This window comes from Acinetobacter tandoii, assembly GCF_008867985.1.
Taxonomy (GTDB): domain Bacteria; phylum Pseudomonadota; class Gammaproteobacteria; order Pseudomonadales; family Moraxellaceae; genus Acinetobacter; species Acinetobacter tandoii.
Map to the genome: position 1 here is coordinate 1 of NZ_VXLD01000013.1, position 57,671 is coordinate 57,671.

Below are 57,671 nucleotides of genomic sequence, written 5' to 3' on the forward strand. Positions count from 1 at the left end.
ATCCAATACCTCGTCAGTATTAGATGCTGGACTCAATATACTCAACAACTCAGTGCTTTGCACTTCGTTCGTTTCCGTCTATCTCGTCGGTATGGGGTGCATTCTATACGGTTTTATTTTCAGTGCAAGCCAATTTTATAAATAATTATAAAATATGCAACCAAGCGATCAATATTCACCCTAATTGAACATTTATAGCACTAAATTTAAAGCCTGAGTACACTTTCCATAAGTTTTGATACACAAAAAACTTAGTCCATAACAGATGTGCTAAGTTTTTGTGCTGCGATGTGATCTAGTTTGCTTGTGTGGCGAGCCAGCTCATAAATTTTTGACGTTCTGTTTTATCTGCTTTTTTCCATAACTCAATTAATTGTTGATCTACAGCTATAGCATTTGATTTTGTATTTGTAGCAATTTGTTGAGCCGAAGATTGTGGGTTTGTCACAGCTTGTGTATATACGGCTGGTGGCTGATTAGCAGGCGTAGCATTTTTTTGTGTTAAATCTAAAGCCCCTCCAAACATGCTTCGACTTAACCATGGTTTTTGTTCTGTATTCGCACCAGTTTGCTGAACTAATACTTGCTGTTTTTTGTCAAAAAGTGCAATTGTCGGTTGCTGCGCATATTTTTTTGCATCTTCAAACGTTTTTGGAGCATTGATTAAAGCTAATTTATAGGTTTCATTATCTTGAAGGCTTGGTGTTTTCAAAGTAACGACACCTGATTTTACGATATCGTGCTCACCAGACATATGCTCAAAGTATTGAATGTAACGAACACTAATGTCTGAGCTGCCTACATCTAATTTATAGACGTTACTTTCTGAACGAAATAAACCTGTATTCACTTCTTGATCGTTTACCGCAAGGATCTTAATTTCTTCTGGTGCTGTAATTGTAACCGCCGAAAATACTGAACTACTTACTATTAATGCCGCTGTAGCAAATGTTAAACGTAAAACCATTTTGCTTTCTCTTGATTCATTGTTAAATTTTAGTTGCACTATGCAATTTATAAATGACAATTTTATGACAAAGTCATTTCTGAAATGCAATCGTTTTCTTGAACTTATTTTTATATGCTTTACACAATAGAAGATATTGGCATTTGGTCGAGAAAACGTTTATTTCACTAAATTTCTGTATACGTAATTATTGTTATTGGAACATTTTGTGATACCGCAACCATCGATATAGATAGTTGCGGTTAAGACATTTAGTTAAATGTTTTAAAACGAATATTATCGTCTAGATATGTTTTTTCGCCAGCAGGAGCTTCGATTGAACCTAATACTAATTGGGCGCGTAGTTTCCAATTGCTTGGAATGTCAAAAGTTGCTGCAACTTCAGCATCAATTACTGGGTTATAGTGTTGTAAAGATGCCCCAATGTTATGTTCAGCCAATATTGTCCAAACTGCATATTGGGCGATTGCAGATGAATGCTCCGACCATACCGGAAAATTATCTGCATAGAGAGCAAATTGCTCTTGCAAGGATTTAACGACATCTTGGTCTTCATAAAAAAGAACCGTAGCGTAACCTGCTGAGAAGCTATCTATTTTTTTACTCGTATTCTCAAAAGCTTCTGCTGGGACCATTTTACGCAAAGTTTCACGTACAATTTCCCAGAACTTATGATGTGATTGACCAAATAAGCTAACAACACGTGAGGTTTGAGAGTTAAATGCTGAAGGACTTTCACGCACAGCATCTTTAATAAGCTGTTCAACTTTCGTTTGTTCCAGATTTACGTTTTTTCCAATTGCATAAATTGTACGGCGTTTTTTCATATGGTCTAAGAATGCCATTATTATTTCCTCATTCATTGGTACATTAAATAGAGAGTTATATCTCAATTGACTTAGGAATATCATAAGTCCTTTGTAAATTATATAAAGACCTATGGTTGTGACAGTCTGTGTTATATTTAGAACGTTCAAAGGATAACAAGATTTGCTTCATCAAAGCCTAAACGAAATTGCCACCCTCTTACTTAAAAACTAAAAATTCTGCTTCTTTATTCATAGCTTTTACATGCTCGGCATCTTGTTCAACAGAACCAAATACCAATTGGGTTTGAAGTTTCCATTTTGTACTTATTTTTAAGTATTGTGCGACTTTGTAATCAATTGATGGGTTGTAATAATTAAAGTTTGCTCCTATTCCTATGTCTGCCAAAGCCATCCAAACCGCATACTGCGCCATTCCTGAACTCTGCTGTGACCACAATGGTACTTCTGCCGAGTTTAAAGGGGAGTTCTTTTTCAAGTTTTCAATAACTGTTTGATCTTCAAAAAATAAAACCGTCCCATAAGCCGCGCTACATTTTTGAATTTTTGTTGCCGTTGCAGAGAATAAATGTTCAGGTATTTGAGTTTTTTGAATCTCTTGCACTAAATGCCAGAAATCCTTATGTGCTTTGGAAAATAAAATAACGATACGTGTAGTTTTCATATTCAATGCAGATGGACAATTTAGAGCTGCCACCTGAATTAAATCAGTTAAGTATGCTTGATCATGCGCTACGCGCTTGCCTAACTGTTGTATACAGTAACGATGTTGTAATTGTAGTAGATAACTAGACTCTTTTGAATCCGTTTCATTTTTTCTATTAAAAATTAAGTCTGTTGTAATTTCAGTCGTTAGCACTTGGCTAAGTTTATCTAATAGTGCCATTGATTACCCCATAAAACCGAATATACATATTTTTTGTAAGGATTTTATTTTAACGCTAAAGTTTCGGGAAAAAACTATTTATAGCAAATAAACTGTTCTCTTTTAAATCAAATAGATACCCTAAAAAAGACAAACTCTGCATTTTGCAGAGTTTGTGTGAAATATACTACTTTTTATTTTTCCGTTTCAAACAATGCAGCTACAAATGATTTTGCAGAGAACGGGCGTAAATCATCAATTTTTTCACCTACACCAATAAAGCGAATTGGAACATGTGTACGACTTGCAATATTAAATAGAACTCCACCTTTTGCTGTTCCATCTAATTTAGTGATCGTAATACCTGTAAGACCAACAGCCTCATCAAACAGTTCTACTTGGTTAATTGCATTCTGGCCCGTTCCTGCGTCGACCACCAACATAATTTCATGTGGCGCTGTAGCATCAATTTTTTGCATAACACGTTTAACTTTCGTCAACTCTTGCATTAAATGGCTTTTGTTATGTAAACGCCCAGCAGTATCGGCAATTAGAACATCTACCCCTTTTGCACGTGCACTTTCAAAAGCATCAAAAATGACAGAAGCACTATCTGCACCATGACCTTGGGCAACGACAGCGATGTTGTTACGCTCCCCCCAAATTTGTAATTGCTCTGTCGCTGCTGCACGGAAAGTATCCCCTGCTGCAAGCATGACTTTCTTTCCCTCACCTTGCAAACGCTTAGCCAATTTACCAATAGTGGTGGTTTTACCTACACCATTTACACCCACAACCAAAATTACAAATGGATTTTTATTAGGATCAATATGTAAGGGCTTAACACGTGGCGCCAACAAACCTACCAATTCTTCTTGCAGTGCTTTATACAAAGAATGTGAGTAAATTAAATCACCACGCGCAGTACGCTCTGTTAAATTCGCAATAATTGTTTTGGTCGCATCTACACCAATATCTGCAACTAAAAGCTGCTCTTCAACTTCTTCTAGTAGTTCGTCATCAATTTCTTTACCACCGATCAAAATATTGACCATACCATCAGCAAAGTTTTTACGGGTTTTGGTTAACCCTTCTTTCATTCGGCTAAAAAAGCCGCCTGTTGGCTTTTCGGTAGTTTGCTCATCAGAATCTTTTTGAACTGGAGTAACAATTTCTTCAGCTTTTGGCGTCTCAATAATAGGCACATTTACCGCAGGTAAACTTGGTAAAGTTACATCATCATCCCCAATATCAGCATCAATCAAAAATTTATTTTGCCCAGTAGATTGTTGTTGCATGCCGAATCCTTTGAAAAGCAGCGTGTTAAAAGTTAATAATTTTAGCATAAAAGATAAGGATTTTCTTTATCTTGCCGTAGCATGTAAATCAGCTACAAAAAGCTACACCCTTATCTTGCATTTATGCGTGATTTTCTTAAAAATGAATTTAAATACCAAGGTCTGTGAGTTCCTTAAGTGTTTGGCAAAAATAATAATAAGCACCTAGAAAAACCGTCTATATTACTAGGTATATTACTTTTTATTTGTCCAATTTATTGCTCTCCTGTTTACGCAAAACCCCAAAACAATCTGACTCATTCAATCTCAAAATATACTTTAGACAATGGCCTGAAAGTAATAATTCGTGAAGACCATCGTTCACCTATGGTCATGACACAAATTTGGTATGCCGTTGGCAGTAGTGATGAATCAGGAAATCAGCTTGGTATTTCTCACGCTTTAGAACATATGATGTTTAAAGGCACAACCCGAGTACCTAATGATGAATTTACCCGCCTAAGCCGTCTCTACGGTGGCAGCGTGAACGCAGCAACTTTTACCAACTACACCAATTATTATCAGCTCTACCAAAAAGATTTTTTAGCTTTAGCATTGGAATTAGAAGCTGATAGGATGAGTAATTTACTGCTCAGACAACAAGATTTTGATACTGAAATTAAAGTCGTCATGGAAGAGCGACGCCAAAAAACCGATGATAATCCACGTGCCCTTGCATCGGAACGGTTTAAATGGGTTTCTTATCCAACCAGTCATTATAGACAGCCTGTAATTGGCTATATGAAAAATCTCAACACTTTACAATTAAATGATCTCAAAAAATGGTATCAAGACTGGTACGCTCCCAACAATGCTATTTTAGTTATTGTTGGTGATATATATACAAAACACACGCTTCATCAAGTTAAACAATACTTTTCTTCAATTCCAGCAAAAACACTCCCCCAAAGAAATGATGTTCAAGAATATACAAATATTGGCTATCGCTACATGGAGGTTAAACTTCCCGTACAAGTGCCAAATCTCTTTTTCGCTTGGAATGTTCACTCCTTAGCCACTGCGCAAAATCCACAAGATGTCTATGCGTTGGTGATGATCAAAAATATATTGGATAGCGGAATAACTTCACGTCTACAAAATAATTTAGTCCGTAAACAGAAGTTAGCAACATCAGTTAGTGTATCTTATGATCCATATAATCGTGGCGATAGTCTGTTTAGTGTTACAGCTCTACCTGTTGAAGGAATTTCACTTGAGGAGATTGAAAAAGCCTTATTGGCTGAAATTGAAAATCTTAAAAACACCCCAGTCTCTAATGATGAACTAAATCGTGTAGTGACACGATATATGGCTGATTTGATTTATAGTCAAGATGATATAGCTGGACAAGCTCGAATGATTGGAACATTGGAAGTAAATGGATTGAGCTATCAATTAATCGATCAATTACAACAACACTATGAATCAGTTACCCCCGAAGATATTCAACGCGTAGCGAATACCTATTTCAACCAAAACAATTTAAGCAACATGCATATTCTCCCTGATCAGAAAAAATAACCAATGGAGAGGAAAATGTGGAAATTTCATTTATGTATTATCAGCTCTTTTTTATGTCCACCTGCTAGTTTTGCCGAGGTTGCACCAAGCACGCAATCAACAAATGAGTTCAAATCAATTACTCAGCTACAAAGCCTCAAAAATATTCAGGAAAACCCACATCAAACCGCACCTTTCGTACATGAATTGAATAATCGCTTTCATGTTCGATCACTGTTTGTAGAATCTCCAACTCTACCCATGGTGGATATTCAACTGACATTTAATGCAGGTTCAGCACGTGACTCGGAAATAGGATCTAATCTTTATGGTTTGTCCAACATGGTGGCACAGCTAATAGATGAAGGAACCAGCAACTATACGGCGGAAGAAATTATTTCTACTTTCGAAAGTATAGGAGCAAAATTCAGTGTAGCGTCATATCGAGATATGTTTATTATCAAATTAAGAACCCTGTCTGACCCAGAAAAGTTACAACCCGCAGTGGCAATGATGCTTGACATGTTGAATCATTCAACCTTTCAAACGCCAAGTATTGATTTGATGCTCAGTAATAGAGCAGTGGGGCAAAAACAATTAAAAGAAAACCCAGAGCGTATGAAAAATATTGTTTTTTATCGCACTTTATATGGGAAACACCCTTATGCCGAACCGATTACAGGAACTCAAGCCAGCATTAAACGCATTACGCCTGAAAATTTGATCGAGTTCCGCAAACAATTTTTAGTACGTAATAATTTGAACATTGCAATTACTGGTCAATTAAATCCAAAAGAAGCATTAAAACTGTCTGAAAAAATAGCCAAGCAATTACCCGCAGGAAACGAGGCCGATCCCCTTCCAGCCCCCAATATTCGTACAGATTTTAACATTCGGCATATCCCTTATGCTTCAAGCCAAGCACATATTATTATGGGTGCAATTGGAACGACTCGTGATGATCCTGATTATTTAGCGCTACTACTTGCCAATCGTATATTCGGCACAGGTGGATTCAATTCTATATTAAGCCAAGAACTACGTGTAAAACGCGGACTAACCTATGGTGCTTATAGTAATTTTAGTTTTATGCAAGTCGCTGGTCCTTTTAGCTTAGGCTATTCTACCGAGCAAGATCATTTGTTAGAAAGCATTCAAATTGCACATCAAGCCTTAGTCAATTTCATCCATACTCCGATTGATAAACAACAGCTTGAACAAGCAAAATTGGGCATGATACGAGCTTTTCCAAATCACTATAGTAGCAATGCCGCGATTAATGCTCAGTTAGGTGCTATTGGTTTTTATCATTTACCTGCGAATTATTTAGACTACTACACTGAAGAATTAAGTAAAGTTACCGCTACTCAAGTACAAAGTGCTATTCAAAAGCATTTACATCCAGATCGATTAACGATCATTATTTTTAGCAAAAAATTAGATAAATCTGCCTTAGAGCAAATTCTACAAAATAATCTAAATACCAATGAAAAACTCATTCCAAACGAAGCAGCACGACCAAAATTCAACGAAGCGTCTCATCCGCCAAAGGAGGAAGCTCCTGCGCCCGATTTTTCTCCGCATGATACGCCCGCATCAGTTTTAGATAATGACCTATGGTGATCTGATGCTTATACAAAAGCTGATCTGCCATATCTTGAGTAGAAGGATAATATGCTTGCCGAGATAACTGCTTGATTTGATGATATTGCTCTGGTGTAACAGGTCTAAATAATGCAAAAGTGGCCAAAAAAAGAATTGCCCCAATAATCAGCAAGACCAAGAAATAATATAAATTCTCTAATTTGAATTGATTAAAAAAATGAATAATTTTTTGCTTTGCACTATGCATACACTACCTCGAATGAGTAGGTAGTGTAGGTTGACAACAATAGAATCTCAAGTTTATTTGCCCAGTCTTAACCTCAACTGGCTAAAAATGGGCAAATTCTGTCTTAAGCACTGGTAATATTACGGACTACAGCAAAATAAAGGATAAAAGCAATTAACGCTAATGCCAGTACAATGGTAAATACGCCTACACCATGTTCTGCATCTGCAGGATGTAAGTCCTCATCATCAGCAATTCTACGCAGCTCCCCATCATACATTTTATAAAATTCAACTCGCTGTTGCGGCTCTAATGTTCGTGTAAAATCATAAACACGTTTACGTTGAGCTAAACAATACTCCCCCAAATGAATCTCATTATGAAAAACAGCTTCATCTAACTGTTGACGATGATAATGAGCCAATTCAATAATTTTTTCCGCATTGAGTGGCAAATCAAAAGTAAAACCATCTATTGTATTTGTCATATTATTCTCCTTTTAATTACAGTATCCTGTAGTTCCATCTTAATAAAAAAACTTTTTGACTATTGTTTAATCATGTAACTTGAATTTATTTAGACTACCCCCATATCTTATTTGACTTTTCACTTAATCTGTAATATTAGTTTAATAATACTTAGTTAAATTAGTATGAAGACTATAAAAGTCGAGCTGTGCAATCATAATTACAATAAGGAGTTATCTATGATTCAACAAATTTCTCATCATGAGTTAGAACATGTGTATGCTAATGCGGTAAACACAATTCAATCGCAAATGAACTTTTCAGAAGCAGTTTTACAGTTGGAAGATGCTGCCCGTGCAGGTCATGGTAAAGCAGCAATGTTTTTAGCTGAACTTTATTACCAAGGTTTTCGTGTAGAACGTGATTCTCTTAAAGCTCAGTACTGGCAGAAAATGGCCACAATGCAAGCATAATGAAACGTCACTTAGGTGGCGTTTTTTTTGGGCTTTATTTAAAAAAATATTTACTTACGATTTTTCGCAAAGCTTACACTGAAATTTAACATGATATTTTTACAATAACCCATGACTTCACAAAGTTTGTCCAATATGAAACAAATTAGTCAATTACAACCGATCGCGAAAGACTTATTTTTTAAAATTACTGTTCTTAAATCCATGATGTACTGCGGTGTGTTGTGGGGTTTATATAATGAAGGCTGGGCAATCATGTCCGACCAAGATGATTTTATTTTTCCATTCTGGATGAATAGCGCTCAAGCATATAAATACGCAGAGGTACATTGGCCGAGCTATACACCTCGCAAGATTACCCCTACCGATTTTCAAAAATCGTTGCTTCCAACTTTAACTCGACTCAAAGTCATTCCTGCGCTATGTAATTCTTCTAGTCAAAAATTTAAACTCACCACTCAGCAAATGCGACATTTTTTCTTTGCTGATGTGCAATTACAGCCCGCTTAAAGCAAATTAAATTAGGTGTTTACACTTAACACCTAATTTTTTTAATTTTATGCAATTTATGACTGCTTAGGTATTTGCATTTTGCATATTTCAAGTTAAGTTAAAAGTCAAACAATAAACAACATCAGAGATGAATAATATGACTAAAGTTGTACAAGTCCTTCAAGATAAATCCGAACAGTCAGTTTTTACAATTCGTCCAGATTCAACCGTATTTGAAGCCATTACACTTATGGCAGACAAAGGTATTGGTGCTTTAGTGGTAACACAGGACGAAAAAGTCGTTGGTATTATTTCCGAACGTGATTACACGCGTAAAGTTGCATTAATGGAACGCACTTCATTTACAACCAATGTCAGTGAAATTATGACGGCCACTGTATTGACCGTAACAACCAGCACCAGTATAGAAGACTGCCTGGAGTTAATGACTGTTCGCCACCTACGCCACTTGCCTGTGGTTGAGAATGAACGACTGATTGGCTTAATTTCAATTGGTGACTTGGTAAAAGCAGCGATGGCAGATCAGAAAAACTTGATTGAGCAATTGCAGCAATATATCTCTGGCTAATCAAATATCAGCCCATATAGAAAAAAGGTCAGCGCTTGCTGACCTTTTTAAGTGTACGTTTTAATTGAGACCAAGTTTGTCTGCAACATAATCAGAATCTTTATCACCACGACCTGATAAATTCACCACAATTTTCACATCTTTAGGTAATTTAGGTGCTTCTCGTAATGCCCATGCGACTGCATGTGAGCTTTCTAGTGCAGGTACAATCCCTTCAACACGCGACAAAGTCATAAACGCATCTAAACACTCTTGATCGGTTGCTGTTGTATATTCAACACGCCCTAAATCTTTAAGAAAGCTGTGTTGTGGTCCTACACCAGGATAGTCCAAACCAGAAGCAATTGAATGTACAGGTAAAGGCTCACCTTGTTCATCTTCCAGCACATAACATGCCATACCATGAATTTGACTTGGTTTACCTAAAGTTAAAGTTGCAGAATGCATTGCTGTATCTAATCCATGACCAGCAGGCTCAACACCAACTAATTTCACCTCAGGATCATTTAAGAATGCAGTAAATGCACCAATTGCATTGGAGCCACCACCTACACAAGCCACAACATAATCAGGACTTTGCCCAAATCGGTCTTGGGCTTGCACTTTAATTTCTTTACCAATAATACTTTGAAAATCACGCACCATTTTCGGAAATGGATGCGGACCAACAACCGAACCAATCGCATAAATATAATTTTTTGGATCGTTTAAATATTCTTCAAAAGCACTGTCTACTGCATCTTTAAGGGTCGCGGTCCCACGTGTGACCGAAACCAGTTTCGCCCCGAGAATCTTCATTTTCACAACATTTGGATGTTCTTTCTCAATATCCACCTGTCCCATATGAATTTCACAAGGAATTCCAACTAAAGCACAGGCTGTCGCCAAAGCCACGCCATGTTGCCCCGCGCCTGTTTCCGCGATGACTTTAGTCTTTCCCATGTACTTAGCAAGTAATGCTTCACCAAGACAATGGTTAATTTTATGAGCACCCGTATGGTTCAAATCTTCACGCTTTAAATAAATTTGCGCGCCACCCAATTGCTCAGACAAACGTTTCGCGTGAAATAAAGGGCTAGGACGACCTACATAGTTTGCAAATAAGTCCGCCAACTCATTTTGAAATTCTGACGTATGACGAATTTCTTCATATGCCAAGTTAATTTCATCCATTGCTTCTTTAAGATGCGGAGGAATAAACTGACCACCATAAGGCCCAAAGAAACCTTCGGCATTTGGTAAATCTACCCCATTAATTTGATGATTCATCGCTTATCCCCCCTTTATCAGATTTATTATTTATCAAATATTTAATACTTACTTAGAAACATAAAATATTTAACGTGCTAAGTATTTGGTTAAATCCTCTACCCCTTTTAAGGTCATCGGATACATATGCTGCTCAAAAATCTGTTTGATTGCACCAATGGTCTGCGTGTAATGCCAATAATTTTCTTCTTCAGGATTTAGCCAAGCCGTTTTATCAAAATGCTGACGTAACCGATGTAGCCACACCTGCCCCGACTCATCATTCATATATTCGACCGAGCCTCCAACCGAATTAAGCTCATAAGGTGCCATACTTGCATCACCAACGACAATTACACGATAGTCTCGCCCATAAGTATTGAATAAATCCCATGTGTTCATGCGTGTATTTGAGCGACGTACATTATCTTTCCAGACATAGTCATACAAACAATTATGGAAATAGAAATACTCGAGTGTTTTAAATTCTGTTTTGGCTGCACTAAATAATTTCTCACATTGCGCAATATGAGAATCCATTGAGCCACCCACATCAAACAACATCAAGACTTTAACGCGGTTACGACGTTCAGGCACCAATTGAACATCTAAAATACCCTGCTTTGCCGTTTCTTTGATGGTGCCATCAATGTCCAACTCCTCGGCTGCACCTTGGCGAGCAAACTTACGCAAACGGCGTAATGCCAATTGCATTTGACGTGTCCCCAAAATCTGCTCATCATCCAAATTACGGTATTTGCGCTGTTCCCAAACCTTTACCGCAGACCGCTTCCGACTTGGACCACCAATACGCACACCTTCAGGATGGTCTCCATAAGCACCAAAAGGAGATGTTCCTCCCGTACCAATCATTCGATTGCCACCTTGATGCTTTTTATGTTGTTCGCGTAATCGCTCTTCCAACATTTTCATCAATTCTTCGAGAGAACCTGCTTTTTTAAGTTCTTCACGCTGCTCTGGCGTAAGGTGTTTTTCTAATAATTCTAAATCGAACCAATCTTTGGGTAACTGCTGAACTTGATTGAGTAACTCATCCAAGTCAAATGTTGAAATACCGTCGAAATAGTCCTTCATACCCCGATCAAATTTATCGAAGAAACGCTCATCCTTCACCATAATGGTTTTGGCAAGCTGATAAAACTCTTCTTGATCGGCAAATACTAAGCCTGATGCAACCGCCTCATTCAGATCAATGAGCTCTCGTGTAGACACAGGCACACCATATTTACGTAAAGTATAAAACAAGCGCACAAACATGCGTGTTTCTCCTTTAGCGACGCGACATAAAGGCTAAACGCTCAAGTAACTGCACATCTTGCTCGTTTTTAATTAATGCACCATAAAGTGGTGGAATGGCTTTAGTTTTATCATGGTTACGCAGTACATCTTCAGGCATGTCATCTGCCATTAACAGGCTTAACCAATCAATCAATTCAGAGGTTGAAGGCGGTTTTTTTAGCCCAGGAACCTGACGTAATTTAAAGAAAACTTGAAGTGCTTCATTTACTAATGCTGTTGAAACCTGCGGGAAATGCACATCAATAATTTCACGCATGGTTGCTTCATCTGGAAACTCAATATAATGGAAGAAACAACGACGTAAGAAAGCATCAGGCAATTCTTTTTCATTATTTGAGGTGATGATGACAATTGGGCGTTGAGTCGCGGTAATGGTTTCGCCTGTTTCATACACAAAGAAAGACATTTTATCGAGCTCATGCAATAAATCATTAGGAAACTCGATATCCGCCTTATCAATCTCATCAATCAACAACACGCAGCGTTCTTCACTGGTAAATGCTTCCCACAACTTACCCGGTTTAATGTAGTTCTTAATGTCGTAGACACGGTCATCACCCAACTGGCTATCACGTAAACGCGAAACTGCATCATATTCATACAAACCTTGCTGTGCTTTGGTTGTCGACTTGATGTGCCATGTGATGAGTTTTAAACCTAAGCTTTCTGCAACCTGCTCTGCCAATAAAGTCTTGCCTGTTCCTGGCTCTCCTTTAACCAATAATGGCTTTTGCAATGCACGCGCAGCTTTCACTGCTAGCTTTAAACCATCAGTCGCAATGTACTGACTTGTACCCGTAAATTGTTGAGTATCAACAGACATAAGATAACCTTATTTTTTATTTAAAGTGGTGAACTTTTCTTGTTAACTACAGGAATTCCGCGTTTATCACTGTACTTAGACCAGCAATACCCAACGATCAAACCCAAACCCAGAACACATAAAATTGCAGATAAATTAAACCAAATGAGCGGGTTTTCTTTAGTCAGTATGCCAAACATCAAACCAAAAAATGCAGGCGCAATCGAAGCATTTGTCCCTTCAGAAACCGTTGGCGTTAGCATCAAGGCAAAAATAACCATCCAACTAATACCGCCAAATGGTTTTGGCAAGCGTTTCGCTATTGCATACCAGCACCATAAAATAATGATGCTACCTAACAAATACACACTCACTGCAATCGTATCTTCAGGAATTGTGTCTAAAATTGAAAGTAAATTATCCATAGTACAACTCCTGAATGAAATTAAGCGCCACGCAAGCCTTCTGGGGCTACAGCATTCGGATTAATTAACCCTTCTGGTGGCATTTGAATGAAGAAACCGTTGGTTTGTATCGAATCCATTACATGCAATACATTTACACGTGCCAATTTGCGTGTCTCAGATAACTCAATATGCATCACGAATGTAGCACGACCAAAAGCAACTCGCAGCGCTTCAGGAACAACGTCTAATGGATTAGATGCTTCTGCATCATTTTCAGAAGGACGAGCAACATAAAGGTACATCTCGTCTTTTTTGCTCGATTTATAGATTGAACAATGCATGTTTAGAACATTACTTAACTTAGAAAATACAGCGCCAAGCATACAACAAAAAATAATCTGATTCAGTAGTGATTATTAACGCAGCAGTCGTCAATTTGTCTAAGTGTCAATTCTTTAAACAAATCTGAGTAACTATTGGGCGACTTGCATTTGTGTCGATAAATATTGCTGATCGTCGTGTAATACTTGAATAAGCGGCTTGGTCAAAAGCTCATAACGCCATCCAAGTAAATAGTTTGGTAAATCCTGCTCATCATGACCCGACACGACATGTTGGTAAACAGCATTAAGCCACTTTTTACGCAATAAAACTTCCTTTGGAACTGCTGTTTCATTGACCACTTTTTGAATGACAGTATCGACCTTATTGCCAATTTCTTTAGATGAATGGCGGATTGGGCGTGCCATACGCAATGGCCATTCTTCTTGAGCAGGTAAAAACTTCAATAAGTCTAAAATGGTTTTCCCATGTTCACGTAGAATGTTTTGACGAATATCTTTGACATTACACAATTGAAAATGATTTTTCGGATTTTTCTCGACCAAATCAATCATGGTCGAATTTTTAAGAATAAAGCTACGCGGCTGATTGAGTGCCTTAACCATTTGCTCACGCCAAACAGCCAATTGCTGTAATTGCATCAGCTCACGGCGTGAATGACGATAATTTCCAATATCTTGATAAAGCAAAGCCAATGGCGTTTCTTGACCAATTTCATAGGTTAGATTTTGACAATCTTCCTGAGCAAAATCTAATAAATACTTTTCTTGTAATTCTGATCTGACTTTTTGTGCCAAAGCCATGATGTACAGTACATCATTCGCAGCATAATTGAGTTGTTCTGGAGACAATGGACGCGCCAACCAATCTGAACGGGTCTGATCTTTATCAATATCCACATTCAACATTTGTTTCAACGCATTTTGATAACTGACTTGCAAGCCATGACCTAAAAATGACATCCCAATTTGGGTATCAAAAACATTACTGAGTGACTTGTCTTTTGCGTAATGATAAATTAAATCAATATCTTCGCCGCAAGCATGAAACACATTCAATTGCGCAGTAAAGATTTTTTTCCAGAATAATGTGAGATCTAAAGTCGTCCCATCTAATAAATAGACTTGATTAGCAACGTTAATTTGGAACACACCAAGCTTTGGCCACAAGGTATCCACTTTAATAAACTCTGTATCAAGCCCATAAATGGAATTTTGATCCATGATGGACAAAAAGTTATTGAAATCTGTTTGGTGCTGAATAAACTGAAACATACTGCCGAGTCTAGGAATAGATTCTCTAAAAAGATATCTTACCTTATATATAACAATTATCTATAAAAATTTTAAATTTCTGTTAAATAATTATTTTAAATTTTAGTACATAAGCTCTATTTATCTGTTTATTGATACTTTTTTTATATTATTAATTTCCTAAAAATATACCGATCGTTAAAATATCTTTCAAAATTTAAAGGACTATTCCTCTAAAATGAACATGAAACAAGTATTTACTTATTTCATGCGCATACGGTTGTGTACAGCCTGACTCAAAGTATGACTATCCACATATTCCAGCTCACCACCTTGTGGTACGCCTTGTGCAATTCTTGTCATATGGACAGGTAAATGCTTACAAGCTTCAACCAAATAATGTGCAGTTGCTTGACCTTCAACGGTTGCGTTGGTTGCAAGAATCACTTCTGTAATCTTGCCATCAGTTAAGCGCTGTACTAAATGAGGAATGCCTATTTCGTCTGGTCCAATACCATCGAGTGGTGACAAATGCCCACCTAAAACATGATATTTGCCTCGGAAACTTCCACTTTGCTCAATGGCCATCACATCCGCAGGAGACTCTACCACACACAAAAGCTGGTCATCACGCTCGTTAGAAAGGCAGATATCACACACTTCATCTTCTGTAAGTGAATGGCACACACAACATTCATGAATATGATTGGTTGCTTCGGTCAAAGCATGAGCTAAACCTACTGCACCTTCCCGATTTTTCATAATCAGATGCAATGCCATACGTTGTGCAGACTTTGGCCCCACACTCGGTAAAATTCTTAAAGCTTGAACTAATTGTTCAAATCGATCACTAAACACGATTATTCCTATATAAAAATACCTCCCTAAAAAGGGAGGTAAGAAACCACTTAGGATTAGAACATCCCTGCAAGACCTGGTGGCAGCCCCATGCCTGAACTTGCACCTTTTAGGCGCTCTTCAGAAATTGCTTCTGCCTGACGTGCCGCATCATTCATTGCAGCAGCAATCAAGTCTTCAATCATATCTGGATCGTCTTGTAACAATTCAGGGTTAATCTCAATACGCTTCACCACATTACGGCAAGTCATTGTCACTTTAACCAAACCACCACCTGCTTCCGCATGAACTTCGGTTTGTGCAAGCTCTTCTTTGGCTTTTTTAAGATTGCCTTCCATTTCTTTTTGCATGCGTTGAGCTTGCTGCATCAACATATTAATGTTCATAAAAGTCTCCGAACAATATTTAAAAACTAATGCTCAATTTAAATCAGATTTAAACCACGGTTTAAATCGCGAATAATATCATCAATGTCTTCTAAACCGACTGAAACACGGATTAAACTTTCACGAATACCCGCAGCTTCTTTTGCTTCAGGCGAAAGCTTACCATGAGTCGTGGTTGCGGGATGGGTAATTGTTGACTTCACATCACCCAAGTTACCTGTTATTGAAATAAATTGGGTATTGTCGATGACTTTCCAAGCCTCTTCACGCCCACCTTTTACTTCAAAAGATACAATACCACCAAAGCCAGTTTGTTGTTTTGCTGCAAGCTCATGCCCCACATGTTCAGGCAAACCTGCATAATAGACTTTTTCAACTTTATCGTGCTGTTTAAGATATTCAGCTAACTTTTGCGCACCTTCAGAGTGTGCCTTCATGCGCAAACTTAAAGTTTCCAAACCTTTGAGGAATACCCACGCATTGAAAGGACTCATTGATGGGCCTGTTGTACGCACATAACCAAAAACCTCCTCAAGAAGTTTATGACTTCCCACGACAGCACCACCCAAGGCACGACCTTGACCATCTAAATACTTTGTTGCTGAATAAACAATTAAGTCGGCACCAAACTGAATTGGGCGCTGTAATACAGGCGTACAGAAGCTATTATCTATCGCAAGTAATGCATTATTTGCATGTGCAATATCTGCCAAGGCCTGAATATCTGCCACTTCTGCCAAAGGATTTGATGGAGACTCCACAAATAAAAGCTTAGTGGTCGGTTTAACCGCATTTTTCCAAGCTGACAAATCCGTTAAATCTACAAAATCGACTGCAACACCAAATTTAGCCACATACTTTTCAAATAATGAAACTGTAGAACCAAAAACAGCGCGGGAACAAATCACGTGATCCCCTGCTTTTAAAAACGACATTGCCACTGCCATAATTGCAGCCATACCCGAACTGGTTGCAACTGCACGCTCAGCACCTTCCAAAGCAGCTAAACGTTTTTCAAACATCGATACAGTTGGATTGGTAAAGCGCGAGTAAATATTTCCTGGTTCTTGTCCAGAAAATTTGGCCGCAGCTTCAGCCGCATTTTCATAAACAAATGATGAGGTTAAAAAAATTGGCTCGCCGTGCTCACCCTCAAAACTACGCGTATGACCAGTACGAATCGCTAATGTATCGAGTTGATATTCAATGTCGTCTTGTTGGCTCATTTCTACGATTCAGTTCTCAGAACTGCCTTTGTGAATAATTGCCAACATTTTGAGCGTCTACGCCATTTCAGGTCAAGGTAAAATATAAAATTATCGTTTAGACTTCGAGCAAATCTTCAGGTAGGCCAATTAAAATGTCCGCGATGACACAACTAAAACAACGGATCGCCAGTCAGAAAGTCCAACTTAAAAACTTATCTACGCGCATCTTCAAGCAACATTCACTCATTTTGTCCGAAAGTACGCCTTTTGAAATTGTGGCACACAATGATTATTCAAAAGTGCGTTATTACCCTGCTGTCTCAAATCGTTATCTCGAACCGCTAGTTTTTGTTGCACCTTTTGCTATTAATATGGCGATATACGATTTGTTTCCTTATCGGTCTTTAGTAAAACATTTTCAAAATCAGGGTTTTGATGTGTATTTAGTGGAATGGAACCACTTTCGTTTTCGTGACCGACATATTCACTTCCTCACCATTATTGATTACGCACTTCCTGACTGTATTAACAAGATACGCAGTCATGCTCAATCTGAGCAAATTTCACTACATGGCTGGAGTATGGCAGGCATTTTTGTTTTACTTTATAGCGCTTTACGGCAGCCTAATTTTGTAAAAAACTTAATTATTTTAGGCAGTCCTATTGATAGTTATGCTTCTGGATTCATTGGTAAAGTGAATCAAAATATGTATCGACTGATCCAAAAAAATACAATACTGCATCAATTCTTATTTTCAAGCCATATTCCCAAAAAATTTACTCATACGCCAGGGCGCTTAAATTCAATTGGTTTTAAAATTTTGGACCCTAAAGGTTGGTATGCAAGTTATAAAACCCTTTTGAACAACTTAGATGATTTGGAAACCATCAGTGAAAATGCCACGATTAGTCAGTTTCTCAATAATATGATTGACTACCCTGGTGGTATCAACCAAGACATGATTTTTAAAATTTGGCTGAAAAACGAACTAAAATATGGGGGTATTCAGCTTGAAGATAAACAAATCAAATTAAATTCAATTACTTCGTCCTTATTGATTGGCGCAGGTCAAACCGACCAACTTGTTACAGAGGCAGCAATAAAACCATTATGTGAATTGACAAACAGCCAAGATGTCACGTTTACTCTTATCCCCGGAGGACATTTGGGCTTAATGTCAAATAAGGCAAGCGCTGAACAATTTTGGCCCAAACTCACCTCGTGGCTAGAACAAAGATCGACAAAGATATAAAGGAAAAATCATGATTCATTCAGTTGCTTTTATCGGTTTAGGTGCTATGGGTTATCGTATGGCAGCTCATCTCCCTAAACATTTTGAAACCGTTTTTGTTTGGAATCGTAATTTTTCCAAAGCCGAACAACATGCAACTGAATATGGAACCCTTGCCGTTTCTTTACAAGATGCAGTTCAAGCAGACATCATTTTCTCCTGCCTCCCAACAAGCCAAGATGTTGAAGCGCTTATTTCTGGATTAGCGTTAAAAGCAGGCAGTATCTGGATTGATTGTACAAGTGGTGTACCAGAGTCTGCTAAAAATCTGTCAGAAGCTTTACAAACACAACAAGTGACTTTCTTAGATGCTCCTGTAAGTGGTCAAACGATTGGCGCTGAAAATGCTACACTGACCGTTATGGTCGGTGGTGATGCAGAAGCGTTCGAAAAAGCTCTCCCTGCCTTGCAAGCGATTGGAAAACTCATTAAGCATGTAGGTAACTCAGGTGCTGGTTTCGCTGTGAAAGCTGTGAATAATATGCTTCTTGCTGTCAATCTTTGCTCAGTTGCCGAAGGCTTCACCACTTTGAAAGCACATGGTGTAAATTTGGGTGAAGCACTAGATTGTATTAATGCCTCTAGTGGTAAAAGTGGTGTGACTGAAACCGTATTACCGCAACGCGTCTTAAACCGTAGCTTCCCTCTTACCTTCGCTTTACCATTGTTAGCAAAGGATACTGGAATAGCATTAGATTTGGTCCGTGATGCTAAACTTTCAGCACCTGTAATTGCATTGACACAAAGTCTCATACAAGCAGCAAGTGATCTTTCGCCTGCAGAAAGTGATTTTTCTAGTGCAGTAAAATTATATGAATCTTGGAGCAAAATTACATTGGAATGATTTGGTTTTTTATAATCAAAAGTTTATTTCAAATTTAATAAAAAAACCCCTACTTAATATAGTGGGGGTTTTTATTTTAATAATTTTAACAAAATCAGACATAACCCAATTGGCTAATACCGCAATCTTTTAATCAAATAATTTTGACCAATTGGTCGCCAGATGCTGTTCATTCTTTTCTACCACAACTCCAGAGGATGTAATTCTCATATTTTCAGCCGTGATAACCAATTCTGGTACAGTTTTGTTAAATTCAAAAACAAATTGATACTTATCATTTCCTAGATCTTTAACTTCGTAATCAATTATGTAAAATTGCCCGCAACTTAAATCATTCGTAATACTGAATTTATCAATTGAAGCATTTTCAAATGTCACTAAGGCTTTCTCAAGCGAATATTGCTCCGATTCACAATCAAAATCAGAGAAGATATGGACATATAAAATAACATCGAATTTCCATAATTCTGGATTCCAATCAAGTAAGAATCCATACAATCTGGCATCATGTAAAGCCCCAAGATATTTATAAAAATTTTCAATCATGTCATTCCCCATAACAAATTCAAAAAAGTCCAACATAACGTTGAACTAGAGACAATAACAATTAAAGTTAAATGAGTTAAATTTTTATTATCAATTTAACTTTATAAAATTATTGATATATATAACTTTTGCCTATCATGTTAAGCAAAAGTACGCTAGAGTAATTTATTGCCATTGAAGATGACAAATTAAACCCAATATTGTAATAAGGTATTAAACATATACTGTTACAAACCGTGAGGAAACTCTTATGAGTAAGTTGCTTATTGCTTGTCTTGCTGGTCTATCTACCCTTATTGGTGCAAATACTTTGGCTGCTACGCCAGAGCAAGAGTGTCAAAAACTCAAGAATGATCATGATGTCATCTATGCATCTAAAGGTTTCTGTTTTAAAGACCCTGAAGCAAAAGCAAAGTTTGGTAATGACAATTGCTATACTACCAAACCTAAATTTTCAGACAAAGAGCAGCAACGTCTTGACGAAATCAAAGCTCGTCAGAAAGAATTAAATTGTAAATAACCACCAAGCTTCTCCTTAAATGGAGACTGTTAAAGGAATAATTATGGCTTACGATGATCAAAATATTTTTGCAAGAATTCTTCGTGGAGAGCTTCCTGCAATTAAAGTCTATGAAGATGATCAGGTTCTAGCTTTTATGGATATCATGCCGCAAGCTGAAGGCCACACCCTAGTCATTCCTAAAACTCCAGCTATAAGCTTACTTGATCTTCCTGCCGAAGCTGCCGCCTATACCATTCAGGTCACACAAAAAATTGCACGTGCAATTGAAAAAGCACTGGGTGTAGATGGCATTATCTTAATGCAATTAAGTGGAGCACCTGCTGGACAAACTGTTCCGCATGTCCATTTCCATCTCATTCCGACCAACGTGCATCATCTAGGCAAGCACGCTGCACAAATGGGTGATCAAGAAAAGATTAAAGCTCAAGCTGAAAAAATTAAAGCTGCTTTAGAATCTTAAGTTGATAAGCTACAGATTAAATGGAGCCCGTTGGCTCCTTTTTTCATTTAAGGCAAAAAATAAAATAAAAACTGAGCGTTATCCAATCACATCGCGTCATCAAACTGTCATTTAGTTTTCACTTTGCTGTCACAAAGTTTACAGATACTGCATAGCAAGTTGGTGAGCTATGTAACGAATTGTACAGAAGCGAGCTAAAAATAAGAGTTTGTAGGCACTTGCCATAAAAATCGTGTTTTGGAGAAATCTCAATGAAAAAATTGCTACTTGCTGCAGCAGTGACAACTTTAAGCTTAAACGCAGCACAGGCAGCGCCAACATTGTACGGTAAACTAAACGTATCGATCGACAATGTTGATAACAAAAGTTTTGATGGCAAGAGTGATGTAACTGAAATCAACTCTAATGCTTCTCGCTTTGGTATTAAAGGTGAAGAAAAGCTAACAGAAAAATTATCTGCAATCTATTTAGCTGAATGGGCAATCGCAACTGATGGTTCTGGTTCAGATACAGACCTCAGTGCGCGTAACCGCTTCATTGGTTTAAAAAGTGATGGTATTGGTGCACTAAAAGTAGGTAAATTTGACTCTTACTTCAAAACAGCTGCTGGTAACAATCAAGATATCTTCAACGACCACACAATTTTAGATATTACCAATACCATGTATGGTGAAGAGCGCTCAAACAACGTCGTTGGTTTTGAATCTGACCCTAAATTACTTGCTGGCTTATCATTCAATGTAATGTTCCAACAAGGTGAAAGTTCTTCTAGCGTAGTAGCGGGAACAACTGGCAATAATGATAAACGTGATGGCTTTGGTGATGCTGTTTCAGCTTCATTAAACTATGAAAATAAAGATTTAGGTCTAGCCCTAGCAGTTGCTGGTAACTCTGGCATTCAAGGTAAATACAATGCATATAGCTTAAAAGATATTTACTCTGATGCTTACCGCGTAACAGGTTCTTATGACTTCGCTTCAATTGGTGTGAAAGGTCTGGTACTTGGCGGTTTGTGGCAACATGCTGAACCAAAAGACGACTTAACTGCTTATGACACTGGTAAAAAAGATACAAACGGTCAAGCGATTCTAGCTAACTACAAAGGTCTAGAAGAAGATTCGTGGATTGCTGCTGTTACTTACAAAATTGGTAACACTCCTTTTGCTGTAAAAGGACAATACCAATCAGCAAAAACTGCACGTGATGGTCATGATGATCGTACTATTGACCAGTATGGCATCGGTTTAGACTACAAAATTAACAAGCAAGCACGTTTCTACGGCATCGTAGCACAACAAAAACGTGATTGGTTAAGTGATGACGACAAGCGCACTGTCATTGGTACAGGTATGGAATACAATTTCTAATCCTCACCAATTTCATAAAAAACACGCTTAGGCGTGTTTTTTATTTGGGATTAAACCAATTCACCCAAGAACTTGTGCCGCGTAATTCTATAGGCACTGTGTCAATTAAGCGTTCTTTTAATATCGCTATTTGGTTAGTCTGCTCTGCCAAACGCGCTTTAACCGAGTGAATACATTCGCGATCTCCAAATTCACACTGGTCTAAAGTAGTTCCACCACAAGGACCATTCGCTAAGCCTTTTGGACAAGTTTCAGGGCAAATATATAAGGTGTCCGCTAGACGACATTGACCGCAACTTTCACAACCTACAACACCATGTTTAGACAAGTATTCAGACTTTATAAGTAATTTATTAGCAAAATGCCCCGACCAAAGCTTAAGATTAAAAAGTTTGCGTCCTACGTTCCTCGCAATCTTGGAATCAAACATTGAATCATGCATGAACTGCATACTTTTATATTTGAGCATTTGCTCTGAAGACACTTTCTTTTGAAATACATCAGGTTTAGGCTTAAGCTCATCACCCGATTTCAATTGATGCAGTTCACTCCAAATCTGGATGCACCGCTCAAAACTAAAATCCTGAAAACGCTCAAGCGCCTGTTCTAATTTTTTTTGCTCTTCGGCCTTATGACAGGCAGATAAATGCACTCCAGCAAATCCCCAAAAACGACAGATTAAAATCTGCAAAGCACAACGTGCATAAACATTTTGTTCTGCAATGGCTGCATCTATACTTTGCTCGTGTTTAAGCAACTGTAAAAGATGCGGAGTCAAAACAATACCTGCAACTTTATGCTTAACCATGAATTCGGCTCGCGCCGCTGTTAATGGCATGACGCAGGCAAATAAATCCAAACATGAGGGCAGTTTATCTAAATATTGCTTAGCTTCTTTTAACGCGTCCAAATCAAAGCCTAACTGCGTGACAACATAGTCTGCCCCAGCCTGTACTTTCTTATCTAATTTAAAATATTGAGCATCGTGCTCAGCTTTTGTATATTTAAATGGATTCAGCGCCACCCCAACTTTTATTTGAGGCGCAAGCTTTTTGGCCTGCATTACAGCATTTACAGATTCTAAATAACGCGTCCGTGGCAAATTTACATCTTGACCATCTTGATGATGCTTTAACTTATCACCTGTCAGTAACAATACATTAGAATATCCTTGCTCCTGTATCGCCCGAATAAATTCATTAAAATCTGCTATGTCTCGCCCTTTACCAGAAAAATGTAAAATTTTTGGAATCTCAGCAGCATAATTTTGGGCAATTGCTAATGGCTCAGGATCATCATCACTACGTACACGATCAGCAATCGTCATGGTTACTGGATAGCCAGCTATGCACGATGGCACAAGTTGTGCGTGTTTAGTCGGCAAGTATTCAAGAAAAATAGAAAAAGGCTGATTTTGCAAGGAATCAGTAAGTAAAGGCATCATATCAGGAAGATGTGTGACAAATGTCAAAAAAGAAAGCAGCTTATTATAAAAGATGAAAATGCTCATTGGCAAAATAAATAATGAGCTTGTACAAACTTAAAAAAGTACAAACTCATTTTTATAATTATTCCCCAAACGGAAAAATTACCAGCGAAATTTATTCCAGTTCTCAGGATTCGCCCAGTATTTAGAGTTAAACCAATCTGGGACATGTTTGTAATTTAGAATATTGAATTGCCAGATTGCCAAATCATTACCCTGTGCTGACTTTTCAATAAGTTGGGTAAAACCAAGCGAGCGCATTAATTTATTATCTTGCTCTGTCGCGACCACAACCAACTTTTTCGCCATTAAATCCCGTAGCTTCACTAAAAATTGCGCCTTGGTCACATCTGATAAGCTACTCATCTCAGTGTTATCCAACACAACAAAACCCAAATCATACCGCTGAGTAAAAGGCAGACTTAGCAACTCAGTTACGTTAAAATAGGCCCAACGAATTGATTGATTCTGGTCATATTGTTCTAAATTTTGGCCAATACACAATGCAGTTTGAATAGGCTGTTCCTGAGATAAATCGTCTAGCATAGAAGTGATGACATTCTGTTCAGCCATAATTGCATCCTTAATATTGAGTGAGCTTTTCATGGAACTACAAGGCATTTGTCATAAAATGCAAGCAGGTCTCAAAGACCTTAGTGTAACTGATCAACAGACTCGCAAGGCAAATGTTGAATATAAATTTATCTTAGATCGCGCAGAAATTGAGCTTCCATTCAGTTTAGGTCAAGAAATCGAGTTGGAGTGGACTGGAAATATTTACTGTATTTCTTGTGGCAGTAAAACACCGAAGTCTTATTCTCAAGGGCATTGTTTTAAATGTTTTAAAACCAAAGCATCTTGCGACATGTGCATTATGAAACCAGAAACCTGCCACTATCATTTAGGTACATGCCGTGAAGATAGTTTCGCGCATGAAGTATGTTTTCAACCGCATATCGTTTATTTGGCTAATTCGAGTGCATTAAAAGTTGGAATTACCCGTCTTGGACAAATGCCTACACGTTGGTTAGACCAAGGTGCTACTCAGGCTCTTCCAATTATGAAAGTGGGTTCTCGTCGCTTATCGGGTCAACTCGAAATCATGTTTGGGACTCAAGTTGCTGATAAAACTGACTGGCGTAAACTTCTTAAAGGTGAAGCTGAACCTATCAACTTACTTGAAGTACGTGAACAACTGATAGAAGAATTTGCACCTAAAATTCAAACCATTCGTGATGAATTTAGCCAAAATCTTGAATTTAACGAAAGCGTTGAACTTCTGGAAAATGAACAACCTCGTGAGTTCATTTATCCTGTCGAACATTACCCTGAAAAGATTAAGTCACACAATCTAGATAAGACTCCAATCATCCGAGGGAAATTACAGGGGATTAAAGGTCAATACTTACTGCTCGATACAGGTGTGATTAACATTCGTAAATATACAGGCTATGAAATTATTCTTCGAGCTGAATAATCTTATAAGCATAAAAAAACCAGCCTAGGCTGGTTTTTTTATTACTGTCGTCTATTTAATTTTCGCTTGGCTCTTTAAATATTGAGTATAGTCATCAAGTTCTTGCTGACCACGAAGTTGTTGATAAAGCTTCGTCAATTCTGCCAACTGTTCTGGTGTCAGAGCATTTGCAGCAGTTTTGTTCACATTAGAAATTGCAACCACAACAAACTCATTTGGTAATGACGCTGTTGTTACTGACCACATGCCTGCTTTAGGTGCTGGAACACTGAATGCCGCACGTTCAATCTGGCGTTTTAAACCTTGTGAGCGCGTAAACACACCCGCATCTTCAAAACTTAATTGATTTTTAGCAATTACTGTTGCAGCTGGTTGAGTTTTAAATTCATCCAATGCTTTTTGAATTTTTGCTTTAGCCGCAGCCGTAGCTTTCAACTCAATCAATTTTGCTTTCACGCGCGCGCTTGCTTCAGCTAGTGTTTGTTCGCCAGCTGCATGATAATCACGTACTTTTACCCAAACAACATCGCCATTAGCTAATTGGATGTTACTTGAAGCATTACGGTCACCACTTTTCACATCATCATTAAATAGTTTAGCTTTTACATTTGCTTCGCTTAAAACTGGATGCTGCATGCCTAAAGTTAAACCTTTAATTGATTGAACCTGCACTCCTTTAACTTCTTGAGCTACGGTATCGAGTGCATCACTACCCACTACCATTTCATTCAAGTTATTTACGGTATCAGAGAATGCATTTGCCGTTTTCGCTTTTTGTACTTCAGCAATTAAACGTGGTTTTTCAGCTTCAAAAGATGGCAACTTAATTGCTGGCGCTTCAGCAGAAATAATGTGATAACCGTATTGGGTTTTCACTGGCGCTGAAACCTGACCTGATTTTAAAGACGCAACAGCTTTATCAAATGCATCTCCAAAGACACCTTTATCATAGGCAGCAAGAACCCCACCTTTTGATTTTGAGTCAGTGTCATCAGAATACTTTTGAGCAGCATCAGCAAAACTCATACCTGCTTTAATTTGTGCAGCCACACTATCAGCTAATTTCTTCGCATCAGCATCTGAGCGCGAATCAGCCGTAATAAGAATATGCTTCACTGAAGGCTTAACTGTAGACTTTTGAGATTCAACAAATTTTGCATAAGCTTGTTGCAATTCTGCATCCGTAACCTGAGCATTTACCGCAGGTAAATTCGCTGGGCTAAGCACCACAAAATCGACATCAACACTTGCAACTTGTCTAAATGCATTTTTATGCTTGTTATAATAATCAGAAACTTCTTGCTGACTAACTTGAATGCCTTTTTTATAATCATCAAGTTTGATACTTGCCAAATGAATAGTACGTTGCTCAGTTTGCAAATTCGCAATTTGCTGAATATCAACCTTACTTACCAAGGCATAATCCATCACCATTGACGACATCATCTTCAAAGCATGATCTTGACGTAAATTTTCAATCAATGCCTGGCTTGTTAAACCCACTGATTTTAAATAATTCGCATAAAGCGCTTCAGAAAACTTGCCGTTTTCTTGCAAGCTTGGTTGTTGTGCAATCATTTGCTCAATTTGAGCATCGCTCAATGAAATGCCTAATTTTTCTGCTTGTTGTAATAATAAGTTACGTGCAATCAATGATTCTAAAGCTTTATCTTTAATAAAAGACTGATTCAACAATGTTTCATCACCATTTACATAAGATAAGTACTGCTGACTATACGACTTCGTCGCGTTTTCCAGCTCTTTATTGCTAATTTCTTGCCCATTCACTGTTTTTGCAGTGTCCTTAGAACTACCACTACTAAAATATCCTTCAATACCTACAAGTGCTAAAGGGGTCAAAAACAAAATGAGCAAAACTTTGCCCAACCAGCCCTTAATAACTTTACGAAAAGATTCCATAAGTATTCCAATATTTTATTTGTGCCGCATTTTACCCGAAAACCTGATATGAATGAATGCGTTTAGACATCAAATCAGCATTATTAATAAAAAACGCGCCAAGGAGGCGCGTTTGGTAAATCGTTAAAAGATTAAGCTACAGAATCTTTTAAACCTTTACCTGCTTTAAAGCTAGGAACTTTGCTAGCTTTAATTTCAAGAGTCGCACCAGTTTGTGGGTTACGACCAGTACGAGCAGCACGTTCTTTCACATTGAAAGTACCGAAGCCAACAAGCGTAACTGTATCACCAGATTTAAGTGCTTCTGTGATTGAAGCAATTGTCGCGTCTAAGGCTTTACCTGCGTCAGTCTTAGACAATCCCCCTTTTTCTGCAATTGCATCAATTAATTCTGATTTATTCATGAAGATGAAGTCCTCTAATATCGTTTATTTAAGGTTCAAGGATATAGTTTAAATTACCATAACGCCTTTATAGCAATGCTTTAGGGGAGAACGCAATACTCCTCTTGAGCTTTTCTACAAATTTAATCGCAAATTTACTTGGAAAAAATAGCAAACTTCCGAAATCTGTCATTTTTTATCAATTTTTGCTTTCAGTTGTTCATTTTCTATAATCAAAGCATCAACCTTACTATGCAATTGTAAAATCAAGCTCTCCAAATGTTGAATATCTTTTACGGTAACCAGACCGATCCGATTTAAAGAATGATGCACACTATGATCAATCAGCTTCTCCACTTTGTCTTTAGTATCAACGACTGACTCTTTAGCTTTCTCTGAAACTTTTTCGACCGTTTGGTCAGCAATTTCCGTTGTTTTGGACTCAAGCTCTTCACCAACTTTAACCAAAGAGTCAAATAGCTTATTTCCCTCTTCTTCCGCTCTTGAAAAAGCCCCCAAACCTGCCAGCCAAATCTGTTTGGTATATTTTCTAAAATCCAGCCCAGCTTTTGATCGATGACGGATACGCTCTCTTTGCATATCATCCAATGCCGAAACTCCATCTTCATTATTCTCTGTTTTTGTCGTTTTATTCATTCGAGCTACTCCAGCTTATTTTCTGTCCCATTCACACAACAACCGTATAAATAAACTCATAATAGCAAACTTAACACTTGATCGATTTGCAAAACTGTTCTACAAAGCAGGTTTAATATGCAATTAATTTCAGTCCTCAAATATATACAATGAGATAGGACAATTTGTTTACCCGCAAGGATTAGGTTTTATGAGCGATTCGCAACAAAGACAAAATCAACCACATTTGTTGCTGACAACATCCATGATTGTTTTAGAAACGATTTTTACTTTTATTGTTAAACGCGATCCTGTTGTTGCATTACAAGCTAAAAAATTTATTGAACAGAAAGTTGCGATCAAAATTAATAGCTATGTTCCCTATTTCGACTTTTATGTGCAATTTAATGAGCATGGCATCCTATTTGATACCAAAGCACCTGAGAAACCAGTAGATCTTGACGTAAGAACCACACTTATGGATCTCGTCAAAATTTTTGTCTTTGCAAATCGACGCAGTATTAAAACGATGCGTATAGATGGTGATATTGTACTAAAAGATGAGTTTCGTGATTTAGTATTGCTTTTTAGCGCCCCTAAAGTACTTGCTGACTGGAAACAGTGGTTCCTACAACCTGTTGATGATGAAAAGAATATTACCTCCTCCAATAAACGTGTTGCACCACTTTTAGAGAAAATTGACCAACAACGCTCTAAAATAAATTCGCTTCAAGTCGAGGTAAAACAATATAAAAATCGCATCCGCCGCCTAGAACAAAAGCAAAAGCGTATTAATGCTGCCTTTTTTGTAACCACAGTACTTCTTATTACTTTATTTGTGTATAATGTTTGGCTCTCATAAATTACTATTTTTACTATTAATTAAAACAAAATAAATGGTCTTAAAAAAACTTGACTATTTTAGTCAGGATTCATAGAATCTACACATCTAGTCTAAACATGTGTATCGAATCATGCGCTTAACAACTCGCGGTCGCTACGCGGTGACTGCTCTACTTGATCTAGCTTTGCAGCCTACTGAACAAACGATCACTCTAGCCGAAATTGCAGCTCGCCAAACTATTTCCGTTGCGTATCTTGAACAACTTTTTGCCAAGCTAAAACGTCATGGATTAGTTTCTAGCGTTCGTGGTGCGAATGGTGGATATCACCTTGCTCGTAGCGCTGAAGACATCACTGTGTTAGAAATTATTGAAGCTGTAAATGAAACTGTAGATGCAACACGTTGTGACCATAAAGGCAACTGTCAAAATGGTGCAATGTGTTTAACACATGATTTATGGCAAGAACTCTCTCACCACATTGCCGATTATCTCGCTAAAATCACACTTGCTGATCTTGTAGCCCGCGACAACGTACAAACCGTTGCCATTCGTCAAAATACAGCATCATTTGATTCAGCCCTTTTATCGGTTACAGGTAGTATTTGAAATGAAACGTCCGATTTATCTTGATTATGCAGCAACCACTCCTGTAGACCCTCAAGTTGCAGAACGCATGATGGAATGTTTAACTTTCGAAGGTACTTTTGGCAACCCAGCTTCTCGCTCACATGCATATGGTTGGCAAGCTGAAGAGAAAGTTGAATACGCACGCGAACAAGTTGCGAATTTAATTAAAGCAGACCCACGTGAAATCGTGTGGACTTCTGGTGCAACTGAGTCTGACAACCTAGCATTAAAAGGTGTAGCTCAATTTTATGCTTCTAAAGGTAAGCATATCATTACCAGTAAAATCGAACATAAAGCAATTTTAGATACTTGCCGCGAATTAGAGTCGGAAGGTTTTGAAATTACTTACCTTGAGCCTTTACCACAAACAGGTTTAATTACCCCTGAAATGGTTCAAGCTGCAATTCGTCCAGATACTATTCTTGTTTCCCTCATGATGGTAAACAACGAAATTGGTACTGTGACTGATGTTGCTGCAATCGGTGAAATTACTCGCGCCAACAAAATCTTCTTCCATGTCGATGCTGCGCAAGCTGCGGGTAAAGTTGAAATTGATCTTTCTACTTTAAAAGTAGACTTAATGAGTTTCTCTGCTCACAAAATCTACGGCCCTAAAGGCATTGGCGCATTGTTTGTTCGTCGTAGCCCTCGTGTACGCTTAAAAGCACAAATGCACGGTGGTGGGCATGAGCGTGGTATGCGTTCTGGTACTTTACCAACACACCAAATCGTAGGTATGGGTGAAGCATTTGAACTAGCAGGCAAAAACTTGACTGCTGAACAAACTCGCTTACGCGCACTACGTGACAAACTTTGGAATGGTTTACAAGATCTTGAGCAGGTATTCCTTAATGGTCACCCAACTCAAAACGTTGCAAACTATCTCAATGTCAGCTTCAACTTTGTTGAAGGTGAATCATTAATGATGTCCCTCAAAGATGCTGCCGTTTCTTCTGGTTCGGCATGTACATCTGCAACTTTAGAACCATCTTATGTACTTCGTGCATTAGGTCTTTCTGATGAGTTGGCTCACAGTTCAATTCGTTTCAGCTTTGGTAAATACACCACAGAAGAAGACATTGATCATGTGTTAAGCGTGACCCGAGCAGCTGTTGATAAGTTACGTGAACTTTCTCCGCTTTGGGATATGTATAAAGAAGGTATTGACCTTTCTACAGTCGAATGGGCTGAACACTAATTCTCTGCTTTCAATGAGACCATTTCGTATGATCTCATTGATTAAACCGAATTTAACCCCATATTAATATTAACGCTGACCCCGAGGTTTGGAGAAGCATCATGGCATATAGTGAAAAAGTAATTGATCATTACGAAAACCCTCGTAATGTAGGTGTTTTAGATAAAAACGCTGAAAATGTTGGTACTGGTATGGTTGGCGCGCCAGCTTGTGGTGACGTTATGCGTCTTCAAATCCAAGTTAACGACGAAGGTGTAATTGAAGAAGCTCGCTTTAAAACTTATGGTTGCGGCTCTGCAATTGCATCAAGTTCGTTAGTGACTGAGTGGTTAAAAGGCAAAACCTTAGACCAAGCACAAGCTATTAAAAACATTGATATTGCAACTGAGCTTGCACTTCCACCAGTGAAAGTTCACTGCTCTGTACTTGCAGAAGATGCAATTAAAGCTGCTGTTGAAGACTATCGCAACAAGCAGACTAAAGCTTAATTGTTTCAAAATCAGTGAAAGAATAACGGAGTTTTCATGATCAATTTAACTGAAAATGCTGCAACTCATATCAGCAATTACTTAAAGAATCGCGGTAAGGGTGAAGGTATTCGCGTTGGCGTGAAAACTTCTGGCTGTTCAGGCTTAGCATATGTACTCGAATTCGTTGACGAAGTTGATGCACATGATGAAATGTTTGTACAGTTCGGTGTTAAAGTCTTTGTAGATCCAAAAAGTTTAGTCTATCTCGATGGTATGGAAATGGACTACGTGAAAAATGGTCTCAACGAAGGCTTCGAGTTTAACAACCCGAATAAAAAAGGTGAATGTGGTTGCGGTGAATCTTTCACTGTTTAATAGCCCTATTGCCTTTCTTTTTTAAAACAGTGTCTTTACACTGTTTTAATTCTATTTATTTACATGAAATTATTGCGGATTCCATCTTCCATGAATCATTTTGAGTTGTTTAACCTTCCAGTAGCGCTCGATATTGATTTAGCAAGTTTAAAAAGCGAATTTTTAAAACTGCAGCAACAATATCACCCTGATAAAGCTGAAGATAAAGATCAAGCCTTGATTAAATCAAGCGAAATCAATCAAGCATTTAAAGTTTTATCTCATATCGATAGCCGTGCTGGTTATTTGTTAGCTCTCAAAAAACAAGATCATCATTTAGATCAATCAATTAATGATTTTGAATTCCTTCAATCTGCGCTAGAAATACGTGAACAGCTTGATGAAGCATCTTCGACCGAAGATCTTATCTCGCTAAAAAAAGAGGTTTCGCAATGGATTGACGGCTTAGTTCGCGAGTTCAAAATCGATTACACGGATGAAGATTGGGCTGAAGCACGTGACACCGTCAGAAAATTACGTTTCTTTCAAAAAGTCATGCTCGATATCGACAAAGCTGAAGATCGTTTCTTGGATGATGATAGTTTCGATCTTGATGATGATTTCTAATTTTTTAAATTTTGCTGCTCAAAGGATGTAACGCATGGCACTCTTGCAAATTGCAGAACCGGGGCAATCAAGTGCACCTCATGAACACCGTATCGCGATTGGAATTGATTTAGGCACAACCCACTCTTTAGTCGCAACTGTGCTTTCAGGAAAAGCCAAAGTTCTTAACGATGAACAAGGTCGAGTGTTACTTCCTTCAATCGTTCATTACACTCCACATCAAGCCCATTATGGTGACGATGCAAAACCTTTTATTACCACAGATCCTAAAAATACTATAGTTTCTGTTAAACGGTTTATGGGACGTTCTAAAGCTGACATTAAATTTCAACACCCCTACACACTTGTGGGTGAAGATCATCAAATGCCTGCATTTGAAACTGCACAAGGTCGCAAAACACCTGTTGAAATTTCCGCAGAAATTTTAAAAAAACTGAAAGACCTTGCTGAAGAAAGTCTTAAAAATCCAGTTAATGGTGCTGTTATCACGGTTCCTGCTTATTTTGATGAAGCTCAACGCCAAGCAACACGTGATGCTGCCCAACTTGCAGGCTTAAATGTTCTTCGTTTATTGAATGAACCAACAGCTGCGGCCGTTGCTTACGGTTTGGATCAAGAAACCAATTTAGCAACAGATCGTAACTATGTGATCTATGATCTAGGTGGTGGCACATTTGACGTTTCTATCCTTCGTTTTTCACAAGGTGTATTCGAAGTTTTAGCAACAGGTGGACACACAGCATTAGGTGGTGATGATCTTGATCGTCTGATTGTGAAATGGGCAAAAAAACAATTAAACATCGAACTTCTTGATGATGCTGAATATGCACATTTCGTTGTCGCTGCTCGTAAGGCAAAAGAAGCATTATCTAATGTTAATGAAGTTGAACTCAAACTTCTTGATCAATCGTTACAGCTTGATCGCCCTACTTTTGAATCGATCATTCAAGTTGCACTAGATAAAACCATCAGTGTTTGTAAACGCGTCATGCGCGATGCGAAATTAGAACTTGATGACATTCAAAATGTTGTTTTAGTGGGTGGCTCTACACGTTCTTACGCGGTTCAAAAAGCGGTTCAAACTGTATTCAACCAAGAGCCACTATGCACTATCAATCCAGATGAAGTAGTCGCAATTGGTGCATCTATTACCGCCAATCAATTAATTGGCAATTCGACTGATGGCTCATTGCTTTTAGACGTTACCCCTCTTTCTCTTGGCTTAGAAACCATGGGGGGCTTAGTTGAACGCCTAATTTCTCGAAATACTGCTATTCCTGTTGCACGCCGTCAAGAATTCACTACATATCAAGATGGTCAAACAGCCATGTTAATTCATGTGGTGCAGGGCGAACGCGATCTCGTTGAACATTGTCGTAGCTTAGGTCGTTTTGTGCTACACGGCATCCCACCGATGACCGCAGGACAAGCTCGCATTGAGGTGACCTTCCAAGTCGATGCTGATGGTTTACTCACAGTGGCTGCAAAAGAAACCACATCTGGTGTACACGCGCAAATTGATATCAAGCCATCTTACGGTTTATCAGAAGCAGATACCGAACGACTATTACTTGATGGTTTTAAATATGCCGAAGAAGACAAAAATCTTCGTCATCTTCAAGAAACCAAAGTTGAAGCACAGCGTGAACTTGAAGCATTAGTGCAAGCCCTAAAAGTTGATACCCATCTTTTAAGTACTGAACAGCTTGACCAGCTAAATACTGCTAAGGCTCAACTAGAGACTCAGCTAAAAAGTGATGATATCAAAGCTATTGAACAATCAATCGAACAGCTTAAAATACACAGTGATAATTTTGCCGCATTACGTATGAATCAACATATTGATGCTGCATTAAAAGGCACTAAACTCGAAGACTGGTCAAACTCAAACTAATTAAGGTAAAGATTATGCCACGTATTAAAGTACTTCCACATGCGCAATTCTGCCCAGAAGGTGCTGAGTTTGAAGTAGAGCAAAATGCAAACTTATGTGAAAGCCTATTAAAAAATAACATCAAAATTGAACATGCATGTGACATGTCTTGTGCATGTACGACTTGCCATGTGATTGTACGCAAAGGTTTTGATAGTCTCGAAGAAATGAATGATGTTGAAGCTGATCTGTTGGATCGTGCTTGGGGATTAGAACCTGATTCACGTCTTTCATGCCAAGTTGAAATTGTAGATGAAGATTTAGAAATTGAAATTCCTAAATACACCATCAACCATGCATCAGAAAATCACTAATCTATTTCTGTGTAAAAAACCACGCTAATGCGTGGTTTTTTATTGTTCAATTTCTTACTTATAGAAAATGGCAGCAATTTGGTATTAACTTAATTTAATGAATATGCGTATTTTCAATAGGCTGAATGACTTCGTCTTCAAGTTTTAACTTCACAATACCCTGGGAGTTGGTTAATTTTTGCTGAGTTTGAATGCGCTTAATCATTTTATCTAACACTGTGATCAACTCTGGATACTCAAAGTTTTGCACTTCATCTAAGTTCAACAATAAGTGAAAACCTTTATATTCATAATCAAACCAACGTTGATAATCTGTTTTTTGAGAAGTATACTTTTCCATCACCTGCCAAGTACGAACAGGCCCCTGAATTCCCTTCAAGTAAATTGGTGATTTGGGCGCACATAAATAGTCATTTTTAATCAGACTATAAGTATCATCCGAAATTAAGATTTCATCGACCGCTGCTGCACTTTGTAAGCGAGCTGCCAAGTTCGCATCACGCCCCACAATTGTATAAGCCATACGATGTGCAGCACCATAATTCCCAACGTGGCAATATCCTGTACTAATTCCCATGCGGATATGCAATGGCGGATAACCCATTTTAATCCAACGCTCACGAAGCAACTTCATTTGCTGGCGCATGACCATCGCCATTTCTACACAGGTTTTCGCATCTTGCTCAACACCTTGCGTATTAGGATCACCAAAGAAAATTAAAATAGCATCGCCCATAAATTTATCAACAGTACCTTCATATTGCTTAGCAATTTCGGTCATGTGACTTAAATAATCATTGAGTAAGTAGGCAAGATCATCTGGAATTAATGTTTCAGACAGCTCGGTAAAACCTTGAATATCGGAAAAAAAAACTGTCATTTTTTTACGTTTATATTCAATTTTGGCTTCCGACTCTCCTTTCATAATCGATTGCCAAAGCTGTAGTGGTGCATAACGACTGAGTTGGTTTGCGAACTCCATATAGCGGTTCATCTGATTATAATAATATTCACGCTTGGTATGGATATAGCGAATGCGACGGCTTTGATAAATAATTCCAACGCCAAAATAGGTGATTAAACATAAAAATGAAAGAACTGTCAGTTCTGACGATGTATGTTCGAAATACTCACCGAAACCGAAAATAAAAATATTACTAAAGTAAAAAACAGCTACACCAAATACACAAGTGAGCATGGCAGAGAAAAAAGAGACTTTTGTATTTATAGATGAAAATAAAATTGCAAAAATTGCTGTAAAAGTCAGCACCAAACTTAAATGCACTGCCGACAACATAATTGCTATGACTACAACATCAATCGCAAATAATGTATTTCGTTTAGCATGGTAACCAAACTTAAATTCCAACCAATTCGAAAGTTTAGGAAGAATTAATGCCACAACTCCAAGCAGAATTGGGACATAAATTTGATACTTGGTTTCTGGGGATGTGTAGTGATAAACAACTAAAAGTAGAGATAGCATTGCATATCCCATCACACGATGAAGATATTCAAAATGCTTAGGGTCTCTATCTATCCAATTGCTTAATGATAGCACTACCTACTCCAGAACCCGAATCTAATCACAATTCATCCATAAACAAATGATTTCTGGGATCAATCCATGCGCCAGTCAAATGGCATATCGCCTTGACCACGTAGAGCAAGCATTAATGTTTGACGCATGTGCGCAAGAACTTCATTGGTATATGGAACTGCTGGTGTGCCCCAAACTGGTTTAGGCCAAGCCACGTCATTTTGATAACGAACAACATGATGGAAATGTAACTGAGGAACCATGTTACCTAATGCTGCAACATTCATTTTATCAGCACGGAATACACGTGAAAGTTGACTAGATAACCAACTTGATTCCCGCAAGAACTGCTCTTGATCTGCTTGACTTAATTCATAAAGCTCAGTTACTCCAGGTACACGTGGAATAAGAATAAGCCAAGGAAACTGCATATCATTCATTAAACGACATGTAGAAAGCGGAAAATCGCCTACAAAAAACGTATCTTGAGCAAGTTGTGGATGCAAACTAAACATATCTTTATAAATGATGGAAAATTAGAATGATGGTTAATACTATCACATCAAACTAGAGCTGAGTATTCTATAAAAGGTGTTTCATTACAAATAAATTGCTATTTTATATGATATTGATCACATTTAGCACTTTAATAATTTTTCCAAATAAATCAATTGTTTCTTTGGCTATCGTTCTAATCTTACTTTTAGAAAGTCAAGCCAAAGAAGTGTTGCCTATCAACTAATTTAACTCTTTAAGTAAACTCTCAAGTAACTCATTAATAAATTGGATTCTTTTTTGAAAATCTTCCAACATCACCATGACTTTTAAGCGCTGCCCGCCTTCCATACGGAAGAAGGTTGGATGTTTTTGCATCATACTAATGATAGTCATCGCCTGGACGGGAGTATCTTGTGAAAACTCGATATAGCCACCATTAGTATTGATGTCAATTTTAGTAATCCCCAAATGTTCAGCCTTAAGACGCAATTGATGTACAGCAAAAAGCTGCTTTACAGGTTGCGGTGGAATACCAAAACGATCAATCAATTCCATACGAATATTATCGAGTTTTTCTTGTTGATCTGTATTACTGATACGCTTATAAAACAGAAGTCGTTGATGTACATCTCCCAAATAATCATCTGGAATTAATGCAGGCATATGCAAATTGATCTCAGCCGTTAACGACAATGGTGCATCAAAGTTTGGTGTCTTACCTTTCTGAATTGCTTTCGTCGCCTTTTCAAGCATTTCCATATACAAACTATAACCAATTGCTTGCATAGAGCCACTTTGCTGCTCGCCAAGGAGTTCACCCGCACCGCGAATTTCAAGGTCTTCTGTTGCCAACATGAAACCTGCACCTAATGTTGCGGCACGCTGAATGGCATCGAGTCGTTTTTCTGCATCACCTTTAAGTCCTTTAATAGAAGGCACTAACAGATAAGCATAGGCTTGGTGATGCGAACGCCCGACTCGTCCACGCAATTGATGTAACTGCGCTAAGCCCAATTTATCAGCTCGTTCAATTAAAATTGTATTGGCATTTGGGACATCAATCCCTGTTTCAATAATGGTTGAACAAACCAATACATTGTATTCTTTATGGTAGAACTGCTGCATGACTTGCTCAAGTTCGCGCTCTCGCATTTGTCCATGTGCAACTGCAACCCGTGCCTCTGGCACAAGCTCACGGATACTTTCTGCTGCTCTTTCGATGGTCTCAACTTCATTATGCAAGAAATAAACTTGCCCACCACGAAGCAGTTCACGCAGAATCGCTTCTTTTACCGATTCTGATGTATGTTCTTGTACAAAGGTTTTCACAGCTAAACGACGTGCAGGAGGTGTCGCAATAATCGATAAATCACGCATTCCGCTAAATGCCATATTCAAAGTCCGCGGAATTGGCGTTGCTGTAAGCGTCAGCATGTCCACATCGGCACGCATCGCTTTGATTCGCTCTTTGTCACGTACACCAAAACGATGTTCTTCATCTACAATCATTAAACCGAGATTCTTAAATTGAACATTCTCTTGCAGAATCTTATGGGTACCCACCACAATATCAACTTTACCTTCGGCTAGGTCTTCAATAATTTTGAGGTGAGTTTTGCTAGAACCAAAACGCGACAATACTTCTATACGAATTGGCCAATCCGCAAAACGATCTTTAAATGACTCATAATGCTGTTGCGCCAATAAGGTGGTTGGCACCAATACAGCAACCTGTTTATTGTTTTGAACTGCTAAAAAAGCCGCGCGCATAGCAACTTCAGTTTTACCAAACCCAACATCACCACAGACCAAACGATCCATCGGCTTGGCCAATTGCATATCATGCAGCGTTGCTTCAATAGCATTGGCTTGATCTAAAGTTTCTTCATATGCAAATCCGCTCGCAAATTGCATATATAAGCTCTGATCTAACTCAAAACTGATGCCTGGTTTAGATTGTCGACGTGCTTGTATATGCAACAATTCCGCTGCCACATCATGAATTTGTTCTAAAGCTTTGCGTTTTGCTTTATTCCATGCATCTGTACCCAATTTATGTAATGGGGCTAAATCAGGATCCCCACCACTATATCTGCTGATTAAATGCAAATTCGTGACAGGAACATAAACTTTGGCTGCATCAGCATAATCAAGTTGCAAAAACTCATGCTCTTGATCATCAATACTTAATGTGACTAAACCTGCATAACGTCCAACCCCGTAATCAATATGCACCACTGGCGCGCCAATACTCAGCTCAGTCAGACTTTTAATCAGAAACTCTTCTGAAACTTCCTGCTGACGCTTACGGCGGCGCTGTACTACGCGATGCTCATAGAGTTGATTTTCTGAAATTACACTCAACTGCCCTCGAACAACCAGCCCTTGATCAAGTGGTGCGCTTGTAATTGCAATTGCTTGTAAAGATTGCTGGAAATCAGCAAAGCTTTCGACACTTGGAATATCACCTAAAAAAGGCCGTAAAGCATCTTTTAAAGTTTCGCGTCGACCTGCGCTTTCCGCAACAAGTAATACTGGATGATTCACTGCATCCAAATATTGCTTTACAGCAGCAAAAGGCTTTTCTTGCTTAGGATCAACCGCTAACCGTGGTGGAGCTTCCGTATCTAAATTGATTGCTCCAGCACGCTCTTCTACAGCTTCAGTTGATGCGATAACACGAGCAAATTTATTTAATTGTTCTAAAACAACGTTAGGTGAGAGAAATAACTCTTCTGGTGGCAAGATCGGATGATCAATATTATGACGACGGTCTTCATAACGGCGTAAAACTTCTTTCCAGAAGCTCGATATCCCATCATCCAATCCATTATCTGTAATGACAATGCCATTCTGTGGTAAATACGCCATAAGCGTACTTTGACCTTGCATCAAAGGCTTATCGAAAAAAAGTGGTAAATAAAACTCTATGCCTGGCGAAGCAATTCCTTCAAGTACATCTTGATAAATTGGATTTTTTTTCGGATTTGCTGTTGGAAAACTTTCAGCATAACGGTCTCTAAATAAAGAACGTGCTTCTTTTAATGGAAATTCTTTTGCAGGGAGTACACTAAATTTTTCTAGATTTTGCGTGGTACGTTGGGTTTCAGGATCAAAAAATTTTAAACTTTCGATTTCATCATCAAAAAGATCAATACGTATCGGTGAATTTTGCCCAGATGCAAAAATATCCATAATACTGCCGCGCACAGCAAATTCACCATGGTCATATACTGTATCAACCAGATGATAGCCTGCCTGAATCAATCGTAATTTTTGCTTTTCAATATCAAATTTTTGTCCAACTTGAATATCGAAATGTTCTCCCAATACCCAAGAGGTCGGTGCAACGCGCTGTGCCAAAGTCGAGGCAGAAACCAATAACACCCCTTGTTGTGGCATATTAGATAAAATAGCCAAACGTTCCGAAACAATATCTTGATGAGGAGATAAACGGTCGTAAGGTAAGATTTCCCAATCAGGGAAAATGGTTGGCTTTAGTCCATAAAACTCAAGTTCACTTTCTAACTGAGCTAAATGCTGACTATTTCGTGCAACGAGGATAAAAAGTTGCTGATGTTGTTTTGAGATTTCTTTAAATAATAGTGCAGCAGCTGAACCTTGTAGTTGTCCGATCCAGCGTTTGTCACCTGCTTTCAACTTAGAGAGATTGAGTTGAGCAATTTCTTGTTGGAACATGTAGATCGCTTTTTAGAGATAAGTCACTTGGTTACAATCTTATCACGCAGCTAAAACTACATAAAATTTTTATACAGTTATATAGTGACTGAATCTTATTCATCAAGCACGTCATTGTGAGATTAGGTTAATAAATGACATGCCCGATATAGATATTTTTTACTTTTAGGCTCTAATTTTATTTCTCTCGAATAAAATTACGATAGTAATCGTTCAGTTTTTTCACAATGCTTTTAAATTGGAGTAAGTTTTCTTCCGTATTGCCTAAACGCGCGACAAATTTCTGTTGCGTAATTTCCAAATCAATTTTTTCATTAATTAACATAGCCGCATAGTAAAGTGCTTTCAAATCATCAAACTTATTTAAGCGACGATTGGAAAAATACTCTAAGCGCTCTGATAGAGCTTGATTTAGAACAATACCATCTACAATATACCCCTGTTGTGGATTGAACTGAATCGCATGTTCATGCAGATAAGCCTCTTCCTCTTTTACTCTAGAACTTTTAAATACATCTTTCAGCTTATTTAGCATCTCAGCACATCCCGCCAACATTTTGAATGACTATTATATAGTGCAAATACCTGTGTCTCTGATCCAACAGGACATTTGATATTCACTTTTATAAATTGACATCAGCAACTCAAAAAAGTGCCATACAAATATTATGTTCAAACTAGGTTTTTACCTCTATAAACGAAAACTGGATAGATAATTTTCTTCATCGTTTTCTTTGTAACATTAAAGCCAAGTGATCACAAAAACTTAGTAGAATAATTATACAAATGTAGAATATAGAAGATTAGAATCAACCTTGCAGAATTTAATTGAAAAATATAGCAATATCTAAAATGCTCTAAAAATTCCAATTTTCAAATTTCATGACTTCATTGCGCTAAAAGCAAGAGTCAATTAAAGCTATCTAACTAATATTTCTTACAAATAAAGCATAATCTGATTGTTATTTTATGTAACAAAAATCATTATTTTGATGAAATTCCATCTTTATAGGCTGAATTATCATCAAATATAGTGAATAATCATCTTTTTAACGCATCCATTCTTTTAAAAAGACCATTTTACATATGCTTAGTACAATTTTTTGTCATTTTTAGTTTTGTAACCAAGATTACATTTCGCTACACAAAATGACTATAAACACCCTAGAAATGTAACAGTAAGTAATTTTGCTTTTATGATTGAATCACCTCCTCGCTATTGCAGCTCAAAAAATCATCTTGGATTGATGGTTTTAGGACAAAGGATGGGCATATGAGTCAAGTGAACCCTACATTAATCACCTTTATTTTTTACATTATCGCAATGGTCGGTATTGGCCTATATGCCTATAAGGCAACTTCAGATTTCTCTGACTACATTTTGGGTGGACGTAGTCTTGGAAGCGTTGTAACTGCACTTTCAGCAGGTGCATCGGACATGAGTGGCTGGTTACTCATGGGTTTACCAGGAGCAATTTATCTTTCTGGTCTCTCTGAAGCGTGGATTGCTATTGGTTTAATTATCGGTGCATGGCTAAACTGGCTTTTAGTCGCTGGACGTTTACGTGTTCACACTGAATTTCAAAATAATGCGCTTACATTACCAGATTATTTCACTGGTCGTTTTGGCGACAAAAAACGTGTATTACGTATTATTTCCGCTTTCGTAATTTTAATCTTCTTTGCTATTTACTGTGCCTCAGGTATGGTTGCTGGCGCACGCTTATTCGAAAGTTTATTTGGATGGGACTACTCTACTGCCCTTTGGATTGGTGCACTCGCAACAATTTCATATGTATGTATTGGTGGGTTCCTTGCTGTAAGTTGGACTGACACATTCCAAGCAGGTTTAATGATTTTTGCCTTACTGTTAATGCCAGTGATTACTTACCTTGCAATTGATGATCATAGTCAACAATTCGGTGTACTGCTCGAAGCAGCTCGCCCACAAGCATTGAACATGCTTGAAGGTTTAAGTACTGTTGCTATTTTATCTTCAATGGCATGGGGCTTAGGTTATTTTGGCCAACCCCACATTTTAGTCCGCTTCATGGCAGCTGATTCTGCAAAAACTATCCCTGCTGCTCGTCGCATTGGTATGGCATGGATGATTTTATGCTTAGGTGGCGCAGTTGGTGCTGGTTTTGTTGGTATTGCTTACTTCCAGCAACACCCTGAATTTGCAGCAGCAGTAACACAAAACCCTGAAACTGTTTTCATGGAATTAAATAAAATCTTATTTAACCCATGGGTAGCAGGGATCATTCTTGCTGCAATTCTTTCAGCAGTGATGAGTACTTTAAGCTGTCAGCTTTTGGTATGTTCTAGTACTTTAACAGAAGATTTATACAAAGCGTTCATCCGTAAAAATGCTTCTCAAAACGAGTTGGTTTGGATTGGTCGTTTAATGGTAATCAGCATTTCAATCCTTGCGATTGTGCTTGCTCAAAATCCTGATAGTAAAGTTTTAGGCTTAGTAGCTTATGCTTGGGCTGGTTTTGGTGCTGCGTTTGGTCCATTAATCATCTTGTCATTGTTCTGGAAACGCATGACACTCAACGGTGCAATCGTAGGTATTCTTGTAGGTGCAGTAACCGTAATCGTATGGAAAAATACGATGGGCGACACTGGTATTTATGAAATCATCCCTGGCTTCATCTTGTCATTCGTCAGTATTGTCGTGGTGAGCTTACTTGGTAAAGAACCTGAGAAAGATGTTGTAGAACGTTTTGAACAAGCGGATGCATTCTATAAACGCGAAATGGCTGAATTGAAGAATAAATAATTCTTCGTACAGTTAAAAAATAAAGGGGCTAAACGCCCCTTTATTTTTATCTACTCTTTTTAACTTTCAGGTTCAACTTCGCACTTTCTTTAATAACTTCCATAACAGGATAACTTCGAGTTTCTTTAATTCCTGGCAGTTGCCACAGCACCTGACCTGAAATTTTACGAAACTCTTCCATACTGGCGCAGCGAATCTTCACAACAAAATCAAATCCACCACTAGTCATATGACATTCAACAATTTCTGGATACTGCATGACTGCCTCACAGAACTCATCTAATACATTCGGTGTAGTTTTATCGAGTAAAATCTCTACAAAGACCACAAAATTTGAATTCAACATCGCAGCATTTAACTTGGCTTCATAGCCAAGAATAAATCCATCTTTACTGAGCTTCTGTACCCTTGCAAGCACAGCCGTAGGAGATAGATTCACCTCTTCAGCCAATTTAATATTCGATATTCGTCCATCGTTTTGCAGAATATCTAAAATTTTAATATCCGTTCGATCAAGCGATAAAATCTGGCTAGACATCTGAATTAATCTCTAAAAATAAGGGAAACTATAGTGAGTTATTCGGGTTTATTTCTGTGATCATTAATTATATACGGCAATTTGCTTAACTCAATCTTTTCAGTCACAGGAAGTTGGCATGAATACGATCATCTCCCCAATTGATGGAACCAAACCTCATCAAGACTATATTACGCTTTTCAAAGAAAAGACCGCTTACGAAACAGAAATTAACACTGCTTGGCGCCGTGCCGAATCTGAATGTGTTGAGAATCTACTTGAGCATAGCAAAATTTCAGATGAATTAAATACACGTATTCAGGACTTAGCTTTTAACCTTGCACACACTTTACGTGAGCGTAAAAGTTCTGCGGGTAAAGCAGGTATCGTACAAGGTTTATTACAAGAGTTCTCTTTATCTTCGCAAGAAGGTATTGCCCTCATGTGTCTTGCTGAAGCGTTATTACGTATTCCTGATACTGCCACACGTGATTTATTAATCCGTGACAAAATTAATCAAGGTAACTGGAAAGACCACGTTGGTCAAAGCAACCTGATGTTCGTTAATGCCGCTGCGTGGGGCTTAATGTTAACAGGTATGCTCATGGAAACACCTAAGCAAGCTAGCCTTTCTACTATGCTTACAGGCTTAATTGCACGTAGTGGTCGTGGCATCATTCGTAAGGCCGTAGACGTTGCTATGCGTATGATGGGCGAACAGTTTGTTACTGGCGAAACCATCAAAGAAGCGTTAAGTAATGCTGAACGTCTTGAAGATAAAGGTTTCCGTTATTCATACGATATGTTGGGTGAAGCAGCGTTAACTGATCACGATGCTGAGCGTTATTATGATGACTACACCAATGCGATTCATGCGATTGGTCAAGCATCTAAAGACAAAGATGTTTATAGCGGCCCTGGTATCTCTATCAAGCTTTCTGCATTACATCCGCGTTACCAACGTTCTCAAACTGAACGTGTACACAAAGAACTTTATAGCAAAGTTCTTGAACTCGCGCGTTTGGCAAAAGGCTATAACATTGGCTTAAACATCGATGCTGAAGAATCTGAGCGTTTAGAACTTTCTCTAGAGCTTTTAGAGCGTCTTTGCTTTGAGCCTGAATTGGCAGATTGGAAAGGTATCGGCTTTGTTATTCAAGCGTACCAAAAACGTTGCTTCTACGTTGTAGATTATATTGTTGACCTTGCTAAACGCAGCAACAAGCGTCTGATGATCCGTTTGGTGAAAGGTGCATACTGGGATAGCGAAATCAAGAAAGCACAAATTGAAGGTATGACGGACTACCCTGTATTTACCCGTAAAGTACATACAGACTTGTCTTATATCGCATGTGCAAGAAAATTATTGGCTGCACCAGAGCAAATTTACCCTCAGTTTGCGACGCATAATGCTCAAACTGTAGCGACAATTTACCAATTGGCAGATCCTGCGAAATATTACGTTGGTCAATACGAATTCCAATGCTTACACGGCATGGGTGAACCTTTATACGAACAAGTAGTTGGTCCAAAATCTGAAAACAAATTGGATATTCCTTGCCGTATTTATGCACCAGTAGGTACGCATGAAACATTATTGGCTTACTTAGTTCGTCGTTTACTCGAAAATGGTGCAAACACCTCATTTGTAAACCGTATTGCTGATAAGAGCTTGGAGATTCAAGACCTGATCGAAAACCCTCGTGAAGCGATCTTAACTTCTGCCAAACAAGAAAAAGGCGTTGGCTTAAAACACCCTGCTATTCCGCTACCACAGAATTTATATGGTGCATTACGTCAAAACTCTTCAGGCGTAGACTTAGCCAATGACAGCGAATTGTTAAGCTTGGACAAAACAGTTCAAAGCCTGATGTCACAGCAATGGTCTGCTGAATCAATGGGTCCTGGTTTAGCTGAAATTGCTGCGGCTGCAGAAGTTGATGTAATCAATCCTGCTGTACACTCTGACAAAGTCGGTAGCGTAAAAGAAGCATCTGCTGAACACGTAAACCTAGCATTAACGAATGCTGCAAATGCACAAGCAGCTTGGGTAAATACACCGAAAAATGAGCGTGCTGCATGTTTAAACCGTGCTGCCGACATTATGGAAAGCCGTATCCAAGAATTGATGGTGTTGTTATGCCGTGAAAGTGGTAAAACTTATGCCAATGCGATTGCTGAAGTTCGTGAAGCGGTCGATTTCTTACGTTACTACGCTGCACAATGCACAAATTTGGCTACAAATGCTCAAATTGAGTCATTAGGCACAGTATTGTGTATTAGCCCATGGAACTTCCCATTGGCAATCTTCAGTGGTCAGATTTCTGCTGCACTTGTTGCGGGTAATACTGTTATTGCAAAACCAGCTGAACAGACACCACTCGTTGCATCTTTAGCTATCCAAATGCTTTGGGAAGCTGGCGTACCTCAAGCTGTTGTGCAGTTAATCCCTGGCCGTGGTGAAACTGTTGGTGCGCAATTAAGTGCTGACCCACGTATCCAAGGCATCATGTTCACAGGTTCTACTGAAGTTGCGAAAATTCTTCAGAAAACTGTTGCAAAACGCTTAGGTACAAATGGTCAACCGATTCCGTTAATTGCGGAAACAGGTGGTCAAAATGCCATGATCGTGGATTCATCAGCATTAACTGAACAAGTGATTCTAGATGTTGTGAACTCGGCTTATGACAGTGCTGGTCAACGTTGTTCTGCACTTCGTATCCTTTGCGTACAAGAAGACAATGCTGAAAGCGTAATTCGCATGTTGAAAGGTGCAATGCAACAACTCAATGTAGGTAACCCTGCATTATTAAAAACTGACATCGGTCCAGTAATTGATGCTGAAGCACAAACCAATATCCAAAACCACATCCAAAAAATGCGTGGTAAAGGCTATGCAGTGCACCAGTTCATGCGTAACGATGCTGCTGATACAAGCTTGAATCAAGGTACATTCATCCCACCAACGTTAATTGAATTACCAAACTTAAACGACCTTGAGCGTGAAGTCTTCGGTCCAGTATTACACATCATCCGTTACCCACAAGGTAATGTGAAATCTGTAGTGGATCAGATCAATGCGAAAGGCTACGGCTTAACCATGGGTCTACATACACGTATTGATGAAACCATCAACACTGTGATTAGCACTTCTGAAGTGGGTAACTTGTATATTAACCGCAACATCGTTGGTGCTGTTGTTGGCGTACAACCTTTCGGTGGTGAGGGCTTGTCTGGTACTGGTCCTAAAGCAGGTGGTCCACTTTACTTGTACCGTTTAATGCAAGAATGCAGCGCGAAACAGTTAAGTACCCCATTTGCAGTAGGTAAAGTATTACAAGCTGCACCAAAGAATGAAGTGTACGAACAATTCAGCGCTTGGGTGAAAAAGCAGTTCCCACAAGTGAAATTGCCTCAAGTTCCTGCGCTTGCTTCTGGTCAAGTGTATGAATTAAATGGTCCTACAGGTGAAAGCAACCAATATACAATTGTTGCTCGTCACTGCGTATTGTCTCTTGCAGAGCAAGAACAAGACCAATTGGTTCAATTGAACGCAATTTTTGCTGTAGGCAGCAAAGCGGCTGTACTTGCTGACAATGTATTCGCATTGAAGCACATGTCAACGATGCCTAAAATGGTGGCTGAACAATTCAAAGTGATCCAAAGCATTGCAACAGGTGATTTTGATGCAGTTCTACACCATGGTACAACGACTCAAGTGCTTGAATTGCAAACTGCAATCGCACAGCGTTCAGGTGCTATTGTGGGTATTACCCATTTACAACCTGCCGAACAAGACATTCCAGTTGAGCGTCTTGTGATTGAACGTGCAATCAGTATTAACACTGCTGCTGCGGGTGGTAATGCCAGCTTAATGACCTTGAACTAAGGTTTAAAAGTATCCTGTTCAAGGGTTATCTTTCCCTTACCAAGCCATTACTGGTTTAATGGCTTGGTTTCTTTTTATTTGAGAAAAGCATATTTTCTCGGTATTCATCCAACTATTCTCTAGTTCTTTAGATTTTCATTCGAAGTTGCTGAATTCGCTTAGTCTTCTTCAGTAAACTTTGTTACCATCCCTGTTTTCTACGTTTTATAATTTTTGACTGCATATGACTTCATCTTATCAGCAACAACTTGATGCCAAAGTTGAACGTATTTCTGCGCAATTTGCCGAATTCAATCCCCCTTCACTTTCTGTATTTGCATCTCCAGAACAACATTTTCGTATGCGTGCAGAATTTCGTATTTGGCATACTGATGACGACATGTTCTATGCCATGTTTGAACGCGATGAACAACAACAAAAACAAGTGATTCGTATCGATGAGTTTCCGATTGCTGATACCAGTATTAATCAACTGATGCCTGTGCTTTTGGCAGAACTGAAAAGTCACGATGCACTATCAAAACGACTATTTGAAGTTCATTTTTTAGCGACTCTAAAAGGTGAAATGCTTGTTTCACTGATTTATCGCTGCCCACTTGACGAACAGTGGCAAGCATTAGCCAAACAGCTTGCTGAAAAACTAAATGTTAAAATTATTGGTCGTAGCCGTGGTCAAAAGATTGTGCTGTCTGATGAGTTTGTGGTGGAAGAACTACAAGTTTTTGGGCGCAAATATCAGTACAAACAAATCGAAAGTAGTTTTACCCAGCCGAATGCTCAAGTCTGCCAAAAGATGTTGGAATGGGCTTGCGATGCAGCAGAGCAATCTTCAAAAGACTTATTAGAACTTTACTGTGGTAATGGTAACTTTACCTTGCCACTGTCTACTCGCTTTAATCGTGTATTGGCGACAGAGTTAGCAAAATCATCTGTCTACGCAGCTCAATGGAATATTGAACAAAATAATATTGATAACATTCAAGTAGCGCGACTTTCTGCTGAAGAGTTTACCCAAGCCTACAATGGTGAACGTGAATTTAGACGCTTACAAGAAGCACAAATTGAGATCAGCAGTTATGATTTTGACACGGTGTTTGTGGATCCACCACGTGCGGGTATTGATGATGAAACGCTGAAACTGTTACAGCGCTTTGAACGTATCATTTATATTTCTTGTAATCCAGATACCTTACATGACAATTTAAAGCTACTTACGCAAACGCACAAAGTTACACGTTTTGCTTTATTCGATCAGTTCCCGTATACCCACCATGTTGAATCTGGTGTGTTACTGGAAAAATTGTAAGAATTATTTAATCATCTCCTTTACGTCCTCAAGTTATTTAAAACAATAACTTGAGGATTTTTATTTGAAATAAAGTAGTTAATTTCACCGTACATTTTGACCTGTCATAAAACCGTTAAATCTTGCCATTATGATTGAAATTTTGCGTGTTCAACTGCTGCTTTTATCACTTAGATCATCTTGCATTATTTATAGAATTGGCTATATTTCGTTCTATGTTATTCATGAATGAAGGCTCTATGAGTTTTTGGCAAAAATTGTTTGCTGCACCGCAGCAGTTGAATGAGCATAAAAATCAAATCGCGTGTGTCGAGAACGATTGCTCATGCAAAACAGATGAACAACTGTTAAAGGCTCTTGCTCAAGCCACAGATGACGATGTCATCATTGGCATCAAACGTGTTCTAGCCTCTCGAGGTTACAGCCGCAAAGAGCTAAACGAAATCACCCATTCACCATTACAGTGATGCCAATTTCGTCATTAAGAAGCATTGGAACAACCAATGCTTTTTTATTGCCTTTTCTCTACTCACACTCCTGATCTTCAATATACGCCAACATCGGTCCAAACGGACTACTCTGAATATTGATATCCTTCTCAGCCAGATACATCGCTGAAATGGAGCCATCTAGATATAAAGCTTGCTCTAACTTGAGCTCATTTTGCATAAAGCTCGCTAGAGCATAAAAATTTACAGCTTGCTCAGTCAGCACAAAATATAGCACTTGATCTTTTATCCCCACGGCGTTACGTATTTTCAGAGATGAACTTTCTGCTATGAAAATTGGATTGATTAGTTGATTAGACACCAGCATCGGCCCTGACTGCGTTGCATAATCCGCTTTAAATTTACCTTTCACATATTGAGAAGTGCTTAAAATAACAGCCTGTTTACTGTTCCAAGCCAAAATACCATTCGGCTGTAAATAGAAATTTCCCCATCCAAGGTGCTGGTTCAGTGGAAAGAGCTTTTTCTTATTTTCAATATATAAACCTACAGGATGGAACGTGTAATGAAACATGCCCGCATTCATTGCAAATAGCATTTTCTCACATGTGTTTAATTGTGTCGGGATTTGGCTAAAGTAATTTACTGGTGTTTGATCGTTCTGTTTATTTAACAATAAACGAAGCTTGGATAAATCATGGACTTCAACTACGGTATAGTTAAGATCATTATATTGCCTCGTATAGCTAGTCACTTGAGCAAATTGAGACATAGACATTAGGCTACTGATCAGCATAGTGATCAATTGCAGAACCTGTCTCAATGTTATTGTCATGTGAACTATTACACTTTCATCACTTCTCTTCTATTTTATTGCTTTTTGTAGCATTCATATGCAACTATTCACTTATCTTCATTATTCCAAGTAAACTACATGCTAATATAATGCTTAAGTTTATTCGTTTAGTGTAGCGATGCATCAACAGAAAAAACCGTTTCATATTGGGGCACATTTGGTGGTAAAACACTTCGCCTACTCTCATCATGGGATTTATATTGGGCGTGGACGTGTTATCCATTATTCAGGTTTTGCCCATTTCTTCAAAAAAAGACCGATTGAAACCACCACTCTGGCAGAATTCTGTCATGGTAAAAAAATTGATGTCGTGCATTACCAACATTCTAAATATTCGGGTCGCAAAGTCGTACGCCGTATGCGCTCACGTATGAAAGAAAACCACTATCACCTGATTATGAACAATTGTGAACATCTTTGCACTTGGGCAATTACAGGTGTGGAAAGCAGTCCACAAGTGGTTCGTATGATGAATCGTTTAACGACTATCGGTTATGTAAGCTCAATTATGAGCTATATGAATGGGATGTTGCTCACTATTACCACCACTTGCTTTGCACTTGCGCTATATATTAAAAAGAAACTGCGTGATAAAGCGAAAATGCAAAGACAGACTTATTTATTCTTCAAAGATCAAGAACATAAAAATCGTTAAGTTGATGTTTAAAAGTACCATTTTCTCCTTTTAAGCGATCCATCATATTTAACTCACTTTGCAATCTCTATTTCAAAAAACATTAGACATTAAAAAAGCCCCTCAACTCACGGTTCAGGGGCTTTCACATTTCAAATCAGGTTTTATTTACCTGGTTTAAAACTGTCTTTTAAATCTAAAATACGGTTAAACACTGGCTTTTCAGCTGAATGGTCATAACGATCTGCTACAAAATAACCTTCACGTTCAAATTGGAAACGTTGTTCAGGCTCTGCTTGTGCCAAAGCGGGTTCAATCACAGCTTGTACCACTTGCAATGATTCTGGGTTTAGATTCGCCAAGAAATCATCGGTTGCATCTGGTGCAGATTCGGTGAATAAACGGTCATAAATACGTACTTCAGCAGGAACACCTTTGCTTGCAGATACCCAGTGAATTACACCTTTCACTTTACGACCTTCAGGATTTTTCCCTAAAGTTTCAGGATCAATTGAACATTTTAGTTCAACCACTTCACCGTTTTCATCCTTAATGATTTCATCACATTTAATGACATAAGCATGACGTAAACGCACTTCACCTTCAGGGACTAAACGCTTGAAGCCTTTTGGTGGAATTTCTTCAAAATCTTTACGATCAATATAGATTTCAGAAGTCAAAGGAATAACACGCTCGCCCATATCTACATTTGGATGACGTGCATGAACCAAGTCCAAAGCTTCAGGTAAATTCGTTAAAGTGACTTTCAATGGATTTAAGACGGCCATACCACGACCAGCAGCATTTTCTAGCGATTGACGGATACAGAATTCAAGCATTGCCACATCAACAATACCATCAGTCTTAGACACGCCCACACGCTTGCAGAAATCACGTAAACCTTCAGGTGTAAAACCACGACGGCGCATACCGACAACCGTTGGCATACGTGGATCATCCCATCCATTTACATAACCACCTTCAACCAATTTACGCAATTTACGTTTTGAAGTGATGGTGTAGTCAATGTTTAAACGGCTAGATTCGTACTGACGAGGTACTGCTGCTGAATGAACTTTCTCAATCACCCAATCATAGAATGGGCGGTGGTCTTGGAATTCCAAAGTACATAAAGAGTGCGTAATGCCTTCAATTGCATCAGACAATGGATGAGCATAGTCATACATTGGATACATTTTCCATTTGTCGCCCGTTTGATGGTGCTCGGAATGCAATACGCGGTAAAGAATTGGATCACGCATGTGTACATTTGGAGATGCCATGTCAATTTTGGCACGTAATACCGCTTCGCCTTCTTTCATTTCACCATTACGCATTTTTTCAAAGCGTTCTAGGTTCTCTGCAACTGTTGCATCACGGTAAGGTGAATTCTTCCCAGGCTCAACAAAGTTACCACGGTTTAATTTAATTTCTTCAGGTGATTGCAAATCCACATAAGCATCACCTTGTTCAATCAATTGCACTGCCCATGCATATAATTGATCAAAATAACCCGACGCATAACGTGGTTCATCTTTCCATTCGAAACCTAACCATTTTACATCGTTGGCAATACCATCAACATATTCTTGTTCTTCAGCATCGGGGTTTGTATCGTCAAAACGAAGATTACAATAACCATTAAATTCCTGTGCAATACCAAAATTTAGGCAAATTGCTTTTACATGACCAATATGCAAATAGCCATTTGGCTCTGGTGGGAAACGCGTTACAACGGTTTGTGTACGCCCAGAAGATAAATCGTCAGTAATGACCTGACGTACAAAATCCAAGCCAGGCTGTTGTTCTTGCTGCGCAGCATCGACAGAGGCATGATTACTTGGTGTCGGGTTATTTGGCAGAGATGCAACAACATCATTTGGCTTCATAGTAGATAGATCACTTCTAAAAATAAAAAACAGGATATTTTAAACGCAATTTCAGTATTTTTAACAAAGAAATGTACGTTTTTACTTGCCTTGTAGTTTACAGTTTGCTTATGCTTCTCTCAACCAAAAACCCATGGCTTTTATGTCCATGTTAAGGAGATTACACAATGAGTTTTCCTCAAGTCGAATTAAACACCAATAAAGGTCGTATTGTTCTTGAGCTTAACGCTGAAAAAGCACCTAAAACAGTTGCTAACTTTTTAGAATATGTTCGTGACGGTTTCTATGACGGCGTAATTTTCCACCGTGTGATTGATGGTTTCATGATCCAAGGTGGCGGCATGGATGAAAACTTCAAAGAAAAAGCAACTCGTGATTCAATTGAGAACGAAGCAGACAACGGTTTGAGCAATGACGTAGGTACTATCGCAATGGCGCGTACCCAAGCTCCTCACTCTGCATCTGCACAGTTCTTTATTAACGTGAAAAACAACTCTTTCCTTAACCACACTGGTAAAACAGCGCAAGGTTGGGGCTATGCAGTATTTGGTAAAGTTACTGACGGTATGGATGTAGTAGAAGCAATCAAAGGCGTTCGTACTGGCAACCGTGGTTACCACGCAGATGTTCCTTTAGAAAACGTTGTCATCGAATCTGCAAAAATCATTTCTGAGTAATTAATCTCCCTAAATCCCTCTTTAAAAAGAGGGACTTCCTCCCTGAGTAAAGGGAGGTTAGGAGGGATTATTTAAAGGATAAAAGCGTGACCTATCTGTTTATATCAGATTTACATTTGTCACCCGATCACCCTCGACTTGTTCGAGGGTTTTTCGCTTTGCTTAAAGAATATCAATTTAAGCAAACTCAGCTCTATATTTTAGGTGATTGGTTCAATGCTTGGATTGGCGATGACTATACTGCACCATGGTTAGATGAACTCGTTGCTGCATTACAACAGTTTAATGCCGCAGGTAATCAGATTTATTTCCAAGTGGGTAATCGTGATTTCGCCTTAGGTCAAAAATTTCTGGATCAGTTTAATGGCATTTTATTGCCTGACGACTATGTCCTAAACATCAATCAACACAAGTTCCGCCTAGAACATGGTGATGCGCTTTGTACCGATGATGTCGGTTATCAACGCTTTAAAAAAGTGATTCGCAATCCTCTTGTATTGGGCTTTCTACGAAAAATGCCACTCAGCTTCCGCACCAAACTTGCCAACGGTTTCCGTAAAAAAAGTTACGCTGCGCAGCAGTTTAAAAGTTATGAAGTGATGGATGTCAATCAACAAGCCGTTACCCAAGCTTTAGCGGATGTAGATATTCTCATTCATGGACACACCCATCGTGCAGCCATTCATGAGCTACAAGGCAAAAAGCGTATTGTCTTGGGTGATTGGAAAGAAGATTCAGCACAAATTTTGGTTGTTGATCCAAAACAACAGGACTTAATATTAAAATTAAGTACGTTTAATTACTAAGTATTTAAAACTCTTATTTTTCGCTGGCTTACCTGTTCAGGGTTAATAACCACCTTCTATTCGCTTTTCCTCACTGCCCTTTTTATACTTCGCCAACAATGTTCTTAATCCATTCATCAAGACACTGGTATCTACGCCTACAGCGACAAACTCTGTTCCTAATTCTATGTATTTCTGCGTGACTTCATCTGTGGTGGATAAGATGCCTGCGGCTTTTCCTGCGGCACGAATCTTTTGAATGGCTGCTATGACAGCTTTCTGTACGTCAGGATGGTTCGGATCACCTTGATAGCCCATCGTCGCAGATAAATCGACTGCCCCAATGAATACTCCATCAATCCCTTCAATTTTAAGAATTTCATCTAAATGATTTAAGCCTTGCACTGACTCAATTTGAATCAATAAACAAATTTGTTCATGCGCGTGTGCATAATAATCAGGAATACTGTTCCAACGCGTTGCACGCGCCAATGCTGCACCGACACCACGAATCCCTTCTGGTGGATAACGTACCGCTTTTACCATAAGCTCTGCCTGCTCAACCGTTTCTACCATTGGAATCAATAAGGTTTGTACCCCAATATCCAATAACTGTTTAATTAATTGAACACTACCAATGGGTGGACGTACCACCGCTTGTGAAGGATATGCTGCCATGCTTTGCAGTTGTGATAATGTCGTTCTTAAATCACTCGGGGCATGTTCACCATCAATCAGTAACCAGTCATAGCCCGCATTTGCAATCAGTTCAGTTGCATACGCATCTGCCAAACCAACCCAAAGCCCTATTTGTTGTAGCTTTTTTAAATTTTGCTTAAAGTAATTAATCGTGTCAGTCATCATGTTCAACGGTCATAAACGCACTTACTAAAAACAGTAAAGCCTTCTTCACACCTAAATACCAATATTGATTTTCTATTTGATCATTGCATTCACCACTTAATCTTGCAGAATCCCCTCCAATCTCATAATTGAACAATCTTTGATAGATCATTCGTATACGCTGCTTGAATGTATAACTCTAAACGATTAATGTGAATTTTCAGCTAATGACAGCATCCATTTGACCTCGGAGAAATTTTCATGGATCTTTTGAACATTTCAAAAACTCGTTATACCACTAAGGCTTACGACCCTTCCAAGAAAATTCCACAAGAGCAATTTGAACGCCTACTGGAAATTTTACGCCTAACACCTTCTTCAATTAATATTCAGCCTTGGCATTTCTTTATTGCAGATAACCATACAGCCAAAGAACGCATTGCCAAGGCTTTGGTGGGAAAATATGCCTACAATGCACCAAAAGTATTAGATTCATCACATACCATTTTATTTTGCACTAAAGCAGATATTACTGAAGAACATTTAGAAAATTTATTGGCGCAAGATGATGTCAGTGGTCGCTTCAAAGACGCTACTGCAAAACAAGGTCAAAAAGACAGCCGTACAGGTTATGTCGATTATTACCGTAATGAAAAAGGTGATATTCAACGTTGGGCTGAAAATCAAACCTTTATCGCGTTGGGACAAATCCTGCTTGCAGCAGGAATCGAGAATGTTGATGCCACCCCTATTGGTGGTTTTGATGAGGATTTATTAACTGAAGAATTACAACTCACAGAAAAAGGCTTAATTCCCTCTGTGCTACTAACACTGGGCTATCGCAGTGAGACAGATTTTAACGCCAAGCTACCAAAGTCTCGCCTAAAGAAAGAAGAAGTATTCACTAAGCTGTAAAATTTACTTGTAATAATCAGGGACAATTCATTTGTCCCTTTTTCTCTAAAGGAAAGGAACAAATCTTGCTTAATTAAGATATAAGTTTTACCTAAGCAGAGGTTATTGATGTCTTTATTTATTCAACTTCCAATTAAATTTGAATGTAAACATTGTCAAGTTACCTATTTTCATCTCTCTACACAGTCTATGCTGCATGAACCACACTGCCCTCAGTGTCATCATACTGGCTTCCTTATGGGGGCCGCGGAGAAAAAAGACTTACTTCTCTACTCAATAACGTCGGCTGTTAAATTTATCAAACAATCATGGCATAGGCTAAAAAAAGTACACTCATAATTCCTAAGCCCAACCCTAGACTGGTGCTGGTTTTAAGTTTTTCCTTAAAGAAAATAAGCCCACTCAAAACACCCAATAACACCACCAAAATATTCATCCCTGCAAATACAATTGCAGGACTATCTTTAAGTAATATGTGTGCTTTAACGTATAGTGCGATATTGGCAAAATTAACTACACCCAAACATAATCCCCAAAAAATGTTTGTAGATGAACCAATCTGCTTTGTAGTTAATACGACATATAAAAGTGAAAAGATAAAGGCACATATAAACATTAAGTTTAAAGCCACAGAGAACTGCACACCCAAACCTGTCGTGTATTTCAGCAAGATATCCACCAAGGCATACCCCACCCAAACACTTACTAAATAAAACATACCTGAGGAACCAGCACTCGCTTGAGTATGACTGCTGCGATGTGAATAAATAATACATAACACTGCTGTAATACCTAAACCAATCCCAATAAGTTTGAGTACGCCAAACTGCTCATTAAAAATAAAATAAGCAGCACCCAACGACAAAACCACTGATAAACGCTGTGCGACTTCAGTTTTGACAATGCCCGCAGTTTGTAATGATTTAGATAAAGATAAAAACACACTCGGTAATAACAAGCCTAGGCTGAGAATAAGCCACCATGGTGTATTGCTTGGAGAAACATGGCTCAAATCAGGCTTAAACCAATAGAAACATAAAAGACTTGCAATCGCATAATTCCAGCAAATCATCTGCATAGGATTTAAGCCTTTAGCCTTAGAAACTTTAAGCAGTATTGAGACTAAAACGCTGCAAAGTGCTGCTGCAAGGATCAGTTCCATTAGACATTTACCCCATCTGTTCGTCAGTCATATAAAAAGCCCACATAAATTATGTGGGCTTCTATTTATAAATAATTTGTGGAGCGATTATTTATAACGTTCAACCATTTTCTCTAAAGAAATTGGACGAATCTTGTCAGCGTTGCCCGCAGTACCAAATGCTTCATAACGGTCGATACAAATTTGTTTCATTGCATCAACAGTTTTTGCGAAGAATTTACGAGGATCGAATTCACTTGGTTGTTCTGCCATCATACGGCGCATTGCACCCGTAGATGCTAAACGTAAATCTGTATCGATGTTGATTTTACGTACACCATGTTTGATTGCTTCAACCAATTGCTCAACAGGAACACCGTAAGTTTCTTTGATGTCGCCACCATACTGGTTAATTACAGCCAACCATTCTTGTGGCACAGAGCTTGAACCGTGCATTACAAGATGCGTATTTGGAAGTGCCGCATGAATTTCTTTAATACGGTCAATTGCCAAAATATCGCCTGTAGGTGGACGCGTAAATTTGTACGCACCATGTGAAGTACCAACCGCAATAGCAAGTGCATCGACATTGGTATCTGCAACAAACTGACGTGCTTCTTCAACTGAAGTTAACAGCTGAGAATGATCAAGAACACCTTCTGCTCCCACACCATCTTCTTCACCCGCCATACCTGTTTCAAGGCTACCTAAACAACCGATTTCACCTTCAACAGAAACACCGCATGCATGCGCCATTTGTACTGTACGACGTGT

General features: G+C 38.5%; 57 protein-coding genes (1 of these 57 running past the window's edge). 27 read left to right on the top strand and 30 right to left on the bottom strand.

What is annotated here, in order from left to right:
* Positions 1–295: 295 nt before the first annotated feature.
* The 4 genes from F4W09_RS14365 to ftsY all read right to left on the bottom strand — a co-directional run bounded on the left by F4W09_RS14365 (position 296) and on the right by ftsY (position 3,957).
* A complete protein-coding gene (locus tag F4W09_RS14365; protein ID WP_151505161.1) occupies positions 296–967 on the bottom strand; it encodes a DUF2057 domain-containing protein in 672 nt (223 codons plus the stop codon).
* A gap of 251 nt (positions 968–1,218) precedes the next feature.
* The gene (locus F4W09_RS14370) at positions 1,219–1,812 is read right to left on the bottom strand and encodes a nitroreductase family protein (protein WP_151505162.1); all 594 of its coding nucleotides are present in this window, start codon (positions 1,810–1,812) and stop codon (positions 1,219–1,221) included.
* A gap of 181 nt (positions 1,813–1,993) precedes the next feature.
* A complete protein-coding gene (locus F4W09_RS14375; RefSeq protein ID WP_151505163.1) occupies positions 1,994–2,680 on the bottom strand; it encodes a nitroreductase family protein in 687 nt (228 codons plus the stop codon).
* Between the two features lie 173 nt (positions 2,681–2,853).
* A complete protein-coding gene (ftsY, locus tag F4W09_RS14380) occupies positions 2,854–3,957 on the bottom strand; it encodes a signal recognition particle-docking protein FtsY (protein ID WP_151505164.1) in 1,104 nt (367 codons plus the stop codon).
* A 219-nt stretch (positions 3,958–4,176) separates the two neighbouring features.
* Here ftsY and F4W09_RS14385 point away from each other — a divergent pair, with 219 nt between their 5' ends.
* Both F4W09_RS14385 and F4W09_RS14390 read left to right on the top strand, forming a co-directional pair.
* Entirely contained in the window at positions 4,177–5,517 is a 1,341-nt protein-coding gene (locus tag F4W09_RS14385) for a M16 family metallopeptidase (RefSeq protein WP_418655096.1), read from the top strand.
* A 3-nt stretch (positions 5,518–5,520) separates the two neighbouring features.
* Positions 5,521–7,119 carry a M16 family metallopeptidase gene (locus F4W09_RS14390; RefSeq protein ID WP_151505166.1) on the top strand — a complete coding sequence of 533 codons (1,599 nt, stop codon included), beginning with the start codon at positions 5,521–5,523 and terminating at the stop codon, positions 7,117–7,119.
* Between the two features lie 332 nt (positions 7,120–7,451).
* On the opposite strand, the gene F4W09_RS14400 is transcribed toward F4W09_RS14390, so the two are convergent.
* Positions 7,452–7,814, bottom strand: a complete 363-nt coding sequence (locus F4W09_RS14400) for a hypothetical protein (RefSeq protein ID WP_016166269.1) — start codon at positions 7,812–7,814, stop codon at positions 7,452–7,454.
* A 219-nt stretch (positions 7,815–8,033) separates the two neighbouring features.
* On the opposite strand from F4W09_RS14400, the gene F4W09_RS14405 reads away from it, so the two are divergent.
* From F4W09_RS14405 to F4W09_RS14415, 3 genes are all read left to right on the top strand, one after another.
* Positions 8,034–8,267: an SEL1-like repeat protein gene (locus F4W09_RS14405; protein WP_016166270.1), complete on the top strand. Its 234-nt coding sequence runs from the start codon at positions 8,034–8,036 to the stop codon at positions 8,265–8,267.
* A gap of 135 nt (positions 8,268–8,402) precedes the next feature.
* The gene (locus F4W09_RS14410) at positions 8,403–8,777 is read left to right on the top strand and encodes a DUF2750 domain-containing protein (protein WP_035302455.1); all 375 of its coding nucleotides are present in this window, start codon (positions 8,403–8,405) and stop codon (positions 8,775–8,777) included.
* A 139-nt stretch (positions 8,778–8,916) separates the two neighbouring features.
* A complete protein-coding gene (locus tag F4W09_RS14415; protein WP_016166273.1) occupies positions 8,917–9,348 on the top strand; it encodes a CBS domain-containing protein in 432 nt (143 codons plus the stop codon).
* 60 nt (positions 9,349–9,408) lie between these two features.
* Here F4W09_RS14415 and trpB read toward each other — a convergent pair whose 3' ends face one another.
* The 9 genes from trpB to F4W09_RS14460 all read right to left on the bottom strand — a co-directional run bounded on the left by trpB (position 9,409) and on the right by F4W09_RS14460 (position 17,190).
* Positions 9,409–10,617 (bottom strand): tryptophan synthase subunit beta, encoded by a 1,209-nt coding sequence (gene trpB / locus F4W09_RS14420; protein ID WP_016166274.1) that lies wholly within the window; start codon positions 10,615–10,617, stop codon positions 9,409–9,411.
* Between the two features lie 69 nt (positions 10,618–10,686).
* Entirely contained in the window at positions 10,687–11,874 is a 1,188-nt protein-coding gene (locus F4W09_RS14425; protein ID WP_016166275.1) for a vWA domain-containing protein, read from the bottom strand.
* 13 nt (positions 11,875–11,887) lie between these two features.
* Positions 11,888–12,739 carry an AAA family ATPase gene (locus F4W09_RS14430; RefSeq protein WP_151505167.1) on the bottom strand — a complete coding sequence of 284 codons (852 nt, stop codon included), beginning with the start codon at positions 12,737–12,739 and terminating at the stop codon, positions 11,888–11,890.
* A 20-nt stretch (positions 12,740–12,759) separates the two neighbouring features.
* A complete protein-coding gene (locus F4W09_RS14435) occupies positions 12,760–13,143 on the bottom strand; it encodes a hypothetical protein (protein WP_151505168.1) in 384 nt (127 codons plus the stop codon).
* Between the two features lie 20 nt (positions 13,144–13,163).
* Complete coding sequence (locus tag F4W09_RS14440; protein WP_026441167.1) at positions 13,164–13,466, bottom strand: YcgL domain-containing protein; 303 nt, start codon at positions 13,464–13,466, stop codon at positions 13,164–13,166.
* Between the two features lie 132 nt (positions 13,467–13,598).
* A complete protein-coding gene (locus tag F4W09_RS14445; RefSeq protein ID WP_044740454.1) occupies positions 13,599–14,741 on the bottom strand; it encodes a ribonuclease D in 1,143 nt (380 codons plus the stop codon).
* Between the two features lie 240 nt (positions 14,742–14,981).
* Entirely contained in the window at positions 14,982–15,578 is a 597-nt protein-coding gene (gene recR, locus F4W09_RS14450) for a recombination mediator RecR (RefSeq protein ID WP_151505169.1), read from the bottom strand.
* 56 nt (positions 15,579–15,634) lie between these two features.
* On the bottom strand, positions 15,635–15,964 hold the full coding sequence (locus tag F4W09_RS14455; RefSeq protein ID WP_016166281.1) for a YbaB/EbfC family nucleoid-associated protein: 330 nt from the start codon (positions 15,962–15,964) through the stop codon (positions 15,635–15,637).
* 38 nt (positions 15,965–16,002) lie between these two features.
* Complete coding sequence (locus F4W09_RS14460) at positions 16,003–17,190, bottom strand: O-succinylhomoserine sulfhydrylase (protein ID WP_044740452.1); 1,188 nt, start codon at positions 17,188–17,190, stop codon at positions 16,003–16,005.
* A gap of 143 nt (positions 17,191–17,333) precedes the next feature.
* On the opposite strand from F4W09_RS14460, the gene F4W09_RS14465 reads away from it, so the two are divergent.
* Both F4W09_RS14465 and F4W09_RS14470 read left to right on the top strand, forming a co-directional pair.
* Positions 17,334–18,425 (top strand): alpha/beta fold hydrolase, encoded by a 1,092-nt coding sequence (locus F4W09_RS14465; protein ID WP_151505196.1) that lies wholly within the window; start codon positions 17,334–17,336, stop codon positions 18,423–18,425.
* A 10-nt stretch (positions 18,426–18,435) separates the two neighbouring features.
* Positions 18,436–19,308: an NAD(P)-dependent oxidoreductase gene (locus tag F4W09_RS14470; protein WP_151505170.1), complete on the top strand. Its 873-nt coding sequence runs from the start codon at positions 18,436–18,438 to the stop codon at positions 19,306–19,308.
* 129 nt (positions 19,309–19,437) lie between these two features.
* Here F4W09_RS14470 and F4W09_RS14475 read toward each other — a convergent pair whose 3' ends face one another.
* Positions 19,438–19,854 carry a hypothetical protein gene (locus F4W09_RS14475; RefSeq protein WP_151505171.1) on the bottom strand — a complete coding sequence of 139 codons (417 nt, stop codon included), beginning with the start codon at positions 19,852–19,854 and terminating at the stop codon, positions 19,438–19,440.
* A gap of 250 nt (positions 19,855–20,104) precedes the next feature.
* Here F4W09_RS14475 and F4W09_RS14480 point away from each other — a divergent pair, with 250 nt between their 5' ends.
* The 3 genes from F4W09_RS14480 to F4W09_RS14490 all read left to right on the top strand — a co-directional run bounded on the left by F4W09_RS14480 (position 20,105) and on the right by F4W09_RS14490 (position 22,204).
* Positions 20,105–20,374 (top strand): YARHG domain-containing protein, encoded by a 270-nt coding sequence (locus F4W09_RS14480; protein WP_016166286.1) that lies wholly within the window; start codon positions 20,105–20,107, stop codon positions 20,372–20,374.
* A gap of 43 nt (positions 20,375–20,417) precedes the next feature.
* The gene (locus F4W09_RS14485) at positions 20,418–20,837 is read left to right on the top strand and encodes an HIT family protein (protein WP_104442057.1); all 420 of its coding nucleotides are present in this window, start codon (positions 20,418–20,420) and stop codon (positions 20,835–20,837) included.
* Between the two features lie 251 nt (positions 20,838–21,088).
* Positions 21,089–22,204, top strand: coding sequence for a porin (locus tag F4W09_RS14490; RefSeq protein WP_104442056.1), 1,116 nt, complete (start codon positions 21,089–21,091; stop codon positions 22,202–22,204).
* Positions 22,205–22,244: 40 nt separating this feature from the next.
* Here F4W09_RS14490 and F4W09_RS14495 read toward each other — a convergent pair whose 3' ends face one another.
* Both F4W09_RS14495 and F4W09_RS14500 read right to left on the bottom strand, forming a co-directional pair.
* Positions 22,245–23,645, bottom strand: a complete 1,401-nt coding sequence (locus tag F4W09_RS14495; protein ID WP_151505197.1) for a methylenetetrahydrofolate reductase C-terminal domain-containing protein — start codon at positions 23,643–23,645, stop codon at positions 22,245–22,247.
* Positions 23,646–23,792: 147 nt separating this feature from the next.
* On the bottom strand, positions 23,793–24,263 hold the full coding sequence (locus tag F4W09_RS14500; RefSeq protein ID WP_151505172.1) for a DUF6231 family protein: 471 nt from the start codon (positions 24,261–24,263) through the stop codon (positions 23,793–23,795).
* Positions 24,264–24,294: 31 nt separating this feature from the next.
* Here F4W09_RS14500 and F4W09_RS14505 point away from each other — a divergent pair, with 31 nt between their 5' ends.
* Positions 24,295–25,167 carry a DUF2797 domain-containing protein gene (locus F4W09_RS14505; protein ID WP_151505173.1) on the top strand — a complete coding sequence of 291 codons (873 nt, stop codon included), beginning with the start codon at positions 24,295–24,297 and terminating at the stop codon, positions 25,165–25,167.
* A 51-nt stretch (positions 25,168–25,218) separates the two neighbouring features.
* Here the strand turns inward: F4W09_RS14505 and F4W09_RS14510 are convergent, their stop codons facing one another.
* The 3 genes from F4W09_RS14510 to F4W09_RS14520 form a co-directional block, all read right to left on the bottom strand.
* The gene (locus F4W09_RS14510) at positions 25,219–27,087 is read right to left on the bottom strand and encodes a SurA N-terminal domain-containing protein (protein WP_151505174.1); all 1,869 of its coding nucleotides are present in this window, start codon (positions 27,085–27,087) and stop codon (positions 25,219–25,221) included.
* 131 nt (positions 27,088–27,218) lie between these two features.
* Complete coding sequence (locus F4W09_RS14515) at positions 27,219–27,491, bottom strand: non-specific DNA-binding protein Hbs (protein ID WP_004697018.1); 273 nt, start codon at positions 27,489–27,491, stop codon at positions 27,219–27,221.
* A gap of 168 nt (positions 27,492–27,659) precedes the next feature.
* Complete coding sequence (locus F4W09_RS14520) at positions 27,660–28,070, bottom strand: phasin family protein (RefSeq protein ID WP_243793466.1); 411 nt, start codon at positions 28,068–28,070, stop codon at positions 27,660–27,662.
* Between the two features lie 247 nt (positions 28,071–28,317).
* On the opposite strand from F4W09_RS14520, the gene F4W09_RS14525 reads away from it, so the two are divergent.
* The 8 genes from F4W09_RS14525 (at position 28,318) to fdx (ending at position 34,474) form a co-directional block, all read left to right on the top strand.
* Entirely contained in the window at positions 28,318–28,968 is a 651-nt protein-coding gene (locus F4W09_RS14525; RefSeq protein ID WP_044740447.1) for a hypothetical protein, read from the top strand.
* A 112-nt stretch (positions 28,969–29,080) separates the two neighbouring features.
* Entirely contained in the window at positions 29,081–29,557 is a 477-nt protein-coding gene (locus F4W09_RS14530) for an Rrf2 family transcriptional regulator (RefSeq protein ID WP_016166295.1), read from the top strand.
* Between the two features lies 1 nt (position 29,558).
* Positions 29,559–30,776, top strand: coding sequence for an IscS subfamily cysteine desulfurase (locus tag F4W09_RS14535; protein ID WP_016166296.1), 1,218 nt, complete (start codon positions 29,559–29,561; stop codon positions 30,774–30,776).
* A 101-nt stretch (positions 30,777–30,877) separates the two neighbouring features.
* Positions 30,878–31,264: a Fe-S cluster assembly scaffold IscU gene (gene iscU, locus F4W09_RS14540; RefSeq protein WP_016166297.1), complete on the top strand. Its 387-nt coding sequence runs from the start codon at positions 30,878–30,880 to the stop codon at positions 31,262–31,264.
* 36 nt (positions 31,265–31,300) lie between these two features.
* Positions 31,301–31,621, top strand: coding sequence for an iron-sulfur cluster assembly protein IscA (gene iscA / locus F4W09_RS14545; protein ID WP_016166298.1), 321 nt, complete (start codon positions 31,301–31,303; stop codon positions 31,619–31,621).
* Between the two features lie 90 nt (positions 31,622–31,711).
* A complete protein-coding gene (gene hscB, locus F4W09_RS14550) occupies positions 31,712–32,227 on the top strand; it encodes a Fe-S protein assembly co-chaperone HscB (RefSeq protein WP_151505176.1) in 516 nt (171 codons plus the stop codon).
* A 34-nt stretch (positions 32,228–32,261) separates the two neighbouring features.
* On the top strand, positions 32,262–34,121 hold the full coding sequence (hscA, locus tag F4W09_RS14555) for a Fe-S protein assembly chaperone HscA (protein ID WP_151505177.1): 1,860 nt from the start codon (positions 32,262–32,264) through the stop codon (positions 34,119–34,121).
* A gap of 14 nt (positions 34,122–34,135) precedes the next feature.
* Positions 34,136–34,474: an ISC system 2Fe-2S type ferredoxin gene (fdx, locus tag F4W09_RS14560; RefSeq protein WP_151505178.1), complete on the top strand. Its 339-nt coding sequence runs from the start codon at positions 34,136–34,138 to the stop codon at positions 34,472–34,474.
* 94 nt (positions 34,475–34,568) lie between these two features.
* Here the strand turns inward: fdx and F4W09_RS14565 are convergent, their stop codons facing one another.
* From F4W09_RS14565 to F4W09_RS14580, 4 genes are all read right to left on the bottom strand, one after another.
* On the bottom strand, positions 34,569–35,972 hold the full coding sequence (locus F4W09_RS14565; protein WP_151505198.1) for an adenylate/guanylate cyclase domain-containing protein: 1,404 nt from the start codon (positions 35,970–35,972) through the stop codon (positions 34,569–34,571).
* A gap of 122 nt (positions 35,973–36,094) precedes the next feature.
* Positions 36,095–36,529, bottom strand: a complete 435-nt coding sequence (locus tag F4W09_RS14570) for an HIT domain-containing protein (RefSeq protein ID WP_044740445.1) — start codon at positions 36,527–36,529, stop codon at positions 36,095–36,097.
* A 223-nt stretch (positions 36,530–36,752) separates the two neighbouring features.
* Positions 36,753–40,211 (bottom strand): transcription-repair coupling factor, encoded by a 3,459-nt coding sequence (mfd, locus tag F4W09_RS14575; protein ID WP_151505179.1) that lies wholly within the window; start codon positions 40,209–40,211, stop codon positions 36,753–36,755.
* 178 nt (positions 40,212–40,389) lie between these two features.
* Positions 40,390–40,746, bottom strand: coding sequence for a hypothetical protein (locus F4W09_RS14580; protein ID WP_016166305.1), 357 nt, complete (start codon positions 40,744–40,746; stop codon positions 40,390–40,392).
* A gap of 738 nt (positions 40,747–41,484) precedes the next feature.
* On the opposite strand from F4W09_RS14580, the gene putP reads away from it, so the two are divergent.
* Positions 41,485–42,996, top strand: coding sequence for a sodium/proline symporter PutP (gene putP, locus F4W09_RS14585; RefSeq protein ID WP_044740443.1), 1,512 nt, complete (start codon positions 41,485–41,487; stop codon positions 42,994–42,996).
* Positions 42,997–43,042: 46 nt separating this feature from the next.
* Here putP and F4W09_RS14590 read toward each other — a convergent pair whose 3' ends face one another.
* Positions 43,043–43,534, bottom strand: coding sequence for an Lrp/AsnC ligand binding domain-containing protein (locus tag F4W09_RS14590; protein WP_016166307.1), 492 nt, complete (start codon positions 43,532–43,534; stop codon positions 43,043–43,045).
* Positions 43,535–43,652: 118 nt separating this feature from the next.
* On the opposite strand from F4W09_RS14590, the gene putA reads away from it, so the two are divergent.
* From putA to F4W09_RS14605, 3 genes are all read left to right on the top strand, one after another.
* Complete coding sequence (gene putA, locus F4W09_RS14595; protein WP_151505180.1) at positions 43,653–47,402, top strand: trifunctional transcriptional regulator/proline dehydrogenase/L-glutamate gamma-semialdehyde dehydrogenase; 3,750 nt, start codon at positions 43,653–43,655, stop codon at positions 47,400–47,402.
* Positions 47,403–47,625: 223 nt separating this feature from the next.
* The gene (trmA, locus tag F4W09_RS14600) at positions 47,626–48,708 is read left to right on the top strand and encodes a tRNA (uridine(54)-C5)-methyltransferase TrmA (protein WP_151505181.1); all 1,083 of its coding nucleotides are present in this window, start codon (positions 47,626–47,628) and stop codon (positions 48,706–48,708) included.
* Between the two features lie 239 nt (positions 48,709–48,947).
* On the top strand, positions 48,948–49,175 hold the full coding sequence (locus F4W09_RS14605; protein ID WP_044740439.1) for a hypothetical protein: 228 nt from the start codon (positions 48,948–48,950) through the stop codon (positions 49,173–49,175).
* Positions 49,176–49,233: 58 nt separating this feature from the next.
* Here the strand turns inward: F4W09_RS14605 and F4W09_RS14610 are convergent, their stop codons facing one another.
* Positions 49,234–49,935 carry a phosphodiester glycosidase family protein gene (locus F4W09_RS14610; RefSeq protein WP_171492442.1) on the bottom strand — a complete coding sequence of 234 codons (702 nt, stop codon included), beginning with the start codon at positions 49,933–49,935 and terminating at the stop codon, positions 49,234–49,236.
* Positions 49,936–50,131: 196 nt separating this feature from the next.
* Between F4W09_RS14610 and F4W09_RS14615 the strand changes: the two genes are divergently transcribed.
* The gene (locus F4W09_RS14615; protein WP_016166312.1) at positions 50,132–50,668 is read left to right on the top strand and encodes a lecithin retinol acyltransferase family protein; all 537 of its coding nucleotides are present in this window, start codon (positions 50,132–50,134) and stop codon (positions 50,666–50,668) included.
* Positions 50,669–50,811: 143 nt separating this feature from the next.
* Here the strand turns inward: F4W09_RS14615 and F4W09_RS14620 are convergent, their stop codons facing one another.
* The gene (locus F4W09_RS14620; RefSeq protein ID WP_104442051.1) at positions 50,812–52,536 is read right to left on the bottom strand and encodes a glutamine--tRNA ligase/YqeY domain fusion protein; all 1,725 of its coding nucleotides are present in this window, start codon (positions 52,534–52,536) and stop codon (positions 50,812–50,814) included.
* 167 nt (positions 52,537–52,703) lie between these two features.
* Here F4W09_RS14620 and F4W09_RS14625 point away from each other — a divergent pair, with 167 nt between their 5' ends.
* Together F4W09_RS14625 and F4W09_RS14630 are read left to right on the top strand one after the other, a co-directional pair.
* Positions 52,704–53,213 (top strand): peptidylprolyl isomerase, encoded by a 510-nt coding sequence (locus F4W09_RS14625; protein WP_016166314.1) that lies wholly within the window; start codon positions 52,704–52,706, stop codon positions 53,211–53,213.
* Positions 53,214–53,299: 86 nt separating this feature from the next.
* Complete coding sequence (locus F4W09_RS14630; protein WP_151505183.1) at positions 53,300–54,019, top strand: UDP-2,3-diacylglucosamine diphosphatase; 720 nt, start codon at positions 53,300–53,302, stop codon at positions 54,017–54,019.
* A 42-nt stretch (positions 54,020–54,061) separates the two neighbouring features.
* On the opposite strand, the gene hpaI is transcribed toward F4W09_RS14630, so the two are convergent.
* Entirely contained in the window at positions 54,062–54,859 is a 798-nt protein-coding gene (gene hpaI, locus F4W09_RS14635; RefSeq protein ID WP_026441172.1) for a 4-hydroxy-2-oxoheptanedioate aldolase, read from the bottom strand.
* A 243-nt stretch (positions 54,860–55,102) separates the two neighbouring features.
* Between hpaI and nfsB the strand changes: the two genes are divergently transcribed.
* A complete protein-coding gene (gene nfsB / locus F4W09_RS14640; RefSeq protein WP_016166320.1) occupies positions 55,103–55,756 on the top strand; it encodes an oxygen-insensitive NAD(P)H nitroreductase in 654 nt (217 codons plus the stop codon).
* Positions 55,757–56,054: 298 nt separating this feature from the next.
* Here nfsB and F4W09_RS14645 read toward each other — a convergent pair whose 3' ends face one another.
* Positions 56,055–56,918: an EamA family transporter gene (locus tag F4W09_RS14645; RefSeq protein ID WP_151505184.1), complete on the bottom strand. Its 864-nt coding sequence runs from the start codon at positions 56,916–56,918 to the stop codon at positions 56,055–56,057.
* Positions 56,919–57,005: 87 nt separating this feature from the next.
* Positions 57,006–57,671 carry the 3' portion of a class II fructose-bisphosphate aldolase gene (gene fba, locus F4W09_RS14650; protein WP_016166323.1) on the bottom strand. The gene runs 372 nt beyond the window's last position, so only the last 666 of its 1,038 coding nucleotides appear in the window; the start codon falls outside the window, past its right edge; the stop codon is at positions 57,006–57,008.

Excerpts from the sequence above, each read along its gene's own strand:
- F4W09_RS14365 (WP_151505161.1), bottom strand. The coding sequence starts at position 967 with ATGGTTTTACGTTTAACATTTGCTACAGCGGCATTAATAGTAAGTAGT.
- F4W09_RS14370 (WP_151505162.1), bottom strand. The coding sequence starts at position 1,812 with ATGGCATTCTTAGACCATATGAAAAAACGCCGTACAATTTATGCAATT.
- F4W09_RS14375 (WP_151505163.1), bottom strand. The coding sequence starts at position 2,680 with ATGGCACTATTAGATAAACTTAGCCAAGTGCTAACGACTGAAATTACA.
- ftsY (WP_151505164.1), bottom strand. The coding sequence starts at position 3,957 with ATGCAACAACAATCTACTGGGCAAAATAAATTTTTGATTGATGCTGAT.
- F4W09_RS14390 (WP_151505166.1), top strand. The coding sequence starts at position 5,521 with ATGGAGAGGAAAATGTGGAAATTTCATTTATGTATTATCAGCTCTTTT.
- F4W09_RS14400 (WP_016166269.1), bottom strand. The coding sequence starts at position 7,814 with ATGACAAATACAATAGATGGTTTTACTTTTGATTTGCCACTCAATGCG.
- F4W09_RS14405 (WP_016166270.1), top strand. The coding sequence starts at position 8,034 with ATGATTCAACAAATTTCTCATCATGAGTTAGAACATGTGTATGCTAAT.
- F4W09_RS14410 (WP_035302455.1), top strand. The coding sequence starts at position 8,403 with ATGAAACAAATTAGTCAATTACAACCGATCGCGAAAGACTTATTTTTT.
- F4W09_RS14415 (WP_016166273.1), top strand. The coding sequence starts at position 8,917 with ATGACTAAAGTTGTACAAGTCCTTCAAGATAAATCCGAACAGTCAGTT.
- trpB (WP_016166274.1), bottom strand. The coding sequence starts at position 10,617 with ATGAATCATCAAATTAATGGGGTAGATTTACCAAATGCCGAAGGTTTC.
- F4W09_RS14425 (WP_016166275.1), bottom strand. The coding sequence starts at position 11,874 with ATGTTTGTGCGCTTGTTTTATACTTTACGTAAATATGGTGTGCCTGTG.
- F4W09_RS14430 (WP_151505167.1), bottom strand. The coding sequence starts at position 12,739 with ATGTCTGTTGATACTCAACAATTTACGGGTACAAGTCAGTACATTGCG.
- F4W09_RS14435 (WP_151505168.1), bottom strand. The coding sequence starts at position 13,143 with ATGGATAATTTACTTTCAATTTTAGACACAATTCCTGAAGATACGATT.
- F4W09_RS14440 (WP_026441167.1), bottom strand. The coding sequence starts at position 13,466 with ATGCATTGTTCAATCTATAAATCGAGCAAAAAAGACGAGATGTACCTT.
- F4W09_RS14445 (WP_044740454.1), bottom strand. The coding sequence starts at position 14,741 with ATGTTTCAGTTTATTCAGCACCAAACAGATTTCAATAACTTTTTGTCC.
- F4W09_RS14455 (WP_016166281.1), bottom strand. The coding sequence starts at position 15,964 with ATGAACATTAATATGTTGATGCAGCAAGCTCAACGCATGCAAAAAGAA.
- F4W09_RS14460 (WP_044740452.1), bottom strand. The coding sequence starts at position 17,190 with ATGAGCCAACAAGACGACATTGAATATCAACTCGATACATTAGCGATT.
- F4W09_RS14465 (WP_151505196.1), top strand. The coding sequence starts at position 17,334 with ATGACACAACTAAAACAACGGATCGCCAGTCAGAAAGTCCAACTTAAA.
- F4W09_RS14470 (WP_151505170.1), top strand. The coding sequence starts at position 18,436 with ATGATTCATTCAGTTGCTTTTATCGGTTTAGGTGCTATGGGTTATCGT.
- F4W09_RS14475 (WP_151505171.1), bottom strand. The coding sequence starts at position 19,854 with ATGATTGAAAATTTTTATAAATATCTTGGGGCTTTACATGATGCCAGA.
- F4W09_RS14480 (WP_016166286.1), top strand. The coding sequence starts at position 20,105 with ATGAGTAAGTTGCTTATTGCTTGTCTTGCTGGTCTATCTACCCTTATT.
- F4W09_RS14485 (WP_104442057.1), top strand. The coding sequence starts at position 20,418 with ATGGCTTACGATGATCAAAATATTTTTGCAAGAATTCTTCGTGGAGAG.
- F4W09_RS14490 (WP_104442056.1), top strand. The coding sequence starts at position 21,089 with ATGAAAAAATTGCTACTTGCTGCAGCAGTGACAACTTTAAGCTTAAAC.
- F4W09_RS14495 (WP_151505197.1), bottom strand. The coding sequence starts at position 23,645 with ATGCCTTTACTTACTGATTCCTTGCAAAATCAGCCTTTTTCTATTTTT.
- F4W09_RS14500 (WP_151505172.1), bottom strand. The coding sequence starts at position 24,263 with ATGGCTGAACAGAATGTCATCACTTCTATGCTAGACGATTTATCTCAG.
- F4W09_RS14505 (WP_151505173.1), top strand. The coding sequence starts at position 24,295 with ATGGAACTACAAGGCATTTGTCATAAAATGCAAGCAGGTCTCAAAGAC.
- F4W09_RS14510 (WP_151505174.1), bottom strand. The coding sequence starts at position 27,087 with ATGGAATCTTTTCGTAAAGTTATTAAGGGCTGGTTGGGCAAAGTTTTG.
- F4W09_RS14515 (WP_004697018.1), bottom strand. The coding sequence starts at position 27,491 with ATGAATAAATCAGAATTAATTGATGCAATTGCAGAAAAAGGGGGATTG.
- F4W09_RS14520 (WP_243793466.1), bottom strand. The coding sequence starts at position 28,070 with ATGCAAAGAGAGCGTATCCGTCATCGATCAAAAGCTGGGCTGGATTTT.
- F4W09_RS14525 (WP_044740447.1), top strand. The coding sequence starts at position 28,318 with ATGAGCGATTCGCAACAAAGACAAAATCAACCACATTTGTTGCTGACA.
- F4W09_RS14530 (WP_016166295.1), top strand. The coding sequence starts at position 29,081 with ATGCGCTTAACAACTCGCGGTCGCTACGCGGTGACTGCTCTACTTGAT.
- F4W09_RS14535 (WP_016166296.1), top strand. The coding sequence starts at position 29,559 with ATGAAACGTCCGATTTATCTTGATTATGCAGCAACCACTCCTGTAGAC.
- iscU (WP_016166297.1), top strand. The coding sequence starts at position 30,878 with ATGGCATATAGTGAAAAAGTAATTGATCATTACGAAAACCCTCGTAAT.
- iscA (WP_016166298.1), top strand. The coding sequence starts at position 31,301 with ATGATCAATTTAACTGAAAATGCTGCAACTCATATCAGCAATTACTTA.
- hscB (WP_151505176.1), top strand. The coding sequence starts at position 31,712 with ATGAATCATTTTGAGTTGTTTAACCTTCCAGTAGCGCTCGATATTGAT.
- hscA (WP_151505177.1), top strand. The coding sequence starts at position 32,262 with ATGGCACTCTTGCAAATTGCAGAACCGGGGCAATCAAGTGCACCTCAT.
- fdx (WP_151505178.1), top strand. The coding sequence starts at position 34,136 with ATGCCACGTATTAAAGTACTTCCACATGCGCAATTCTGCCCAGAAGGT.
- F4W09_RS14565 (WP_151505198.1), bottom strand. The coding sequence starts at position 35,972 with ATGGGATATGCAATGCTATCTCTACTTTTAGTTGTTTATCACTACACA.
- F4W09_RS14570 (WP_044740445.1), bottom strand. The coding sequence starts at position 36,529 with ATGTTTAGTTTGCATCCACAACTTGCTCAAGATACGTTTTTTGTAGGC.
- mfd (WP_151505179.1), bottom strand. The coding sequence starts at position 40,211 with ATGTTCCAACAAGAAATTGCTCAACTCAATCTCTCTAAGTTGAAAGCA.
- F4W09_RS14580 (WP_016166305.1), bottom strand. The coding sequence starts at position 40,746 with ATGCTAAATAAGCTGAAAGATGTATTTAAAAGTTCTAGAGTAAAAGAG.
- putP (WP_044740443.1), top strand. The coding sequence starts at position 41,485 with ATGAGTCAAGTGAACCCTACATTAATCACCTTTATTTTTTACATTATC.
- F4W09_RS14590 (WP_016166307.1), bottom strand. The coding sequence starts at position 43,534 with ATGTCTAGCCAGATTTTATCGCTTGATCGAACGGATATTAAAATTTTA.
- putA (WP_151505180.1), top strand. The coding sequence starts at position 43,653 with ATGAATACGATCATCTCCCCAATTGATGGAACCAAACCTCATCAAGAC.
- trmA (WP_151505181.1), top strand. The coding sequence starts at position 47,626 with ATGACTTCATCTTATCAGCAACAACTTGATGCCAAAGTTGAACGTATT.
- F4W09_RS14605 (WP_044740439.1), top strand. The coding sequence starts at position 48,948 with ATGAGTTTTTGGCAAAAATTGTTTGCTGCACCGCAGCAGTTGAATGAG.
- F4W09_RS14610 (WP_171492442.1), bottom strand. The coding sequence starts at position 49,935 with ATGTCTATGTCTCAATTTGCTCAAGTGACTAGCTATACGAGGCAATAT.
- F4W09_RS14615 (WP_016166312.1), top strand. The coding sequence starts at position 50,132 with ATGCATCAACAGAAAAAACCGTTTCATATTGGGGCACATTTGGTGGTA.
- F4W09_RS14620 (WP_104442051.1), bottom strand. The coding sequence starts at position 52,536 with ATGAAGCCAAATGATGTTGTTGCATCTCTGCCAAATAACCCGACACCA.
- F4W09_RS14625 (WP_016166314.1), top strand. The coding sequence starts at position 52,704 with ATGAGTTTTCCTCAAGTCGAATTAAACACCAATAAAGGTCGTATTGTT.
- hpaI (WP_026441172.1), bottom strand. The coding sequence starts at position 54,859 with ATGACTGACACGATTAATTACTTTAAGCAAAATTTAAAAAAGCTACAA.
- nfsB (WP_016166320.1), top strand. The coding sequence starts at position 55,103 with ATGGATCTTTTGAACATTTCAAAAACTCGTTATACCACTAAGGCTTAC.
- F4W09_RS14645 (WP_151505184.1), bottom strand. The coding sequence starts at position 56,918 with ATGGAACTGATCCTTGCAGCAGCACTTTGCAGCGTTTTAGTCTCAATA.